This window comes from Acinetobacter sp. YH12156, assembly GCF_013418235.1.
Classification (GTDB): Bacteria; Pseudomonadota; Gammaproteobacteria; order Pseudomonadales; family Moraxellaceae; genus Acinetobacter; species Acinetobacter pseudolwoffii.
The window spans coordinates 115,344-162,721 of record NZ_VPCL01000013.1 but is presented as its reverse complement, the minus strand read 5'-3'; the positions used below and the strand labels follow the sequence as shown (position 1 = coordinate 162,721).

Sequence of the window (47,378 nt, the reverse complement as noted above, 5' to 3'; positions counted from 1 at the left end):
TTCAAACAAATTCAGGCTGGGTTTATACTGCATTTATTATTGATGTGTTCTCACGAGCAATTGTTGGATGGAAAGTATCGACACGGATGAATACAGATATGGTGCTCGATGCATTGGAGCAAGCATTGCATGATCGAGGCATGCCAAAGAATGTGATTCATCATTCCGACAGAGGTGTGCAATATCTTTCCATTCGCTATACCAATCGTTTAGAAGCAGCAAATTTACGAGCATCAGTCGGTACGACTGGTGATTCATACGATAATGCTTTGGCTGAAACGGTGAATGGCTTATACAAAACAGAGGTGATTGAATATCTAAAAGCAGATTGGCAAGGTTTAGCAGATGTACAACTTACGACACTAAATTGGGTAGATTGGTTCAATAAAGAGCGTGTACATAGTGCACTATGTGTTTAGTCCCAGATTTTAATGGTGCAATATTCTCAGATAAATGGAAGGAAGCACTATGGGACAAGTTCTACACAGCAGCGCCACAACGACACAGGCAGTGCGTCGAGCAATACAAAATAGTCAAGAGAGCTTAAGAACGCTAGCCAAGCGTTACGGCATCAATCAAAAGACCGTCGCAAAATGGAAGAAACGTACTTCAGTAGATGATCTTACAACCGGGCCAAAGAATCCTCGCTCAAGCGTGTTATCGCCTGAAGATGAGGCGGCAATTGTTGCTTTTCGAAAACGCACTTTGTTGCCGCTAGACGATTGCCTTTATGCATTGCAGCCGAGTATTCCTTATCTGACACGCTCGTCGTTACACCGCTGCTTGCAGCGGCATGGTATTTCACGACTGCCTGAGGTACAAGGTGATCGCCCTGTCAGGAAGCGCTTCAAGAGCTACCCCATTGGTTACTTTCATATCGACATCGCTGAGATGCGAACAGCACAGGGTAAGCTTTATCTCTTCGTTGCCATTGATCGCACTTCCAAGTTCGCGTTCACTGAATTGCATACTAAAGCCAGTAAGATGGCAGCCGCGGAGTTCCTGCGCAATCTGGTTAAGGCTGTGCCCTATAGAATCCATACGGTGCTAACAGATAACGGCATCCAGTTCACGAACCGCACCTGTGATCGCTACGCCTCTGAGCACATCTTTGATCGGATTTGTACTGAATGTGGCATTGAACATCGTCTTACCAAGGTCAAGCATCCATGGACCAATGGACAGGTCGAGCGGATGAACCGAACGATTAAAGAAGCTACTGTCAAACGGTTCCATTACGACGATCACACTCAGCTATGCATTCACCTTGCTGATTTTATTGCTGCATACAACTTCGGCCGCAGACTCAAAACACTCAGGGGCCTGACTCCCTACGAATTCATCTGCAAACAGTGGACAGATGAACCTGAACTTTTTAAGATTGATCCGATCCATCAAATGCCGGGACTAAACATGATAAGATTAACCCGTTAGGTCAGGTGGCCTAACTTAAATAAAAAACTCTCCGACAAACCCGGTACGGTTCAGTATTTAAAACACCGTGGCAAGGCGATCCTCGTATTAATCTTCAAGATGATAGCGGAAAGGCTAAACCTTATCAGGTTAGGCAAGTATTAGCTGCACTTGATAAACTTAAAACATTGTGAGGTGTCAAATGGATAGCAAACAATTTACTTATCGTGTTACATGGTCAGCAGAAGATAATGAGTATGTTGGTCTATGTGCCGAATTTCCGTCACTGTCTTGGCTCGATGCAGAACAATCTAAAGCATTTTCAGGGATTGTTGATCTTGTTGCTGAAGTTGTAGCAGATATGATCAGCAATAATGAGAAATTACCTGTACCGCTTTCAGAAAAAAAGTATAGCGGACGGTTTGCTGTTCGTGTTCCATCAATGGTTCATCAAAAACTAGCACTTGAAGCTGCGGAGCGTGGTGTGAGTATGAATCGTTTGGTATCGGCAAAATTGGCTATGTAGTTTTATATCTTGATGGTCTACTTGGAATGAGAATGACTGGTAGACCATAAACAAGAATAGCTGGTTGGTTTATCCAATAATTTGCAGAAAATGGAATAAAAATTTATCTAGACCTATCTACACATAATTTTCGTTAAAAATTAATATTCAATTTTTAGCAAGAATAGCGTTATATTTTGATCAAAAAAAATGCCCAGAGAAGGATCAATGGGCAAAACTAAGGACCTTGACGGTCATTCAGAAACTACAGCTAGCTTCTAGCTATGATTCTGCACTTAATTAAAAAAAGCTACACTGGCTGAATATATCAAAAGTTAAATCATGTGATTTATCATTAATTAACACACTTGAGAAAATGAGTTCATCACTCTGCTGATTAATACAGTAATTCACCAAACAAATCCGCTCTAATCTCTTCCAGGCTCAGATCTGATTTCATTCTATTACAGAGTGGATGAACCAGCAGACCATTCTCTAGCACCCCTTGGCCACCTGCGGCTTTGGCAATCCGATGATCCGATTCAGTAGAATTGAGATAGATTAATCCATCACAAATGGGGCAAAAGTTATGATTACCCACCAGAAAATTGTGCTTAAGCAAATTTTTGGTTAATGCTGAAAAGGCCTTGGGCTTTGATCGAGAGATCGGGCTAATCGATTCAACATATCCGACTACATGCTCTACAACCCCATCATCATAATTACCCAAAAATCTTTCAGAATAAAACTCATTAAAGTTGATGTACTTGAAAGCCTTTGACATCGACAAAATAAAGGTGTTCAGGCATTCTTCATCTTCAAAATCGACATCCATTTCCAGGCTTAAACAGATAAAGGCTTTATAAACGATTTGTAGCCGATCATAGCCTTTAATCCCACTGCCGAACTTACCGACCGTTTCAGTGGTCGCCACTGGAAAATTGGCAATCAAGAACTCAATACTACGGCGGACACGTGTAAACTCTTTAAAGCTAATGGTTCGATGGTGAATCTGCATCAGGCTTTCATGAATTTCAAACACAATAGCAAACCATGCCAGAAAGGAAGTAATCTGAAAACGCTGGTCCTTATAAAAATATAAGAACGGATGTAAGCCCAAACTCGGAACCCCAGTATTTTTTACAGGAGTGGCCATTCTGCAAAGGACCGTAAACAGATGTGACATGATCTTTTCAACGCGTTCACCCTGATTCAGGCTCATGATATTATGAATCTGATCACCCGCGATGATATTCATGAGCTCATTGACCAAGCCAATTTTTTTGCCATGACTCATTTCAGTATCTAATAATATGGTAGAGAAAAGCAGCTGATGGATCTTCTCCCCCAACTCGATCAGCGAATTTAAACGTGTATATTGAAGCTCTTCTAAATTGGATTTATTGTCATTGATATAACAACAGGCATAGATCGCATAATATGCATCACTTCCCCGACTTCTTAGATGATATTCCTCATATTTATCTAGGCGTTTAGTATCTGAATTAATCGATTGGAATACGCGTCTTGCGTCTTCTGGAGTACCAAGCACTTGCCGGAAACTGATTTTAATATCGTCTAATTTAGATTTTTGTTCTGCAAATTTAGGATCAATACAAATTTTTTGGAAGTCAGCTAGATCTCCTAAATGATTTCGCAGGTCACGAATATCTTCTTTTTGTTGATCGCTAAAATTAGGCGCTTGAGTGGCTTGTTCATCTGCAAAATATCTCTTGACCCAAGCATAAATACTCGAAAGACGATGCGCCCCATCGATAATATAGATGTTGCCGTGTATATCTTTCCAATACAAGATACACAAATTGATATTTTGATCTTCTGTACAATTCTCAATAAAGTTTGCAATTTCCTGCACACTCCAACATTCAGTAGAACGCTGGTTATCCGCTTTAAATAAACATTTGATGATGGCATGCTTTTCAAAATCAGTCAGTGCCACTTCAAAATTATCACGCTGCATTGAAGGCGACATTTCTTCTGGCAACATGACTTTACGCTGAATGATATTCGTCAGTAATCGAGTTTGGCCCATTTTTTGTTTTCTCCAGGCAGCACTTTCCTATATTCGCTAAAGCACGAAATTTGAAAGTGCATATAGTTCAATTTAGTTAAAGCGATGAATTAAATGACCGTCAATATCCGGTCAGCGCTAACAAAAGAAACCTAAGAGAAATGGGTACTTTTAAGATGATATTTTTCATATTGTAATCTCGTTGATCAATGTGAAATTTGCCAACATCTTTTCCACGAGATGGTGGCAAACCAAATAGGGGTGGAAATACCGCTCAACGAAACGGCCAGTCATAGACTGCCCTACTTGGCCTGCCATAAAGCATTGCCATGCAGACACAAAAGAGCCACTAAAAGTGACTCTTTAGTACGTTGAGATGCGGGTTTCCACGCCCGATTACAGATTTTGCTGTAATGTAATTATCATATGGGTATCTTTTTCTTTGGTCAAACCAAATTAGAATTTTTTTATTCATTTTTAAATAAAAAATATAAATCGATAACGTATGGATCAAATTGAAAGCAAAGAAAAAAATCAAATTCGCGGATTCCCAGGCCTTTGCTTTGTTAAAATCTGATTTGCCAAGCAAAGGCCTGGGCCCCTTAAATTGAACGATATCTGCTTAGGCTATTTCCATAAGGAAGTGTGTTGTACAGCTTCCAGTAGCAAATCAAATGCAAGGAATAATGTGATGTTTTTATTGCTTTGTTGATCCATAAAAAATACCTGAGTCTCTATTATTAAGTGATAAATGAGCAGCAAGAAGTTTTCCTAGTCAGGTAAATGATATTTATGCACACGTAGCTGTCTTGAACAAATTCACAGAATTATGATCTCTAATCACCAAATATCGTACACTCAACCACGCAAGTACCCATCGCACGGCACTTAATGACGCTTGTTTAGACATAATTCTAAAATAATCATATTTATTATGTTTCATCACTATCGGAAAAAACTGATGTTCTGTAAGGATTGAAAGCATAGGTTCATCCTCTGCCGTAAAATGTGAACCGTACCGGGTTTGTCGGAGACTTTTTATTTAAGTTAGGCCTTATAAATTACTGTGGTATATCTGTTTATCTTTACCACCCAACCAAACTAAGTATTCATTTTCGATCGCCTGCTTATATGCCCAGTCAGCAACGCGATGTGAACGCTGCAGATCTGTTAAGAAGCCAAGTTGAGAAATCTCGCGTGTAATAGATTGATCATGTAGATAGTTCCGCTCCTGCCATTCTTGCAGAAATAGTTCCGATGCCAAATAATTACTTTTCTGTGAGTTACATTTATCATCTGCCAGAACAAAATTATGTCCGGTATCGGCAGGATATAAAGACCATGGAATAAAATGATCCACAGCATATTTTGAATTTTTTAGGCTTTTTCCACAGTAAAAACACTGGCATTGCTGTAAGTCAATTAAGAAGTCCGCGACCTGCCCCAGTTGATTACGACTCGGGGCAAACATGAATTCATCCAGGTCAGGCAAGCCATCAAGTACAACCAAGTTCTGCTTGTTCAGCCGGACAAAATCAATCCAGCGCTTCTGGCACAACTCTTCAATAATTTCACTAAACTGTCTCAAGCAATACATCACTTTGGGTAAAAGCCTGAGGGACTGTTTGGAATCTTCAAGACAATAGAGAAACTCTACGGTTTGACCATTCAGATTCTGCAAATACACCACCGGCATGTGCTTTACCGTTGTTGCAACTGCTCTCTTAAGCCTGTTCCAGTAAAGCACATCCTTTCTCAACGCTGCCAAGGTCTTGAATTGTTGCTGTGCATTCTGAATTTCACTGATGATCTTTGCCTGCCTACCAGTGCTTTGATGAATAGTAAAAGGCTCATACTGGTTAAACTGAAACGGCAGTGACTGTTTCCAGTATAGGTCAATAAACTTTTCAGCGATATCCTGATATTCCAAATGCAAGGCAGCACCGGTATCTTGCCCCTGTTCAATCGCCAGACGCGTGAAACTGATCAGCAAAGCAAACTTATATGTCGAAGTAAAAGTCCCTGACTGCAATATCTGCTGAATATGCTTCAAGAATTTCAACTGCTCGTTGGGTGTAGGTTTATTATTTTCTATAAAGCGATCATCCTGCCACATGTTGAAGCTTTACCTGTCTTTGTAATCCTGCTTCCGTAGCGATTTCCATCATTTTCGCATTTTGAATGGCTTTTTTACGCATAGCTGAAAGGGTTTCTTTAAACTCGTGCTGATTACCTTTCAAATTGAGTGGCAGTATCGTTTGTTCAAAAACCTTTTCCTTAACATTCCAAGGTTCTTCACAAATTATCCAGGACACATACGCATTATCTTCAAGCCATGCATCCAGCCATTGTTCACCTAAATGCGTGAAATTCATGCGATTACCTGACCCTACTCTTCTAAGCGGATACCCACTCATCTCAGCTAGAAGTATGCCCAATGTTCGTCTTAGTGTTGAACCTTCTGCGTTACCTGAAAAGTGTGTTTTAAGCCGTATTCTCAAGTTTGATTTACTATTTGGTTTGGTCTTTTTGTCAGGAGATATGCCAACATACAACAAAGTATATTCTTGATACGTTATACAGTTTTTTGTTGGGATTCCCGGCGGATTTTTTTTGAACCACCAGAAATAAATCCCGTGTTCTGCAGGAATCAAAGAGGGCTCTTTCATTAACTCGGCACGATTGTATAAACGCTGCGGGTAATAATCAAAAGCATGTGATTGCTTTTCCCATATTACGTTGATCCACTCTTCTGTACGGTCTGGACGTTTATCTACAGTAAGCCATTGCTGTAACAGTAAAGCCTGATCTATTTGTTTGAGTAAGTCGTAAGCTTGCTGCTCATTCAAGTCAGTAAAGCTGCGCCCTTCTTTCTCACGGTCTGTATCGCCATATTTAAAAGACATGTAACACACCCCATTTGGCTTTAATGCTTTAAATATGCGCCCCAGCACTTCAGTCAGGCGATCTCTTTCACAGTGCAAAAGAGAAGCACAGGCCCAAATACCATCATACTTAGCTACTTCATTCAGCTCATAAAAACTTTGCTGACGTACCTCGATGCCTGTCAGCTCTCTCGCCTTTTCAACCAGCTCGGCAGAATAATCAATTGCCTCAACTTGATAGCCTTTTTTCTTAAATGCCAAAGTGTCCCGCCCCGAGCCACAGCCCAAATCCAAGATCAATGCCTGTTCGGGCAAATATCTTAGAAATGGTGCGTAAAGACTTTCCATCTCAACCTGATAGGTATTTTCAAAAAATGCTTGAGCATGTTGATTGTAATAATTTGATGTTTGATTCATTGTCTAAAAGCCAATATCTTATGTTAAAGAACATACTGATATTTCACTAGATAAGTCAAATGATCAGTCCTATGAATGAATCAAACTCTTATTTCACTGTATCCGGACAACTGAGATAGAAACCAAACTGGTTCTTGTAAATGGAAAAAATATGGGCTTCAGATTTCGCAAGAGTATTAAAATATTACCTGGATTAAAAATCAATCTGACGCATAAAGGCATTAGTAGCGCGAGCATTGGCAAACCTGGTGCTTCTTTAAATATTGGCAAAAAAGGCACCCGAACCAGCGTTGGTATTCTTGGCACAGGCCTATCCTATTCAAAACACCAGCCCTATAAGAACAGAGTTGGCAACCAAAAAAATCCTACTCAGGAACAACAATCGTTCTATACATCACATACTGAGCAACCCAAATCGAATGTCTGGATTTGGGTGATTTTTGGATTATTTTGTTTTATTGTCGGGGCAATTATTTTTTAAATTTAGCCATTCTTTGTACCCCATAATCTCCACTGCTAGGCAAAATTTAATTCATTCATTACTATGGAAGGATGTTAAATACAATAAAGGTTGCCGCTGATGTCTGATCATGACAGTACTCTGGATTATGATGAAAATGATTTAATCGACTCTCCCTTATCTCAAGTTTTACAAGAGGATAATGAGCAAATTGAAATTCTAATTTATCGATTACCTGATAGTGACTGGACACTGGAAGTGGTGAACCAAAGTGGTACTTCTACTGTATGGGATGAAACATTCCCGTCAGATCAGGAAGCTCTATCTGTCGCTTTAGATGGAATTAAAGCCGCAGGCGGTATTCAAGCATTTTCCGAACTCAGTGACCTCGAAGCAAAGAAAAATATTTTTCCTGAATCCCTTACTCGCCATTAAAAATGAAGTTGCTGGCTTGAATCTGAATCAGTATTTTCTGGATTCTTAGAACCTATCGCGATGATAGGTTCACTTCAACCCAAACCCATCCAGGGTTGAAGGGTCAAAATTTTCATCAAACATAAACTCATCTGCTCGCTCTTTTTTTAATGTCGCCAAGGCATAAAAGAAACATTTCTCACATAACTGTAACTCATATTTTTCACCATCATGCTTGGAGCCATAACCCCAATGTGCGGATAAATTTCCAAACTCCAGTTTCGTTGATTGGTTGCATACATCACATACAACATCTGTAACGACTTCTACCTGTTTCAGTTGTTTAATTTCCATATACGGCTCCCGATATCAATCAAGTTAAATTTATCTACATACTTATCAAAAATTGATTCCTGTTTGGTTTTAATTACCATTAAAAAAGATCAAATTTGAGCATTGTTATTGTAATAATCAACTGTACTCATCCCTACTGTATTCATTGTAATCTGCTATGTGAACATCATAATAGAAACATGATATTTTTTGCCAACTCACAAATCTAGCTAACTAATAGTGATTATCTAATCGAGGAGGAAAATTTGAAACTTTCAATAATAAAAAAACTTTAAAAACAAGAAAAAAATGATGCCTCCTGCCATATTCAAAGACTCCAAATATACGTGAATATTACTGTATTATTTTTATTCAATAGCACACATGGATTTGACATCTGAACTAATTTTAAAGTTTCCAGAAAAACAGACAAAAATTGTAAAAAATTTCAAAAAAAGCAGAATCATCATTCATCCACACGCGTATGGTTTCAACCTATGTTACTTAAATATGTTTAAAAATCTCGTTACCGATTTAGATATTTCTAATCGTATAAAAGAACTGCATGTGTGGAAAACCTCAGAATTTGATAGCTACACCATCTTCAATAATATTCACTTATATTTAAGCCATTTAAAACAAGATGTTAAAGAAGTGTCTTTAATTATTCATCAACAGCCATCTTTTTCAGATGACGAATTAGCATTTCTGAAAGAGTTATGCAGTCGTGAGTTTATTCAATTCATCAAATCCGCAAAATTTGACATTAAGTCTTTGAACCCACGAAAAACATTGCACTTGATTAATACACATCTTTCACGTCAAACACTATTAACCCTTAACAAAGAATCATCTTTGAAGCCACACCATCAAATGAGTCTAGAGTTACTTGCACACTTGCTTTCATGCTCTCGAAACCAACTCAATCAGCGGATGAAAAAGATCAAGCAAGAACGTACACAGATTTTTAATGAATTATCACTACACAGCAGATGTGTAAAAGATCTCTTAGATCACTCAAATAGCGATCTGAGTGCAGAAAAAATTTGGAGATCATAAATGTCTAATGATCTAAACGAACATTTTTGATTTACCAATCGTTTCAATTAAAAGAACAATTGAAAAATTGTTCGGTGATGAGCAATTTGAACGTGCACAACATATCAACTTTGTGATTGAACTATTGTCTTCTCAACAGACTGACAACTCTCTAGATGGTCTCAATCTCGATTGCTTTGACATCGATGTAGAATTTCAGTCAAATCTGCCCAAACCGTCAGTAATTTCTTTTAATAAAAAAGTTAAGATCAGCGATCTACCGATCACTTCATATATCAATTCAATTTCGCAATTATCTGAATCGCAGACGCATGCAAAAAATTGGAATATTCTAGTTTTAAAAGCGGCCATTTATTTAATTGCTCTTCCTGAGCTCAGGCCAGATCTTTTTAAACAAGCACACGCAGAACACGTCAATACCGTAAAGCGCTTATTCCAGCGCTTTAGGACTGCAAATAAAAACTTAGATACTGAAAAAAAATATCATAATACAGAAGAGTATAAACGCCTCTGGAATGTCTATCTTAAAGATCTAACGCTGAGCTTAGAGCAATTTATTCAACATCTAATCACATTAGATACGGATGAATTGCCTGAGTTTGATCGCAATCTACTCAATGATATTCGCATTACTTTTAACTACGTTTTAAAAAACAAAGCGAAGATTGCACGTGCCAGTACCGATACACAGCTTCAACATCAGTTTCTTGATGAAGAACAATTCATTGAAGAAAGTATCGAAATCAAAAAAGGTGCTACATCTAAAGCACTGAGTATAGAAACGTTAATTGATAAGCCGCTTCATCGGCAAATTGTTGTCAATCCAACTCACGTCACACCACTTGCAGCACATTCAGAAACGAGTCAAAACTATGTTCTACCGCTTGTTGCAAAACATATTCAACGCAAAGAACATTTACTTACGTCGAGTAGTTTTTTCCCGAATCCATCTAGCGTGAACCATCTACTGAAAAGACTTCATCTGGACTACTCTGAACATCAAAATAAAAGTGCTCTGATCTTGATGCTCGCATTTTTAACAGGCAACAGTGTGAATGAGTGGCTATATATACAAAGCAAGCGAGCTAAAAACTTAAATAACCGCCAAAAATTGATCTATAAAAATGATCAGTTCTTCTTAAACAGTAAATTTAATGTATTTGAGAACCGCAATTTTGAGTATTCAGACAACTTGCTCAATCAGACGATCTATTTAGATATTCCAATACCCAATCTATTCATTACGGATCTACGTGAGATGGATTCGGTTAGTTTCGATGAGATACAGCAATATTTACGCAGATTAAGACAAGAGTTATTCATTCCAAAATTGTCTGTCGTGAAAGTAAGCTCTCTTCTACATCATACTATTCTTGCAAAAACAGGGAATAAACAACTCGCAGATTTAATCACAGGGATTGATGCAAATCAGTCATCATCTGTTTCTTATTGTCATCAAAATATCCCACGATTACATGCACAATATATTGATATTCTTAAATCGCTTTGTGCAGATGTAGCGAGCACATATGAAAGTTATGCAACTATTTCACTACCTGATGCAAACCTTAATTTTGGCAGTCGTAAAGCGCCAAAATCACAGGTCGTTACAGAGATTTTTGCTGTATTAAAATACAATATTTTTTCACAAGCCGAAGATGATCTGATTGCTATATACAACCGCTACAACATATGGATGTGGCATCTCCTCCTGCTTTTTACAGCAGCACGCCCCGTTGCTGAATTCCCTGGATTTCTTAAAAACTTTAATTTAAAACGCCAAATTTTAATGGTTTCTGACAAAGAAGTAGGCGGCCGTAATGGATTTGGACGTCTAATCCCGCTTTGTTCATTTTTAGTTGAAGAGATAAAAAAATTCCTTAACTTTTTAGAATATTTTTCGATTCAAATCGCGATGAATTACCCACTTTTAAGTGATGTCATACAACAAATAGAAACAAGTAAGTTACCCTTGCTTGGAATCATTCAAAATAACAAGTGGACACCAATAAGACTTTCTACAGTCAAAGATTTCTATCCTGAATTAGGACTTGCTCATGAAAATTGGCATCGCCACACAGCTCGTGCATTTTTGACTCATAAATTTTCTGAACCTGAAATTTTAGCTCTATTTGGGCATGAACTCATGCAACAAGAAGCAGCACATCCATTTTCCAGTTTATCGCTCTCTCAATTTTCTAAAATTGCAGATATTTTAGAGCAAATGAAAACATATTTTAAAATTACAGGTGTTGAAGCTCATGTCATCACGCAATAAAAAAATCTCAGAAAAACGCTATGCTGAAGACAGACGTCAATTCAAACGAGATAAGTCAGAAAAGGACATACGAGCTGATGCAGAACAAAAGCTCCGACAATACTTTGATGAACAAAAATTCTCAACTGAAGACTTAATTCAAGCTTATCCTGCGATTTATGAGTTTATTAAACGTAAAGCACCAAATTTGGCTTGGAAAAAATATGCACATGAATTGTTCCGAACATATATTAAAGATCTCAATAAGAGCAATAACCTAGACTTCCCATTACCTTATCTCACCTTTGAGATGAAACGCGATGAACCAATTTTCACCCTAAATTGGATCCAGGCCAGTCATGAAATTGACATCATTCTCGAAAAACTGTGGGACTACTGGATTCTTGCTCAAGATAGCTCGACGTTTTCTGATGATGAAATTATTGCGAATATCTTGCTCTGCTCAATGCTATATGGTGGACTAAGTCAAACAGCAACATTAAATGCTTTGCTCGAACATTTAAAAAATCCGGCAAAAATCCAAAAAATTTGCGATTTTAATATCATCTTTTTAGAGCCACTTTCTCGAAGCTATGGCGATCTATTTGTTGATGAGAAAACAATTCGAAAATCACGTAATTTTGTTCCAGATCAACTAACACGCCTTTGGCTCATACATTTCAATACAAGACAAATACGTGTCATCAATCTAGACGTGGATGCATATCTTCGTCTCATCTTTCAAAAAATAAAACATCCATACAGCAACAAGACTTTTAAGTTTTTACGTGATTACTCCAATTTTAATTGGCTACAACTGCAGAATGCAGATGTTGATCCTGCCCTCTCACAATGTTTGTTAGAAACCACACTCACGTGTGGTTTATCAGAACATGAGTTTGAAAACTTTGCATTCCCAAAATTTAAAACTCAATTAATTGATGAAATCGAAAGAAATGTCTCTTCTACAGCCAAAGCCCTACCAGATCTCAATACGTCTGAAGCAGTAGAAAATGTCATATTTATTCATAAAAACTTGCTGAAAATTATTCGCACATCATCAACGGAACAACCCATTGCTGAACTTATTATTGATTTTTGCCTGCGTCACCAAGAACAGTTTAATGAGTTTTCTAAACGTATTATTTTATGGCTCATCAGTCTCTATCGACCAAGTTCCGAGCAAATCAAAGATCTAGTCATTCACTTTGATATTGATATAGATCAGTACATGAAATCATTTCAAGATAATCAAAAACTCGCAGATAGTTCAATCTATACATACTACACTCGGATCGCAGAACCTTTTTTAACTCATGCCTTACAATACTTCGATGTCGACGATGACATTAATGATCTACTGAACAAAATTTATCAACAAATCATCAGCAATACACGCCTTGCTGACGAAGCCAATCAACCCGAATTTAAGAAGTCTAAAGACCAAACGATCCGCATGTTGAAACGTTTTCATACCTTCCAACAAATTGTTTTTCAAGCAGAAGATTTCGAACTTGAATTTATCGCATCGCAAAGTCGACCTCGTGCACGCATCATTGGTCACACAGCCTTCCAAGTAATATTAAAGAAGTTAAATCAGCTCTTACATGACCAATCCATCTCAAACCATCACTATAAATTATTAAAAATCATTTATGTTTTGGCCTACCGTACTGGTATGCGTATTAACGAAATACTCGGGTTACGTGTAAAAGATATCGAGGGTTTAGATCAATTTTCTATCTGGGTTCAACCTTATGGTTCAAAAAAACAAGGGAATCAACATCTGCTCAAAACTGATAGTGCGGAACGGATTGTGCCTGCCTACACTTTGCTTAAAGATGATGAGTACCAATTCTTTAGCGATTTTATTGTTGAAAAACGTTTAGAGAATAAGAAAAGTTTATATTTATTCAGCAACTTGAATGAAAATAAAAAACTGAATAAACACACTGTCACTGTGCCCCTAAAACTGATATTGAATCAGGTCTTTAAAGAGCATCATTACTCCTTTCACTCTTTTCGTCACACGGCAGCGAATCATTTATCGCTTTTACTGAACTGTGAATATGCACCACTTGTGCAAGAGCTGACTGACTATAGTGAAAACGAATATGAAAAAATTCGAGCTGAACTTCTTCAAAATCAACATGGACAAAACCATTGGTTTGTTATTGCACATCTTTTAGGGCATATAGAACCCGTTGAAACTTTCAAAAGTTATATTCACTTTAGTTATCTCATTGCTGGTCAAAAACTACTGAAACATCATCCAGATATGCCAAATGAACTGGCTAAAAAAATCATGGGCTACAATGCAACGTTTAAAAATTTGAAAATAACAACGGATGAAAAAGACTTTAATTTTGAAAAAAATCAGGCAGTTCTAGCAACTATATTATTGAACGATCAAACAAACTGGCTCCAAAGTAATGCTACTGACATTCTTAACGAACTGTCAGTACAAACAAATCAACCCCATGACTTTTTTGCTTTTTTCGCCGGCACAGAGGATTCTAAAATTTCACTTCAACGCTTTTATGAAACACTCAACTTATTAGAGACTACTCACGATCCTAAAAGTGCAGCTCAACGTATATGCTTACCAGAAGAGCTCGTAAATTATTGGTATGAAAATGCCCTAAATTTAGCAGACATTAAATCAAAAAAAGGGAATCCTCGTTTATTTAGTATTGATAGCTCAACCCTTTTAAAGCCAGCGATGCTTGATACCGCTGAAGAGCTTCACGCTGTGACTTATTTTTTTGAACATCTACAGAAAATAACTCGCAAAAATCCAATACAAATTGAATTCATTTTGAATGTATTTTTGAGTCGAGTGACCGCATCACACACAGGTATCCATTATCGCTGGAAGGATATCAATCATCTCGAACATTTTTATTCCCAGGTTAAGGCTTTATTTCCTGCCAAATTTTGGCACTTATTTGGACAAGATTTGCAAACAAAGTTAGATGCTAAACAACAGCCTCAACTTTTCAAATTAGCAAAAGCATCAACAGATAAACATCCATCAACTCAAGAGGAATTTCCTCGTCTACAACTCTACTCAGTAAAAGATGGTCATGCTCTTGCTGCATTTAAATTTTGCTTACATCTAGCCTGTATCGGTAGACCACGATCTCTTGAACTTAAAGCTGAAGGTCTAAAAATAACTACATGCTGTTAAATAATTTAACCGTTGCTTCCTTATCTAAAGCCAAATTTAATATATCTTTAGTAAAAATTGGATGTCTGATCAACGATAATTAAATAGTATAAACTCTATGAATTAGCAGCGTCTGAAACAGGGATCGGTCATGCGTACAACATCAGAAAAAACTGCAAAACAGAAAATGATATTAGCTAAGGCAGTTTTAGCTGCTGCTGAACGACTTGGTCTTGCACACGATCAACTAGCCTTAATACTGAATATAGATTCAGTGAAAAATTTAACCTCTCTTGAATTAGATCCCACTTCAAAACAGGGAGAAATCGCCCTCACTTTAATCCGTATTACCACATCACTAGATGCTCTGACAGGTGGGGATACAGCCTGGATGCAGCATTTTATAAAATCACCCAATAAATTGTTGAGTGGTATTCCAATAGAACAGATTCAGAACCCTCAGGGATTGGCCTCTGTTTTACAATTGGTGGAAGGTCTTCGGGCTAAACTTTAAGATAAGCAAAGTATTACAGAAAAATTTGAAAGTGATAGTCCTCTCCAATAATTCAAATGCGAGGTATAAGAATCCCCTCTTCTTCTCAAGATGTATATGTCTGGCCTAATTCCGTCAATTAATTGCGAACTGCTGCTATATATTGGATTTTATTAACCTGATGCGAGGCAAATCCTCCTTATAAATTCAATAGCTATTCAAGAACCATTATAAAAAGTTTGCTATATAGCGAACATTCACCATAATTAGTTAAAAGTTTGCTATATGGCTAACAAAGTTTCGGGAGCAAAAATGGCTACAAGAGGTGAAATAGGTAAAAAAATACGTTTGGCAAGAAAAGGATTGGGCTATACACAGAAAAGTCTTGCAGAAAAAACTAAAGTCAATAAAACAACAATTTCAGAGATAGAGAATGGCCGTTTTACAGGTTCATTTGACATATTTGAACGTGTGCTTGATGGCGTGGGTTTACAATTCGAAGTGAATAAAAAAAAATTTAACTTGCCCCAATGGGATGAAATTGAAGCAATATTTTCGGAAGATGATGAATGAAATTATTTACAGGCTCTATCATTTGATATTTACGTCCAACAATGCAAAATCAACAACAACTTGAACACCCATTTCTCATACAAGTAGGGCTATTTTACAGATCGAAATGATAAATTCATAAATTGCTTTTCAAAAAAAAAGAAACTAATATGTTTCTTATATGACCTAAAAGCAATAAATGTATCTACAATGAATAAGTCTTTACTTCAGCAAATCAAAAAAAGACGAACCCAATTGGGCTTAAAGCAAGTTGATATGCAATCCCGTACAGGCATTTCAAGACAGCAATACCAAAAGCTGGAAAGTCAGGGTAACCCTCGATTAGAGACCTTAGAAATTATCGCGGCAGGATTAAATGCTCAACTGATGCTCATCCCTGATGATAAGGTTCATTTGATTAGACAATTATTGAATGATGAAATTAAAGTCACTATTGAAGATCAGGATGACTTAATGACTAACCCATGGAAGGGTCTTCTCGGAGGAGAGGAACCATGAATACTGTTGCCGTCCTGAAATTAACATTACATCACGCTGTCGTTGGATACTTGGCAGGATTTCAGAGCGGAAAAAATATTCTGGTTTTTACAGATTCTTTCCGCTTTGATCAGCAACGTCCGACCTTGAGCCTGCTGACTTCCCCCTTGTATCCTCAAGCAGATAAAATTTTAGAAAAGACCTATGTTACACATCAGCGCTTACACCCCTTGCTATCAAACTTGCTACCAGAAGGGGCATTACGTGAACTGATTGCACAAAGCCTCAAAGTACATATAGACAATGAATTTCAGTTATTGGCAGATTTAGGTCATGATTTACCTGGAGCACTCATTGCGACTCCATTAGATCCAGAAGAAATTCCAGATGAAATAAAATTCAAACTGCAGATCTCGAATCCAGATCAAATTTTAAAGCAAGAGATTCGAACAGATAATAAGTTTTCCTTGGCCGGCGTCCAAATGAAGTTTTCCATGAAAGCCAAAGATGGGCGTTTTACACTAGCACAGGCAACGGAAACGACTCTACTCGGGGACTGGATTATCAAAACTCCTTCTTCCAGACATGCTTTTGTTCCGCTAAATGAATATTCTATGATGACCCTTGCCAAAACGGTCGGAATAGATGTCCCTGAGATTCGCTTGGTGGATATGGCCCTTTTACAAGACCTTCCACCATTAAATTTACCCCAAGAGCAATATGCTTTCGCAATCAAAAGATTTGATAGACAGAGTACTGCTGATACTACAGAGCTTATTCACATCGAAGATTTTGCTCAGATCTTCGGCGCATATCCACATCAGAAATACAGCACCACAAATTATGAGCAGATAGGAAAGATCATTTATCAATTTTCAGATAACAAAATTATTGATATTCAGCAATTTGCCAGCCGTTTACTCGTCAATATTTTACTCGCCAATGGAGATGCGCACTTAAAAAACTGGAGTATGATTTATCATGATAAAAGTGCACCCAGATTATCTCCCGCATACGATATATTAATGACCAGTGTATATATTGAAAATGAGCGTCATTTCGCATTAAATCTTGCCAAAAATAAAGATTGGTATTTAGCTGAGATGAAACACTTTGAAGAATGGGCTGAAAAAGTCGGTGTTCCATGGCGTGTTATTGAAAAACAACTTCACGCGATCATGGACAAAGCACGGTCAGTATGGCCAGTGCTATTACTAGACTTACCTATGATTCCTGCTCATAAAGAAAAATTAAGACAACATTGGAAAAAATTGCATCCGCACTTTCAGATACTTACAAATGATTAGGGTAATCTGAAACCAAACTAAAATTTCTCAAACAAGTTCATCACGTCATTTTCCGTCAGTTTCGCTTCGCCCTCATGATCTGTACTTAGAATAGAGTGTGCCAGTTCTGCTTTATTTTGCTGTAAGGCAAGAATTTTTTCTTCTATGCTTTTATTGGTAATCAGCTTATACACAAATACCGGCTTGTCCTGTCCAATCCGCCATGCACGATCTGAAGCTTGATCTTCAGCAGCAGGGTTCCACCATGGATCATAGTGAATGACTGTATCTGCGGCGGTTAAATTCAGACCGACCCCTCCTGCTTTCAGACTGATTAAAAATACCGGCACTTGTCCAGACTGGAATGTAGTAATAGCTTCATCCCGTTTCTTGGTCTTTCCAGTCAGTTTCACATAGCCAATTTCTGCGTGATGGAGCTGCTGCTCAATCAGTTCCAACATTGAGGTAAACTGAGAGAAGATCAGAATTTTTCGCCCCTCTTCCACCATTGGAACGACCATATCCATCAACTGTTCAAGTTTGGCAGAGTGTGCCTGCCCGGTTTTCACTGAATCCAGCTTTAGTAAGCTAGGATGGCAGCACACCTGACGTAGCTTCAGTAAGGCATCTAAAATTTGAATTTGACTACGTTTAAAGCCTTTTTCTGCCACAATTTTCTGAATGCTGGCTTGCATCGTGGCACGAACAGCCTCGTATAGCTTGGATTGCTGTTCATTCATATCAATATTGACTTCAATCGTGGTTTTTTCTGGCAATTCTTTGGCAACGTCAGTTTTCAAGCGACGTAAAATAAAGGGTTTAATGCGGTTTACCAACTTTTGCCTTAACTGCTGATCACCGCGTTTTTCAATCGGATAGCGGTATTTTTTATTAAAGATTTCTTGTGAATATAAAAATCCTGGCATCAGAAAATAAAATAGTGCCCACAGCTCACCCAAATGATTTTCCATAGGTGTACCGGTTAGACATAGGCGATGTCGTGCTTTTAATTGCCGTACCACCTGTGCAGCTTTGGCACGCGGATTTTTGATATTCTGCGCTTCATCCAAAATGAGTTGATGATATTCATATTGCTTCAGTTGCTCTTCATCTCTCGCCAAGAGCGGATAGGTGGTTAACACAATGTCATATTGTGAAATCTGCTCAAAATACTGATGGCGGTCGGGGCCCTGTAGCAGCAGTACCTTGAGCTCAGGTGTAAATTTTTCCGCTTCTTTGAACCAGTTATGCATCAGCGATGTGGGTGCAACAATTAAGGCGGGGCTGTCCTGCAAATGACCAGCCTGCTTTTCCATGAGTAAATGCGCTAAAGTTTGTGCTGTTTTGCCCAAGCCCATATCATCTGCCAGAACCCCGCCATGCTGGGTTTCCCTTAAAAACTGTAACCAGCCTAAGCCCTGCTGCTGATATGGGCGCAATTCCCCCTGAAAACCTTGTGGTGTCGGCAGTTGTTGCTGATAGCCTTGTTTGAATTTCTGTACAAATTGCTGCAGCTGGTCACTGACCTGCCATGTCATCCCAAGATTATGCTGTAATTCTAATAGTTGACTCGCATCATAGCGATCGATACTGCGCTCTTCTTGCTGTAAAATGCTCTGCAGATGCAACAATACCGGCTTAATGTCCCTGGCGGATAGAGCCAAATCAGGTTGATCCACTGCAGTTTTCAGGGTGAAAATTTGGCTGTCATTCAGATAACTAAAAGTCCGTGGATCAAGTAAATCAGGATTTTTTTGCACCAAAGCTACGATTGCATCGAGCAAATCATAACAATTGCCTGCACTGTCCTGAACCGTCGCCCCGATATCGAACCAGTCCTGCTGGCTTTCAGATTCAGTGATGGAAATATTTAAATTTTCAACATATTGCAGCTTAAATGGGCTGTGTTCCAGATGCTCTATCTGCCATCCCATCAATTCAATTTGATTGATGGGCATCAGCTGCTTGATCCAGTCTCCATAGAAAGCAAAAACCATAGAATCGAGACGTTGTTTATCCAGTTTTAATTGCTGGTAATAGCTAAGATCTTTCACCCACTCCAGTGATTCGACCAACAATTGTAAACGCTGGATTGCCTGTTGTTCCTGAACAAAATCCCGAAGCTGTCGCACCATTTTGCCATGCTGCTCACCAATAAAACTGTCACCTGATGTACCTGCTTTTATTCGCCCACCTGCATAGGAGAATTCAATTTCAGCACAAACAGACTCCTCTAATTTCCAATCAAATTTATCTAAAACACCAAAGCGTAAAATTGGCTGGGGGCTACCCTCAAGGACCTCAACATGCTGAATAGACTCGGGCTGAGGCAGATTTTTCACGTCTGAATATTGATGAGTCAGTTGCTCAAACTCTGGCAAGAGCGTAGCTGGAAGATCAGGCATCTGTAAAAAATGGTAGAGCAGATTTGCCGTATATTCACCATATAACTGGCCCACCGTGTTCTGTTGAATATCCACATAACATGGTGGCTGGCTCGCGAGAATCTGGATATGTGGATTTGATTTTAAATCGAGTCGAATATCGCCATTGACCAATTCAATGTTTAAATGCTCCGTCTGTTTGTTGACACCTTGTTCCCAGATCAATTCGATGTGATAGCCTTGTTCTGACCATTGAAGTGCAGCATAGCTCTTTTTTTGCCAGTACACATCGCCACTTTGAATAAAAGATTTAAAGTGCTCCAATGAAATTCCGGAGATATCAAGATTGCTTTGATAAAAACGCTCGTCGCTGTTTATTTTGGCGTAATAATAAATCTGGTTAAATAATTGTCGTTTTTGTTCCGGTAAAGTCAGATGCTTTCTGGTGATATTTTCATAGTGCGTATAATCACTTTCACCGGCAATCGAGCCATTTTTATTGCGTCTGGCCTTCTGCACCACAAGGGTCAATTTCTTTGAGCTGACAGACTGATTTAACAGGTAAATTAAACATGTGTTTGTTTTGGCAGGCTGCTCAGGTTCAGTCTGTTGTAAATACCGTTTAAAATCATTCAACCAGCGTTGCGCCTGATCATACCCCTGTTTGCGTTTTGCGATTCCCTGTGGGGATTGAGAGTCAGCATAACGCTGCTGAAATTCCTGGCGATATTCCTGAAAGAATAACCGCGCTAAAGCCGCAGCATGTTTACAGTTATATCCAACCGGACAAGTGCAGTCGTCATCAATTAAACGGTCTTTTTGGGGATTATAGGTAATCGCAGTATCATAATAATCTGTCCCTTCAATTTGGGCATACATCGTGACACCGTCTTTTTCCTCAAAGAACTCAATCGTTTCCCTATCAATGTGTTTAGCATAGCTAAGGCTGCGCTGAATAGTTGCAGTACTAAAGCGAGATAGAAAATTGATCAATGAGGACATAATTACCAGACACTAAAAATGTTTATACAATTATAACGGACAAAGCTGTCATTTCAGAACAGTAGCCGAACTGCTCAACCTGAGCACAGATTCGACTCACTCAATAGGAATATTGTGAATAAAGACAATCAAATTCGAGAAGTTAAACAGTTCATTGAGATCGAAAATATCCTGATAGAAAGTGATCATTTCTTCACAACAGTTAATTTTAAACCAAATGGGGTCAAAAGTTTTAGCATTGTTTCTATGTGTGATTCATAGAGATCATTTCAATTTAGCGATCTCTAGATCCGTCTTGTAATTGGCATGTTGAATCCGTTCATTTGAGGGGTTGTATTGCTTCTGGACTTCATCTGAGAAAGGAGTTTCTTCACATAATTCAAAGTACCTCTCCATCGGTGTTTTACCTTTCAACGCTGAATGTGGTCTCATCCAGTTATAGTAATGCTGCCATTCGGCTAGCTTGTCTTGGATATCCTCAGAATCGATATCTACAGTAGCGTAGAACTCAGATTTATCAGTTTTTTGCGAATGCTCTACCTTGCCATTCAGATGAGGTGAACCTGGTTTATTTGGCCTAAATTTGATTCCATGCTGCATCATTTTTTTCTGTACTTTTTCAGCAAAGAATTCCCGCCCACGATCGGTCTGTATTCGCTGTATGGGAAAAGGCATTTCTTCAATTACGCAGTCTAAAAAGTCGAGAGTATTCGCTGCTGTTCGGCGTTTATATATCCTTAAAACGCGATATCGTGTGCAGTCATCGATAGATGTGTACTGATATAGTCCTGGACCCAGTTTACAGGTATCCATTTGAATTCTATCGCCTGATAATGGGCGTTCATAACGAATGAAATCTGCTTTACGACGGAATTTTTTAATCGGTTTGACTTGATGGGTGGATAGTACTTTATGGATAGTCGCTAAGGACAACGAGACTCCGTGCAGCCTCATCAATTCTGTTTGCAAACGTCGAGCACCAAAATTTCTAGCTGAGCGCATTTCTAATATTAAGGCTTCTAGCTCAGCATTGATTTTAGTATTTGGCGATTTTAAGGGACGTCTACTCTGGCTACTTAATCCATCAATACCTTGCTCAGAATATCGTTTCCACCACTTGCGTAACGTTGGTCTAGAAATGCCACATCTCCGACAAACCCGGTACGGTTCACTCGGCAATGATTTATTTATTACCATAGATTGTATTAGATTCCATTAGATTGTAAATGTCTAATTAGATTTCTTTAATCTACTAATAGGATCTAATCAGGCCAATAAAGCACCTTCTTACCGATCAACTGGTTTATTTTATAACTCCATTATTTTGTGGTTTAATAGACATATATGGACATAAGACCCAATATTATGGATTTAAAATTCAGAAAACCTGAAGAAGTTGTTGGATTATTATGTGAGAGGCTTCGTAAAGAACGACTTTATCTGGAAATGACTCAGGCAGATGTTGCTGCACGTGCTGGTATTGGTGTGAATACAGTATCCAATCTGGAAGCAGGTCGAAATGTTTCATTTGAAAATTTAGTACACGTTGCCATGGTCCTAGGCCGATTACAAGAATTAGAGGAACTCTTCAAACCTCATTTAAACAGTGTAGATGATATTCTTCGCTATGAGAGCAATACGGCTCGCCAACGTATCAAAAGGAAATAAATCCATGCTCAAAAAACTTAATGTTTACTACAATGAATGGGGTGAATATTGGCTTTAGGGTACACTGGTCTCCTCAACAGCAATCACAGGTCGACCATTAATTGCCTTTGAATACAGTGCTGAAGCGATCCGTAAAGGTTTAGAGCTTTCCTCTTACCTACTTCCATTAAAAGGTGACCCATTAAGAAAAAACTTTCCTACACAGCACATGGGATTACCAAGTCATATATATGATGCATCACCCGATGGCTGGGTGTGCTCCAGAATTTTGGTGGCTATTCAGTCCATCATTACTTACATTCCAACTCTCTAGTTTTCCAACTAGCCCAGGTTATAATAATGGCCACCCAAAATACGATTGATCTATTATGAACACCTCCAATGACCCTTTACACGGCAAAAAACTTGCTGACATTTTGGATGAATTATTGGATTACTACGGTGGCTTTGAAGGTTTAAGTCGTAAAATTGAAATTAGATGTTTTTGCATAGACCCAAGTGTTAAATCATCATTGCGATTCTTGCGTACCACACCATGGGCACGTGAAAAAGTAGAAAGCTTATATTTGTACGTCTTACGCCAAAAGGCAAAACAGAAACCGTAGCCCCAGGCAACACCCCTCTCATTATAAAATTATACCAGTCAGTAAAACACCTTTAGATTAAGCATGTGTATGTTGGTTATTATTGTTGATTATCACAATAAATTAGTGACCAAAAATCAAAGTACCCCACCCTACCTTAAATTACACCACACAAAATAAAAACTCTATACAACTGTTATATATAGAGTTTATTAAAATACCAATTATGTTATTTAGTGTATTTTATGTCGGTGACTCTTGCCAAGGTTGGGGTCATTACCATTTTAGGGGTAGGTCTGGCAGCACTTCCTGCGGGTATTCTGGCCAATGGCCTGGCCAATGAGCTGAGACAACGCAAACACAAGCTGGAATTAAGATTTCGTGAACTGCTTGATGACGCAGAAATTGACTTGATTGAAGATCAAGAAAAAATTGAAACTTTACGTAAAGAAGTCGGGCTGAGCACAGAGCAAATGCAGGATATCCTGTTAGAGCTTATTCATGAGCGCAAGAAAGAACAACTCGAGCAGGAAAAAAACAAGTATTTCTTCTGCCCGCATTGTGGGCATAAGTTACCTGATTAAAAGGTAGCCAGATCATCGCGAGCATCAGACCATAGGATATGATACTTGTTGCAGGCAGATGCTATTCACTCAATTTTTTCGTTTGAAGCAGGATCAAGTCATTTCAATCTAAAAACGCAGCGATTTCATCGGCCACTGCCCTGGATGTCCGGGAAACTCCGACCAGCGTCGCCGAAGCAGCACCGGTCCATTCCCCATAACCGACCAGCCATAAATTCGGCAGCTGAACCGAGCGGCCATCCTTCACTGCGATGGTCTGGTCCTGCTGGATAATCCCGAGGCTGCTAAGATGATTCAGCGCCGCCTTAAATCCGGTACACCAGATCACTGCATCCACTTGCGCGGTGCTGCCATCTTCCCACATCACGCCATGTTCGGTAAAAGCCGAAAATGGACGCTTGCTCTGTAAAACGCCTCGCTCACGTGCCTCTTTGACTGAATCAATCATGACAATATCGCCCAGACCACCAATGGGCTGCTCGATCTTTCTACCTTGCTGCTGGGCTTTCAAACGCTCGGTCGCCCTTAAGAACAGGACACGGCCATCGACATCATCTGCCAGAAATTGCGGCGGTGTCTGGGTGATCCAAAGCGTTTCAGCTACCTGGGAAACCTCGGCCAGGATTTGCGCACCGGAGTTGCCACTACCCACGATCATGACTTTCTTGTTTTTAAATAACTCAGCATTTTTATAATCTGCTGAATGAAGTTGTATACCCTGAAAATGCTCACGACCTGCATACTCGGGAATAAATGGTTGGCTCCATGTCCCTGTAGCGCTTACCACCGCTTTGGCTTTCCAGGATTGTTCCCCGGCATAGACCTCTAAATATGTCCCTTTGTTTTCCACGCGCTCCACATGCACCGGACGAACTACAGGAAAGTGATAGCGCTGCTCATAGGCGGTCAAATAATCGATCACCTCATTGCGGGTCGGATAGGTCTGTTCGGTCGCCGGCATCATCCAGCCCGACAGCGAACTCCAGCTATTGGGGGAGAAAAGACGCAAGGACTCCCAGGCATGCTGCCAGGCACCTCCAGGCTGAGGCTGATCATCCAGGATGATAAACGGAATATTCTTGCGCTTTAAGAAATAAGCCGTGGACAAACCGGCCTGTCCAGCACCGATGATGATCACATCTGTTTCGATCTGTTTTATGTCCAAAGCCTTTTCCCCTTGCATTTTTCTGTCGTTCTTGATGCAGCATCCCGCTTTTTCAGCGGGTTTCTGCTGATTTCTCTGATTGACCGGACAGCCTGATCAAGCAAATTCAGTCTTACAAACTGCGCTGATTTACCCGTTTGGAAAGCTCTTCAGCCGATTCCTTGCGTTCTGAATAACGATCTGTCAGGTATTTGCTTTGACCACGAGTCAGCAAGGTAAATTTATACAGTTCTTCCATCACATCCACAATCCGGTCATAGAATGCTGATGGCTTCATTCGTCCATCTTCTTCAAATTCCAGGAATGCTTTTGGAATTGAAGACTGATTTGGAATCGTGATCATCCGCATCCAACGCCCCAAAACACGCATCTGGTTCAGACTGTTAAAGGACTGTGATCCCCCACTGACTTGCATCAAGGCAAGGGTTTTTCCTTGAGTGGCACGAATTGCGCCCCCTGCCAGTGGAATCCAGTCAATCTGGGATTTAAAGATGGAACTCATAGAACCATGTCGTTCCGGTGAACACCACACCATGCCTTCTGACCATGCTAAAAGTTCATGCAACTCTTTTACTTTTGGATGCTCAGTATCCGCATCTTCAGGTAAAGGAAGCCCTTTAGGATGAAAGATTTTTACTTCTGCCCCAAAATATTCAAGGATTCGACCAGCTTCAAGAACTGCAAGGCGACTGTAAGAACGTTCCCGATTAGACCCATAGAGCAGTAAAATCCGAGGAGGATGAGCTAGTTCTTTGGCTTGGACTTTTTCAAAGGTGGGTTGTTCAATAAGATTTGGATCTACGTTAGGCAGGTTCATCATATCAAGCCTCTTTAAAATATTTCTTTCTTAGCCACAGTGAAACACTCACTAAAGCAATTAACACAGGTACTTCAACCAATGGCCCAATAATCGTGGTAAAAGCAACCGGCGAAGCAATACCAAAAGTTGCAATGGCGACTGCAAGTGATAATTCAAAATTATTTCCAGCCGCAGTAAATGAGATTGCAGCAGTTTTTGGATAATCATTGCCCATCCATTTACTCATAAAGAAGCTAATAAAGAACATGGCCACAAAGTAAATGATTAAAGGAATCGCGATGCGTAAAACTTCCAGTGGAAGACTCACAACATCACCCCCTTTTAAGCTAAACATGGCCAAAATCGTAAACAGCAAAGCCATTAAACTCAGCGGGCTGATTTTTGGAATGAACCTGGTTTGATACCATTCCACGCCTTTTTGTTTCACCAAAATTAAGCGCGTTAAGAAACCCAATAAGAACGGAATTCCAAGATAAATCAGAACAGCATGGGTAATGGTCCAGAAGCTAACATTGATCACTTGAGCTTCAATACCAAAATATGGCGGAAGGAAGGTCAGGAATAACCAGGCGTAGGTACTGAAGAATAAAATCTGGAAAATACTGTTAAACGCCACCAATGCTGCAACATATTGGTTATCACCACAGGCCAGACCATTCCACACCAGTACCATGGCGATACATCGAGCTAAACCAATCAGGATCACGCCTGTCATATACTCTGGATAGCTATGCAAAAAAATCACAGCCAACGCAAACATCAGTACCGGAGCAATCAACCAGTTTTGAATTAAAGATAGCGTCAGGGTTTTTTTATCCTTAAACACTTGTGGCAAGGTCGCATAATCCACTTTTGCCAGGGGTGGATACATCATCAGAATCAGACCAATCGCGATTGGAATATTGACTGAATTAATACTGAATTGATCCAGAGCAACCGATGCTTGAGGAAAAAAGTTTCCTATTGCGATGCCTAACGCCATGGCAATAAAAATCCACAGCGTCAGGTTGCGATCTAAAAAGGACATGCGTTTTTCAGACATGTGACTTACTCAACATTCGAAATTTGATTAATCGCTGCAATCAATTGTGAGCGAGAAAGTTCATCTACGTTAAGTTTAAACAAAGTATCCAGGCGACGATTGATATGTTCAACAGTGTTCATAAAGGCTTGCATTTTTTCTTCTTTATCCACCTCTAAATGTGACGGATCAGACAGGCCCCAGTGCGCCTTGATCGCTCCGCCAAGATAAAGAGGACACGCTTCCTGTGCAGCCGCATCACAGACGGTAATCACCACGTCTGGCTGATACTGTTCACAGGCATCAATCGTCTTGCTGGATAAGCCTTTAGTCGACAAGCCCAGATTGTGCAGGGTTTCAAGCGTCAAGGGATGCACCTGACCGGAAGGTTTGCTGCCAGCACTGTAAGCGACCCAGCCTTCTGGCGCACGGCTATTGAACAACACTTCAGATAGAATGCTGCGGCAACTGTTCCCCGTGCATAAAAACAAAAATTTCATGAAAACTTACTCGCAATGGCTCTGAATCGATAGAGCGGAAGAATCAAATAAAACCGGAACGTCACTACGTTTCAGTACGTCCAGAATTTCAAAGCACCAGGCCGGTAATTGCGGATTGAGGCTGTAGTACACCCACTGGCTTTGCCGACGATCGTTGAGCAGACCGCAAGACCGCAACAAGGCCAAATGCCGTGAAATTTTTGGTTGGCTTAACTGCAGTTTATCGGTCAGATCACAGACGCATTGCTCTTTATTTTCCGCAATCAGCAGGACAATACTGAGACGTGTTTCATCAGATAAACATTTAAAAAACTGAACGTGGTCCATAGCTGCTCCCCTTCTATTATGCAAATATATACATATCCATATATATAGTAAATAGTACAAGTGAAAAATTATATCTGGATCAGGATATCACAGCCAGAAAGCGCTGGATTTAACAGTTTCCCTCTTCTTCCAATATAGAAAAACCAGCGACTTGAACCACTGGTTTTCTTCGCTACAACTTTAATTTTGAAGTTATTTATTTTTCTCGATCAGTTCCGCGATAGCCTGAGCTTCCAGAATTTTACCACTCGATACGATTTTACTGTCAATCATCAGACCCGGTGTGCTTAACAGTCCGGTTTCGGCAATCTGCATCATATCCGTGACATACTCAATGTCCGCTTTGACACCGGTGCTTTTCACTGCTTCTTCAGTTGCAGCCAACAGGGCCTTACATTTACGGCAGCCTGTACCCAAAACTTTAATTTTCATCTTTTATTCTCCATACATTTTATAAAAACCAGTCACCCAAAGTATTCAGGCTATAGCCAATAATCAAGATTCCCACAAAAACGATCCCTATAAACAGGCTCAATAAGCGGGTTTTCACCACCTGTTTTAACAGGATCAGGGATGGCAGGGAAAGTGCTGTTACCGCCATCATAAAGGCCAATACCGTCCCCAACCCCACACCTTTCACCACCAAAGCTTCTGCAATCGGCAAAGTGCCAAAAATATCTGCATACATCGGTATGCCTATGATTGTAGCAATCAGTACGGAATACCAGTGATCCTGACCAAGCAAGGCGGTAATCCACTGTTCAGGAATCCAGTTATGAATTGCCGCGCCAATCCCTACGCCAATCAACACATACATCCAGACCTTGCTAAAGATTTCCACCACCTGTTCCCAGGCAAATTCCCGGCACTCTTTCGCAGACATTTTAAAATCTTCATCACCCTGAGCTGTACTATTTTGCGTAACAAATTTAGCGACATACTTTTCCATTTTGAAAAAGCTGATGAGTGATCCACCAATAACTGCCAAAATCAGACCAAGAACCACATAGATCATGGCAATTTTCCAGTTAAAAATACTGGCCAATAAAATAATCGAAGCCAGATCGACTAAGGGAGATGAAATCAGAAAGGAAAAGGTCACCCCCACAGGCAGTCCGGCACGGGTAAAACCGATAAACAGCGGAATGGAAGAACAGGAACAAAATGGGGTAATGGTGCCGAGCAAGGCCCCCATGATATTGGCTTTGATCCCGGTCATGCGTCCCAGAATCTGCCGGGTGCGTTCAGGCGGAAAATAACTCTGGATATACGACAGGCTATAGATCAGGACTGAGAGCAGAATAAAGATCTTAAAAACATCATAAATAAAGAAGTGAATACTGCCACCGAGCCGGGTCACCACCGATAAACCGAAGACATTTTCGACCAGCCAGCGCACGCCTTCCGAGAGCCAGGTCATTTTAAGCAGCACATCATTCAGCCAGGCAAAAATCGCGATTATGCTTTCCATTTAAAGCTCCTGGTTTTAGGGGGATGAGATCAGGTCGATGCACTCATCGGCAGATTTTTGAACCATTGACCTGCGCAACAGTTTCCAGTCGGTAGCCTGTGTAAGATTTGAAAAATGGTACTCTCTGTCAAAACCTGATACGGGGAAACTGCCTGCTGATGATCCAATTCCTTTATCCTTCAAGAACCTATTTCATTCAGTATGTAAATGATATGGATCATCGTCCATGTGTTTTTCAGATAAAAAAGCTCCAATCAAGTTGAAGCTTTTTCGTAGGGGGGACACTTTATTTTACCCGATTGCCCTGTTGATCCACGATGATTTCACCGTCTTCTTTGGCAAAGGCTTTTAATTGTGGCGAAGGCAGAATATCCAGTACCACTTCCGATGGGCGGCATAATCGGGTTCCAAGCTCGGTAACCACCAACGGGCGGTTGATCAGGATCGGATGTTGCAGCATGGCATCAAGCAGTTTCTCATCGCTCCAGCCGGCATCATCTAGATTCAGCTCGGTATAGGGATCGACATTTTTACGGAGCGCATCTCTTACCGATAAACCTGCATCAGAAATCAGTTGAATCAGCTCATCACGAGAAGGAGGCGTAACTAGATATTCGATCACTTCAGGCTCAATTCCCGCATTGCGAATTAAAGCCAGCGTATTGCGTGAGGTACCACAGGCTGGATTATGATAAATTTGGACTTTTGGCATTTGATCCATGAGCTTTACTCTTATCAATGAATCATAGCTTTATATATGAATATACGCATATTCGCAATATAAAATATATGTGTTTTTCAGATGTAACCTGATATGAGAAGTCCAAAATCATTTGAAGCAGTTTCAAAATGAATAGTCTCTTCTAGCTCTAGATTATTGGATCACTTCACAGGCTGCTGTTAAAACCCCACATAAAACTTTTCAATCAGCTTTCGGGTCTTGACCAGCAGATTACTCAACACATTTTCCCGTTCAAACAGCTTCACTTTAAAGTTCAGCAAGTCTTTCAATTCTTCCTTACGTGGTAAACGTTTGGTGAACTCGTAATGTTCCAGAACTTGCTTCATTGCTTCTGGTTTCAGGTTTTCTTCTGTACAGAGGTACTGATAGGCCTGTTCTTTTTCAGCATCCCAGAACTGAGCAAAGGCCGTTTGTACGCTCTGGCCATTGATCATCTTGGGCAGGTTTTCTTCAATAAACTTCTGGATCAGCGCCTGCTTGTCATACAGGGTGATTTCATTGCCAATCAGGTCATAGACCTGAGCTTCATACTTCTTACGTTTGTCTTCATCATCACTATTCACAGCCAGTTGTAGCAGGTTGATGATATAACCAACATTGATCCGGTCACTGTGCAGTAAGTCCAGCTGAAAATCGACATCGTCCAGTACCGATACTTTTTCTTTTTTAGTGGTCTTGCGTACATCACGACATAGATCGGCATACTTGGACGCAAAGTTGGCAAAATGCTGTTTATCCAGTGCAGTCTGGTCCTGATCATATTCAATAAAGGTTTGCAGCTGGGCGTTGTAACGCATCACTTCTCGAAAGGCTTTAATGAACGCCAGCTGCTGATCTTCAGTGATGAGTTCGTCGACACTTTGATAATCAGGGGTAATATTTAGTAGCTTCTGTACTGCCACTTCATAGTCCTGCTGAATTTCTTCATAACTTGGCACCAGTACCACTTTTTGCGCTTCTTTATTGGAAAATAATGCCAGTGCTTCATCAGTAGCGCGTTTCAGGTTACGGAAACAGATGATGTTGCCGAAAGGTTTTTTGTCGTTAAAGACGCGGTTGGTTCGCGAGAAGGCCTGAATCAGGCCATGGTATTTCAGGTTCTTGTCGACATACAGGGTATTTAAGGGCTTGGAATCAAAACCGGTCAGAAACATATTCACCACAAGCAGGATATCAATCTGTTTCTTTTTGACCCGATCGGCAATGTCGCGGTAATAGGCATAGAACTGGTCGCCAGAATTGTAGTTGGTCTTAAACTGCTGGTTGTACTTGGCGATATAACGGTCCAGCTTGTCGCGACTGGACGGATTGATCTGGCTGGGAATATCGGCTGCTTCTTCATGGATCAGCCCGTTTTGCTCATCTACTGGGACTGCTTCATTGGCGGCATAGGAGAAAATCGTCGCAATCGTCAGCGGTTTGAACAGTCGGCCCTGCTCTTCATCCTGTTGCTGTTTCTCGGCCTGAACCTTTTCAAACACTTCATAGTACTGGGTCAGGGTATCGACCGAACTGACACAGAACATCGCGGTAAATTCACCATTGCGAGTTTTGGTCGGATGCGTATCGACAATATAGCGCGCAATCATTTCCAGGCGCTGTGGATTGTCGTAGAGCTCCCGGGTATCAATGCCTTCGACATCATCGTCATAGTCGAGGTTGTGCTGCATGCCCTTGGCCGTGTATTTACCCCGGTAATCAATCTGGAACTGCAACACGTTACGATCCCGGATCGCATCGACAATCACATACTGGTGCAGACACTGATTAAACAGATAATCCGTGGTGAGTTTGAGGCCGGCTTTAGACTGACTGTTTTCCTCAAAAATCGGCGTTCCGGTAAAACCAAACATCTGCGCATTGCTGAAGAACTTCTTGATATTCTGATGGGTCTCACCAAACTGGCTGCGGTGACATTCATCAAAGATAAACACCACTTTCTGGTCTTTGAGATAATCAATGTATTCCAGATAGCGATCCGTGCTGATGGCCCGGTTTAGCTTCTGGATGGTGGTGACAATCAGTTTGTCATGGCGTTGATCCAGCTGCTTGACCAAAGTATGCGTGCTATCGGTGCTGTCGACACTTTCGGCTTTAAAGGCATTAAATTCGCGTGAGGTTTGCGTGTCCAGGTCGTTCCTGTCCACCACAAACAGGACTTTTTCCACGTCCGGCATTTGCATGATGATCTGGCTGGCTTTAAACGAGGTCAGGGTTTTGCCTGAACCGGTGGTATGCCAGATATAGCCGTTCTGATCGGAGTTTTGCACATGCTGCACGATTTTCTGCACTGCATAAATCTGATAGGGACGTAGCACCATCAGGCTTTTCGTGGTTTCTAGCAGCACCATGTATTGGGTCAGCATTTGGGTCAGATGCTGCTGATTGAGAAAAGCTTCGGCAAAGTCGACAATTTCATTGATGTGTTTGTTATTGACATCCGCCCATGGAAAGGCAAACTCGATGCCTGTGGTGCCGTTAGAATAATAACGGGTATTGGCACCATTACTGATCACAAACAGCTGGATAAAGCCAAATAGCCCTTGCCCAGCCCAATACGCTTCACGAATATAGCGTTGCGTTTGGTTAAAGGCTTCGGCAATTTCCATGCCACGCTTTTTCAGCTCGATCTGAACCAGTGGCAGACCATTGACCAACAGAGTCACATCAAAACGGCTGGTTCTGCCATTATAGTCGCGGTGATCAATGGTGATTTGATTGGTCACCTGATAGATGTTTTTGCTGGGGTCATCTGACAGGAAAAAGATGTGCTTACTTGAACCGTCATCAAATTTGACCGGGAACAGATCACGCAAATTCTTGGCCCGTTCAAATACCGTTCCGGTATTCAAAAAGCTGATGACCTGTTTCCATTCAGTTTCAGACAGTGGTGCAAGTCCATTAGCGCGTTCAATTTGAGTTTTCAGGTTAGACAGTAGCTGGCGTTCGTCCTTGAGCGTGACTGAGGCATAACTTAATTGCTGCAGCTGGCCAATCAGTTCGTTTTCAAGTTGGTATTCGCTTTGTACTGTCATTTCCTTCCCCTCTAAAATCTTAAATTATTCACTTCAATGTCTGTTTAATTAAACTCAAGATATATTCTAAATTTTCTGTATCTGACACGATCACCTCACAATCGCCATTGCCCCAATGTCCAATATTGGTCACATCTTTCGCGAGCTGTTTCGGGTCATCCAGTTGATTAAAAGGCATATTCAACCATATACGAATTTGCTTTGTCCCAATACTCATATAGACATAGTTGCGCTTACCCTTACGGAAGGCGATATACATTTTCTTAGGATGGATATCTAAATCGGTAGTTAAGCCCAGAATTGAGTCCCTGAATTGCTCATATAGCTCTTTGATGTCATCGGACTTATCCGCCAAGTGATAGGCTTCATCATATTGCTGAATTTCTTTGGCAATCTTTTGAATGTCTTCAGACTCAACCTTTTGCACTTGCTTTATTGAAGGCGCTGATTTGGCTTTCTGCAATGGATTGACAGAAACAATTCCACCCTGATAACGTTTGATTTCCCACAGCTCAATACCTAAATCTTTAAAGTTGGTGGACTGCTTTTGATAGTCGGTAAAGCTCGGTGAAACAAAGATGATTCGGCTTTGTGACCAGTCGACATCGTGACGTTTAAGCTGTTTGCTCTGGCTCTCGTTGTACTCCACGATAAAATCTGCCTTATAGTCGAGCATCAGATTCAGATAAGAAACGCCTTGATCAATCACGCTATAATTGCGTTCACGCTTGTATTCGATAATTACGAAGGCCTGACTTTCGGGATCGAAAGCCAGTGTATCAATACGGTTATTTTTAATGGTGAATTCAGACTTGATGAATTCCAGACCTGTAAAACTGTAAAGATTGTTTTCAAACAGGGTTTGAATTTCTCTTTCCAAACGAAAAGGATCTTCTGTAAGTTCTACTAATGACTGTGCTTGGGTTTGATAAAGCTGCATTAAAAATCTCGAATTATTTATTCTGCAAATGTTTGTCTAAGTGGATTACTCAAAGAAACGCTATATAAGAGTTTTAATCTCTTAATTGTCATTGGAATACCATTTTCGGTTTTATGGAGCATGGCATGACAGTTCGGGCATACAGGTCGAAGATCCTCTTTAGGATCTACTTCATACTCTTCGCCAATCGTGTGCAAAGGCTTAAGATGATGTATGTGGATGAAATCTTTAGCAAATGAGCCATACATATGTTCAAAGCTTAAGCCACAGACATAACAGCGTGTTCCATGAATTTCTATACATTTAGCCCTTGCTTCAGGATTACGCTCATATTTATTCACTAAAACCGTTTGCTTAGCTCCTTCAGGAAAGGTTTCATTTTCTAAACCTGCTTCATCGGGATAGTCGGTATTCACACTATCAGTTTTAAACTCATTAAAAATGTGAGTTAAAAAAATGCGGATTGGATCATTTGAAGCTTTATCTCGATCTGTGCGACGGCCTTGAATAGGAGCATCAGGAATTAAGTTTTCCTGTCTGAAATATTCAAAAGACAAAGTGGATTTATCCACTTTGTTTAACTTTTCAAAAATAGAGTATCCACCTAGATAACTTTCAATTTTCTTTTTATCCGACCAAAATACTTTCTGCGCTACTGGGTATTCTGAGTTTTCCGCATGCCCCAGAACTTTGAATTGATACATCACCTTTGAGATGGGTTGGGTCACATATACATGAACAATATCATTGATTTGTAACCCTTTACCTTCACTAGTGGCTGAATTCTTCCAATAAATCTGCGGCAAAGCATCATAAGCTGCTTCTAAATCAAACTCAGCATAATTCACGGTTACTAGCCAATTTGCCATAACTTTCCCCCTAGACAAACATCTGCTGCAACAAGCCTTTTTTCCACTGTTTAACTTGTTCAATTTGCTGTACCACTACGTCAATTTTTTGGTCGATAGTAGATAGAAATTTGGCGATTTTGGTTTGTTCTGCCAAGCAAGGAAAACTAAAACTAAAATCATTTATTTTTGTTAAGGTAATCCGCTTCAATGCTTGACCAGCTATAGCTCCATTAATTTCTTTTTGTCCAAAATCAGATACAAACAAATGATATAAGAAATAATTATAGTACTCAGGTTGTAGCCTTAAGAATGCTACGCTTGAAAGTAGACTGAATTCTTCTCTCAAAGTATTTACACAACACTGACCAATAGTGCCATCTTTCGTTAAAAGCACATCACCAAACTGCACATCACAAGAAGAATAAATTTTTAAATGTTCTTCTTTATTTACATATTCTAGCTTTGAGAAATCTAAATAGCCATTTTTAACATTCTTTGAGGTCAAATACTTGTAGTCACCAACTTCAAAAGTTTTAGGTGAAAAATGTGTGCCATCTTTAATTTTTATACAAATTTCAGAAAGTTTCTTTTCTTCCCACTCCCCGAACTCACTACCATCATCCGCTTTAAAACGAATCTGCTGACTAAACAGCTTTTGCATCATGCCTTGTTTATATTGGCTCAGTAGCACATGTTTTTGGCTGAGTTGGCTAATCTTTTCATCCACGGCAGAAAGAAAAGCAGCGATTTTGGTTTGTTCTTCTTTTGATGGAACAATTAGTGGAATTTGATGTAAAACACTACCTTTAATTCCTTGAACAGTTCCACCTGTAGCTTTTGACTTTAAAATTTCCTGAAAGCTTTCAGATAAAAACTTTTGTTTCAAAAACAGATTATCTAATAAACCAATTTTTCCTCGATATTTGATAACTCGTTGTGCTAATGCTATGTCTGTTCTATCAACACTTGCAACATTACCCAACGGTGCTTCAGTAGTAATTAAAACATCATTTAACTCTACTTTTCCTCTACGCATGACATCATCAAAAGCTGACTCTTCAATGAACTCCTGCGAAGCAGAGTAATCTAAATATCCTTGTTTAATATTTTTTGCAGTTACTAATAAAACACCTGATTCAACTTTTTTTGGAGTTTTCCCTCTATAGTCTACATAATCTGCCAATTCAATAATTTTTTTGCTACCCCAATCTTCGGAGAACTCTTTAAATCTTAACTTCGGTGTAGTCATTACTTCACCTCCGAAAAAGGCGAAGCAATGCCTAGCTCTTTGCAAAACTCTGCAATTACCGCATCGGTTTTTTGACTGTCTTTTTCCAGCTGTTGCAGCTGTTGGGCAATCACATCCAGATCAATCTCAGCTTCCGCTTCAAAAGTATCGACATAACGCGGAATATTCAGATTGTAATCGTTGTCTTTCACTTCCTGTAAAGTTGCTACATGCGCGTATTTTTCGATGTCCTGACGCTTTTCAAATGCCGAAATAATATTGTCTAAATGCTCAGGCAAAAGCTTGTTTTGGTTCTTCTGCTTTTCAAACTCGTTACTGGCATCAATAAACAGAATATTGCCGCTCTGCTCACGGTTTTTCTTCAATACCAAAATACAGGTCGGAATCGAGGTGCCATAGAAAATATTGGCCGGTAGACCAATAATGGTATCCACCACATTCAACTGTTCAATCAGGTACTGACGAATCACGCCCTCACTGGAACCCCGGAACAACACGCCATGCGGTAACACCACCGCCATAGTGCCGTTGTCATCCAGTTGATACAGCATGTGCTGCACAAAAGCCATATCGGCTTTGGAACTTGGCGCCAGTTTGCCATACGCAGCAAAGCGTTCATCCTGTAAAAATAATGGATCGGCTGACCAGTTGGCTGAAAATGGCGGATTGGCCACCACCGCATCAAACTTTTTATCCAGATGCTGCGGACGGGTTAAAGTGTTTTCCTGTTTGATGTCGAACTTGGCAAAATGCACATCATGCAGAATCATGTTCATGCGCGCCAAGTTGTAAGTGGTACGGTTCATCTCCTGACCGTAAATCATATCCACATCTTTGACTTCACGTTTTACCCGCAGCAACAAAGAACCTGAACCGCAAGTCGGATCATAGACTGAACGTAAACGCTCCTTGCCTTGGGTGACAATCTTGGCCAGTAAAGTCGATACGGTTTGCGGGGTATAGAACTCACCAGCTTTCTTGCCCGCACCTGAGGCAAACTCACCAATCAGGTATTCGTAGGCATCCCCCAGTACATCGGCTTCGGTATTGGAAATATCAAAATCAATATCATCCAGATGACTGAGGACTTTCGCCACCAGTGCATTACGGTCGCTGGCATTGTTGCCGAGCTTGGTCGAATTCAGATCCATATCTTCAAACAGATTGGCAAAGTCATCGGCAGAATCGGTACCTAAGGTACTTTGCTCAATCGATTTTAAGGTTGCAGTTAAATCATCCAGAATGAATTCGCCCTGACGGCCACGCTCAGCTAAGGTATGGAATAGTTGTTTTGGCGTGAGTGCATAACCGACTTCTGCAATGGCATTCTTTTTGATTTCTTCGATATAAGGCACATGCTCAGGATTGTTTTCATCCAGCTCTAAAAAGCTGATGTCTTCGCCATCCAGCAATTCATTAGCAAAATTAACCGACTTTTCCGACAAATACTTAAAGAAAATAAAACCCAGAATGTAATCACGGAATTCATCGGCGCCCATGGTGCCACGCAAAGTATTGGCAATATTCCAAAGTTGTTTTTGTAATTGTTGCAGTTGTACGTGGGTCATTGTTATAGAATTCCAAATAAGTAAATCATTAATCAAGTGATTTTACCTAAAATTCTAAATCATGCAGCAGTAAAAAGCTGCAAAAGGACATGAATTGTCGTGCTTAATTCACTTTATTTATCCATTAAAGCTCCCCGGACAGACCCATATACCAAATTTTACCAGTGCATGCTCGGGCACAGACTGAAGCTGATCTCGATTAAAGCTCATGTAACTCCGCAAGGTCCCTGTGCTGAATATGCTTGAGCAGAAAAAGATTTAAAAAAATCAGCCTGTTTGTGCCGACATTTTACTTGGCTAATTTTTGCGTCATACGAACACAGTTCCGCCCATTATTTTTCGCTTCATACAGCTTATTGTCTGCCATTTTAAAAACCTGTTTGACGCTTACTGAATCACTCGGACAGAATGCGATACCCACGGAAATGGTGATTTCTTCAACTCCTTCAATTTGACTTGCTTGCATACTCGTTCTGAGACGTTCGGCAGCATTGAAAGCAACCCGAATATCGGAGGTCATCATCAGTACGATAAACTCTTCCCCACCAGTGCGACAGCAGAGATCATGGCTTCTGAAATTTTTCTGCATTAAAAAAGCCAATCGCTTTAAAACCTCATCTCCGCGGTCATGTCCATAGCTATCGTTGATCTTTTTAAAGAAATCAATATCGATAGCGAGTACCGCAAAATGAGTACCCGTACTGATTAATTCATCCAGAAGATATTGCATGCCACGACGGTTATAAAGGCCGGTCAAGGGGTCAATATTGATATGTTGGCGTAATTCTGAGATCTTGTTATTAAATGTTTTCGAGCTCAAAAGTAGCGAGGCCCTAAACTTAAATACCTCGAAATACCAAGGATCAACCTGGCTGATTTTATCCTGAATATCATTTTTACTTAGCATACTGGCCATTTTCGCCAAACGAGTCAACGGCGAAGAAATAAACAGCGACATCCGCCAGACGATAAAGAAAATAAACAGATAAAAGATAAATATGCCGATAGAAACTTTTAAAATTAATTCATTGGCCTGTTCAAGAAGTTCATCCGTAGGTTGCTGCGAAACCACAATCCAGTTCACACTCGGAACATAGGCAAAACCGGCCAGGTTATCAATCCCCAAGCTATTCGTCAGACGGACGGATCCTTTCTTGTTTTTATTGATATAGTCCAGACCACTATTATTTACAATTTTTTCGCCAATCCGACTCGAATCTGGATGGAAGATAATACGGTTCTGCTGATCAATCACATACATATAACTTTTTTTGAAATCAAATTGATTGAACAGCATTTCACTGATTATATTATTCTTCTGCAGATAAATCGTACCGCTGATAAAGCCCTTATAATTTTGATTCACGTCGTAAATAGGCTGTGATATCAATACAACCAGATTTTTTTTGCTTGACCAATAGGGTGCCGAAATATACGTCTTTTTGCTTTTAAGTGATCCAACAATACCCGCTGTATTATAGGGTGTGTGGAATTTTAGGTCTAATGATACTGGTGCATAAGCAAGTATCTGATTTCGCTGGCCTACCATAAAAATACTGTTAAAGTTATTCGACTGGTTTTTTAGCCGTTTGACTTCAGCCTGTCGCAGTGGCGTATTGTAAAAGTTTTGCCCTAATTGCTGAGCACTATACTGCAACTCCTGCAACATATTGCTGACATCACGATTCACACCCATCGCAATCTTGGCTGCGTATTTTTCATTTATAGAGAGTGAATTCTGAATCAGTTGCTGTTTAACCACATAATTCAGAATAAACAGGCTAATCACAAATAAACAGGAAACGCTGAGGATCGTTGAAATCAGAATCAGCTTGCGTAAATTCAGATTCAAAGATAGAAGTATTTTATATAACAACTGAGACCCCAGGTACCTTGGATTGTATTACTCTGTTTAATTTAACATAAATACGCAAACCCAATGCTACAAAATCACTTTCTAAAACTTAGAAAAACATTCTAAATTTACTGCCTAAACCCTCTCCAAAATGTTGAGCTGAATAGGGCAATAAAGCTAAATCCAAATCGGACATCAGTCATAATGACAGGGCTTTGCATCTTTCTAAATACCCTACTGTGACTTTCAGTATATTCGGTTGATGAATAGAACAAATGATTGGGCAGAATAGGCATCGAGTATTTAGAATAAATGAAACCAGCCCTATCAGCTAAGCTGTATGCTGTTATGCTCCAACTAATCAAAGTTATGATTCAGTGCTCGATCCAGCAATCATACAAATACGGTCAGAAATTTATTTAAGTGCTTTTTTGATTTTATTGATCAATGTACGGGCTGCATCATAATCCTCAAAATCAATATTGATCGTCCCTTTATTTCCCTGATTTGTCGAGGAGCTTTTAATCACGACTGAAAAAGCATTCGATTCAAGTGGGATAATTTCTGCCGAAACAATATGATCAGCGTTAAGGAAAAAATCTTTTTTTAATTGAATTAACATTTTTTATTCTCGAGTAAAAAACAAGCAATATTTATAGCATATAAATTCAAAAAGTATAAAAATCGGCGAAATTCAATTGAACAAAGTACTGTAGCAAGTTGCTACAGTGCCTTCATTTTATTTTTTCAGCATTTTTTTCAGCAAATTTTCCAGCTCTTGTAAATTTTGTTCATCAAATTCACTCATTTTTAATGACACTTTTAAAATGTTGTGATCAAACTTAATATTCCCTGCGACTTTTCCATCATATTCAATTTTATGCACGATTGACGTTTTAATTGGCTCTTTGTTTTCTTTCGACTTTAAAATTTTTTCTGCCAATAAGGCCAGTTTTGTTTGCTCAACTTCTTTTTTCAGTAATTTCGCCCAAGCTTCTAGCAGTGCTTTTTTAGCATTACTGTAATTCTCTTCATAATCTGAAAGAAACTTTTTCACAGCTGTGGCGGCAGTGCGTGCCAACAATGTCGGTTGTTGTTCTAAATCGGCAATCAGTTCTTTCGGTAATTTTTCGAAAGATAGATATTTATACATATCCTCTCGATTCATGCCTAATGATTTTGCCAGCTTTTGCTTGTTCTTTTTTAATTTCTCATCCAGAGAACTCAGACCGACATAAATTTCATAATCTGTTAAGTCTTCCCGTTTTAAATTCTCAGCCAAGGTTAACAGTGCAACTTCTTCATCTGATGCATCGATGACAATCACTTCAATGGTGTTTTTATTGAGAATTTGATGCGCTTTCAAGCGTCGTTCACCTGCAATTAACTCATATTTGTCCTGTACTCGCCGAACTGCAATCGGCTGCAATAATCCAATCTCCTCAATCGAGGCTGCTAAATCTTCAATATCTTGCTGATTGAATATTTTTCGTGGCTGATTGGGACTAGGTTGAATGTCTGTAATTTGGACATTACGACGTAATTCTTTCACATCGTTGACATGCTCTTGCTGAGCTTGTTGATGCTTTTGAGTATTTTGCTGAAGACGTTGTGCCAACAATTCTTTTGTACTTACCATAGGATTCTCAGAGTGCCTTTATTCAACACGATTGATGATTTCTTTCGCTAAATCTTGGAACGCTTTACGAACTTTAGAATTTTTATCTACGCGCAACAATGGCTGTTGTAAAATTGCTGCTTGATTGACTTTCGTACTCATTGGAATGGTCGTTTTTAACAATTCGCCGACCTGGCTTAAAGCTTCATCTCGTATCAGTTTACAGACGTTTTGACGTTCATCATGTTTAATCAGCAAAGCACCTAACAGTTTCAATTCGGGATTGACCCGTCTTATTTTACTTAAATGGTTAATTAAGTCAGTGACACCATATAGGCCATATTGTGAACCGGATTCAATCGGCACCATAACATGGGTAGATGCAGCCAAGGCATTACTGGTCAGAAGTTTTAGGCTTGGAGGACAGTCAATCAGGATGAAATCATATAATCCGTTTAATAATTCCAACTTGTTAGAGAGCTCTTCAGAGGGTCTTGGGGCATCATCTTTAAGTTGGTCTTCTGTTTTACCTAAAGTAAGTGAACCATAAATTAAAGAAACATTTTTAAAATTGGTTTCTTCTTGTAAGGCATCAGACAATAGGTTCAAATCACCTACCAGTAATTCAGCAGAAGTGGTTTCAACCTCACTCGGATGTCTTAATCCGATATGTAAACTTGCATTGGCTTGTGGATCTAAATCAATCACCAATACTTTATGCCCCAAGTCTGCTAGCTCTGCAGCCAGATGAACAACCGTGGTGGTCTTCCCGCAACCACCTTTATGGTTTGCTACAGCAATAATTTTAGTCGATTTATTTGTCATATCAGACCCCATTCGAATGATCCTAATATAGTGGAACTTGTAGCAACTTGCTACACTTTATTTGAATGATATTAAAGTACGAATCAATATCGGCTAACAAAGAAAACAAATTAAAGTTTTATATAAAATATAGCTAGCTAATTATAATTAGTATTAATTAATATAATTAAGTAATTATAATTAGGACAATTTTTCCCTTTTTAAAACAATACCTTACGTCTTTAAAGGTGGAGGGTTTGTCACCGAAAAGTGGAAGGTTTGTCACTGAAAGGTGGAAGACTTGTCACTGAAAGGTGGAAGACTTGTCACTGAAAGGTGGAAGAGCTGTCACTGAAAGGTGGAAGACTTGTCACTATGGTGGAAGACTTGTCACTGGTTTAAAAAAAAACATGAAATTAAGTTATAAAAATATTTAAATTCAAAACTTTAATCTGTTGATAAGTATCATGATCTGACTTTAAAGGTGGAAGACTTGTCACGCTTATTTTTATACTTGTGGATAAGTTATGTTTTCCCTTTAAAAATTGCAAAAAAAAGTCCGATTTAGTACTTGATTCTCTCTAAAGGTGGAAGCTTTGTCACTGAAAAGTGCTAAACCAAATGATTTTTTCACTTATAACGGTATTTTTGGCCACAAAAAAATGCAAAGAAAACGATTTAAGCTCTTCTCAGTTGATAAAAGTGGAAAGCTTGTCACTAATAAGTGGAAATTTTTTCAAAGTTTCCACCTTTGGGTTAAGGATTAGGCTAAATCTAAAAAAATGATGACATGCTTTCCACTCTTGATCTTTAGCACATCCTTTTAAAGGGATAAGCACTTAAAGTGAATCTGTAAGGTGAAGATGTTGAATGTTATTCCACTTTTATGTATAAATAGGGGGAATAACTTTTAATTTTTCACTTATGAGCGATTTTAACGAAAAACAAGAAATAGAATATTTACCTTATTGTATCGGCAATATTCGACAGAATGGAGTGGTGAGTACCAGTAACCGCTTAATTCGCCCTATTGAATTGTCTTCTAATGAATATAAGGCACTGCTTTATGCAATGGCGGTTGCAAACTATGGTGAAAAAAATAACCAAGATCGTGAAATTACCGAGAAAACCTATATCTATCTGCATAAAGAAGATTTGGGGGAATTGTTAGGACTCAATAAGAAGAATTCCATTAATGTGGCTATTGACCGGATTTATAGGGAACTTTCATCTCGGGTTGCTCATTTTGTAATTGAAGAGCCTGTAGATGACGTCAAGCGTAAAGTAAAAAAAGTCCATTCTGTGGTACCGATTATCCGGGAACTGCGCTGGGAAGATGATGCCAAAAATGCCTTGCAGATTCGCTTTACCAGTGAAGTGCTGCCTTACTTCACCCGTCTGGCCAGTGGGAATTTTACCACTTACCAGTTGAAAGATTTATTTGCTTTAGACTCTGTCACAAGTATGAGTCTATATTCTTATATTGTTAAAAATGAATTTAAGTATGCGAATCTCGACACCTATGAAGTTGAGCTCACCTTAGAGAATTTAAAAGCGTTGATTGACATCGGTGAAAAAAAATATGACCGCTGGGTAGATTTTAGGCGTTATATTCTGGATAAAATTGTTGAAGAAATTAATACTAAAACCAGTCTGCAACTAGAATATGACACCATTAAGAAAGGCCGTCCTATTGTGGGTGTGCGGTTTAAAATTATGAGTGGAGATACTGAAGCGGCTCTCCCGCAATTTAACGAAAAGACTCAAATCTATTTGGATGTAGATTTTGATGATAATGCCATCGTGAAAGAGTTGGGGGCAAAGTTTGATATGACCGTACGTTCCTGGTATATCTATGCCAATGATCCGAATTATACGCAGTTCAGCAAGTGGTTTAAGATCGAAGGCTGTTTAACCGATTCTCAGGCGAATGTTATTGTGAACGATATTATGTTTCAAATGGATTTTGCTGTGGCCGGTGCATCCATGAATGATTTCAAGAAAGAGATGAAATATAAGCTCAAAAATGATCCGACTTTTGTTCAGGAAAATCGCGAGCGTTTGAATGAGATTTTTGGTAAAGAAATTATTTAAAAAGTGTAGCAAATTGCTACAGCGCATTGAAAAACATTCCGAGTGAATGATTTTTTTTGCATGTCTGACATTTTTCGCAAATAACTAGAATATTTCTGGTACATCTTTTTAGTGAGATTAGCGGGCGCTCATTGGGAAAATGTCGCAGTTCGGACTTGCTACATCTTGTCTAAAATACAAGTGAAAATACCTAAATTCTGAATATCTAAAAAGTGTAGTAAGTTGCTACACTTTTTTCTTGGGGTCAAAAACTTACTATTATTCACGCCATAATCCCACGAAAAACTATGTCTTTTGCCACCTTCTTACGATGGCATGATTGAAAATTTTAGGCGAAATCACTGGATTAATGAGTTCGTGATTTGGACTGTCATAATCATGCCCAGGTGCAACAGCTACAAAAAATCTGGAATATTGCCAATACCTTGACTGGCATCATAGAGGGAGAATTTGAAGCCAGAGACGATAAAAAATGTACTGGAATATTACGAGTTCTCCAAGCATTTGTTGCGCAAGGAAGAACTTAAAGACTCGCCAAATTATAAGGTGAAGCTATTTGAACGGGATAATGTGTTTAAACATCTGCTGATTAGAACACAGCAGTTGATTGAAAAGTTTTATGTGGAGTTTTAAAAACAGCCCGTGATGTGATCCGGGACAGGATGGGATCATGTTACAGCAGTGAATGATTATCTGGAGGCATCTCAGTTCATGGATTTAACTGAAGGTATCAGCGCTTATGTCAGTTGAAAGACTCCTTCGATTTACAGGAATTTTGCCAGCCATATAGTGTCTAAAAGCAATCGATTGACTTATGCCAACGGAAAAAGAAAGTAAATAGTAACAGCTCAAAGAGGCATGATGCCTCCTTATTTATTTTGTATGCTAAATAGCCTAAGTATGGCAGGCCATTACTCAAATAGAAGAAAAGATTTTAGCAGTGATTCAGTGCAATGACCGGGATTTATCATATAGAACGGAGCAAAAAGGGACTTGTGAAAGCGTACCAGTAATCACTTCTATTTTTTTGAGCTTATTTAACAACATCCTCAATTATTTTTTAAATTAAGTTGCACTCAGGTGGCAAGCTGACCATGCCAGAAATCTTTAGCTATCCGGCCTCACCGCATCTGGCATCTGAACTGGATCGGCGTTCAATCGATTTCGAAAAAATTCAGCAGGCAGCCACTATACTGGCCGAGCGTTATGACCGGGTTCTGCTTGAAGGAGCGGGTGGATTAATGGTGCCGCTGACCCGGGACATGCTGACGATCAATTATATTGCAGCGCATCACTACCCTGTCATTCTGGTGACTTCAGGCCGTCTGGGCAGTATTAATCATACTCTACTGAGTCTGGAGCTACTCAAACAACGTGAAGTCACGCTTTATGCTGTGGCATTTAACCATGCTGATGACCACCAGGATCAAACGATTGCGATGGATACCATTCAATATTTAAAGGAGTATCTGACCCGGTATTTTCCAACAGCCGTATGGCTGGATATCCCTAAGCTTGCATGTCACGCTTAGACACGCCGTACTTTATTTCAATGCTGAGCCCACCATAGGGTCGACGGGCATTGAAAGAGAGCTGATAGCCATATTGTTTTAACAGGTTAGCAGTTAATGCCAGTCCTAAACCATGGCCATGCTGCTGAGCAGATTTGCGCCAGAAGCGTTGTCCTAAATGTTGAATATCTTCTGCTGTAAGTTGCTGGCCATTATCTTCAATCACCAGGCAACCAGACTGCATGGAAATCCAAATCTGTTCAGCCTGTGCATGCAGCAGTGCATTCTCAAGCAGATTTTTCAGTACGGTATACAGCACAAATTCAGGTAGCTGAATTTCGCCTAGACTTTCCCAGTTCACCTGTATTTTTTTGTTCATTTCTGGATAGCGTGTACCTAAGTCTGCAAGAACTTTCTCAAGTGTGGGGCGAAGCCAGATGGCCTCAGTCATTTCCTGGAGACTGTTTTCTGATTGGGTCAGCAATAAAAGCTGCTCGAGTAATAGTGTATAACGCCGGATACTCTCATTGGCCTGCTGCAAATTGTGCTGAATGGATTCAGGCAGGTTCTGCTGCTGACCGATCAGCTGTGCCAGTTGTACATGGGTTTTAATTGCGGTCAGGGGACTGCGTAATTCATGTGCAGCATAGGCACTAAAGGCTTTCTCCTGTTGCAGACTGTCATTGAGTTTCTGAATCAACTGCGTGGAATTGTTGACAAAAGGCTGTACTTCTTGGGGAATGCTTGCAGGCTTGAGCTGCATTAAAAAATCTGCCGCCTCTGAATAGCTAAGGTTTTTCTGGTTCAGGTATTGACTGAGCTGATCCAAAGACCGGAACTGTCTGCGGATAATAAAGATGATCAGGGCAATACAGATTAGCAGTGAGAAGACCAAGGGAACCAGTACGGACTGTAGAATCTGCTGTAGTAAGGTATCCCTCAAGAACATACGTTCTGCCGCCACCACCTGAATATCACCACGACGCAGGACATAACTGCGCCATTCCGTATCACCCTGCTGCCAGGTGCTGAATCCTTCTGGTCGCTGGCTTAAATTTTGGGGGGCACCGCGTGTTTTGGCAATGACCTGATTATCTAACGAGATGTCAGAGCTAAAAAGAGAGACTTCACAGGCAATTAACTGGTTTGCATCATCATTCTTGGCTAATTTGGATAAGGTTGCATCCCCCAGACTATCCAGCGGTAGCTGCTGAATCAGCCGGGCAACCATTTGCGCAGATGCCGATAGGCGTTGATCCAGCGTGTCTTGTAAACGTTGTTTCAGGTCAATATACAGCCATGAAAATACCGCACTCCACAGCACAATAAACACGGCCAAAAGACTCATGGCCAAACGCCATTTCAAGCTGTGCTTAAACATGACGATGCTCAAACGGTTTGAAAATATAGCCCACACCACGAACGGTCTGAATCAAGTCTGGATGTAGTTTTTGTCTCAGGTGATAAATGTGTACATTCAGGGCATTGCTCTCGATAGCGTCCTGAAAACCATAGAGCTTGTCAATAAGCTGTTCATTTTTCAGGATCTGGTTGGGGTGGCTCATCAGGGTTTCCAGCAGGCTGAATTCACGGCGAGATAAACTCACGGCCTGGTCTTGGTAGGTCACAGTCTGGGTATCCCGATTCAGAACCAGGTCATCAAATTGCAGTGTATTCGAGGCAAAGCCGCGGTGGCGACGGGTGAGGGCATGAATCCGGGCAATCAGTTCCTCCAGCTCAAAGGGTTTGGTCAGGTAGTCATCGGCACCGGCATTCAGGGCCTGAACACACTGATCGGTCCGCAGCCGTGCC

36 protein-coding genes and 10 pseudogenes (1 of these 46 only partly in view) are annotated in these 47,378 nt (G+C 39.9%); 19 read left to right on the top strand and 27 right to left on the bottom strand.

Going from position 1 to position 47,378, the window contains the following annotated elements; translation table 11 throughout:
• The 3 genes and pseudogenes from FTU87_RS12340 to FTU87_RS12330 all read left to right on the top strand — a co-directional run.
• A pseudogene (locus tag FTU87_RS12340) lies at positions 1-410 on the top strand (IS3 family transposase); the annotation flags it as partial.
• A gap of 58 nt (positions 411-468) precedes the next feature.
• On the top strand, positions 469-1,434 hold the full coding sequence (locus FTU87_RS12335) for an IS481 family transposase (RefSeq protein ID WP_180097516.1): 966 nt from the start codon (positions 469-471) through the stop codon (positions 1,432-1,434).
• A gap of 181 nt (positions 1,435-1,615) precedes the next feature.
• Positions 1,616-1,939, top strand: a complete 324-nt coding sequence (locus tag FTU87_RS12330) for a type II toxin-antitoxin system HicB family antitoxin (RefSeq protein ID WP_063454488.1) — start codon at positions 1,616-1,618, stop codon at positions 1,937-1,939.
• A 376-nt stretch (positions 1,940-2,315) separates the two neighbouring features.
• Here the strand turns inward: FTU87_RS12330 and FTU87_RS12325 are convergent, their stop codons facing one another.
• From FTU87_RS12325 to FTU87_RS15250, 5 genes and pseudogenes are all read right to left on the bottom strand, one after another.
• Complete coding sequence (locus tag FTU87_RS12325; RefSeq protein WP_180097514.1) at positions 2,316-3,971, bottom strand: HNH endonuclease signature motif containing protein; 1,656 nt, start codon at positions 3,969-3,971, stop codon at positions 2,316-2,318.
• A gap of 808 nt (positions 3,972-4,779) precedes the next feature.
• Positions 4,780-4,974: pseudogene (locus FTU87_RS15310) on the bottom strand (hypothetical protein); the annotation flags it as partial.
• Positions 4,975-5,004: 30 nt separating this feature from the next.
• A complete protein-coding gene (locus FTU87_RS12315) occupies positions 5,005-6,066 on the bottom strand; it encodes an HNH endonuclease (RefSeq protein ID WP_180097512.1) in 1,062 nt (353 codons plus the stop codon).
• A pseudogene (locus FTU87_RS15305) lies at positions 6,053-6,574 on the bottom strand (GIY-YIG nuclease family protein); the annotation flags it as partial. The gene FTU87_RS12315 and the pseudogene FTU87_RS15305, both read right to left, overlap by 14 nt.
• Positions 6,575-6,673: 99 nt before the next feature.
• Positions 6,674-7,252 (bottom strand): annotated as a pseudogene (locus FTU87_RS15250) (class I SAM-dependent methyltransferase); the annotation flags it as partial.
• A 151-nt stretch (positions 7,253-7,403) separates the two neighbouring features.
• Between FTU87_RS15250 and FTU87_RS12305 the strand changes: the two are divergent.
• Entirely contained in the window at positions 7,404-7,733 is a 330-nt protein-coding gene (locus FTU87_RS12305) for a DUF4236 domain-containing protein (protein ID WP_180086283.1), read from the top strand.
• A gap of 99 nt (positions 7,734-7,832) precedes the next feature.
• Entirely contained in the window at positions 7,833-8,147 is a 315-nt protein-coding gene (locus tag FTU87_RS12300; RefSeq protein ID WP_096911306.1) for a hypothetical protein, read from the top strand.
• 69 nt (positions 8,148-8,216) lie between these two features.
• On the opposite strand, the gene FTU87_RS12295 is transcribed toward FTU87_RS12300, so the two are convergent.
• A complete protein-coding gene (locus tag FTU87_RS12295; RefSeq protein WP_148334865.1) occupies positions 8,217-8,480 on the bottom strand; it encodes a hypothetical protein in 264 nt (87 codons plus the stop codon).
• A gap of 363 nt (positions 8,481-8,843) precedes the next feature.
• On the opposite strand from FTU87_RS12295, the gene FTU87_RS12290 reads away from it, so the two are divergent.
• From FTU87_RS12290 to FTU87_RS12260, 7 genes and pseudogenes are all read left to right on the top strand, one after another.
• The gene (locus FTU87_RS12290) at positions 8,844-9,518 is read left to right on the top strand and encodes a hypothetical protein (protein WP_180097509.1); all 675 of its coding nucleotides are present in this window, start codon (positions 8,844-8,846) and stop codon (positions 9,516-9,518) included.
• Positions 9,519-11,796 (top strand): annotated as a pseudogene (locus FTU87_RS12285) (hypothetical protein). It begins immediately after the preceding gene.
• Positions 11,780-14,965: a tyrosine-type recombinase/integrase gene (locus tag FTU87_RS12280; protein ID WP_180097507.1), complete on the top strand. Its 3,186-nt coding sequence runs from the start codon at positions 11,780-11,782 to the stop codon at positions 14,963-14,965. The pseudogene FTU87_RS12285 and the gene FTU87_RS12280 overlap by 17 nt, the downstream one beginning before the upstream one ends.
• Positions 14,966-15,095: 130 nt before the next feature.
• A complete protein-coding gene (locus FTU87_RS12275) occupies positions 15,096-15,458 on the top strand; it encodes an MbcA/ParS/Xre antitoxin family protein (protein ID WP_159138971.1) in 363 nt (120 codons plus the stop codon).
• Positions 15,459-15,749: 291 nt separating this feature from the next.
• Entirely contained in the window at positions 15,750-16,010 is a 261-nt protein-coding gene (locus FTU87_RS12270) for a helix-turn-helix domain-containing protein (protein ID WP_180097521.1), read from the top strand.
• 189 nt (positions 16,011-16,199) lie between these two features.
• Positions 16,200-16,508 carry a helix-turn-helix transcriptional regulator gene (locus FTU87_RS12265; protein ID WP_004282130.1) on the top strand — a complete coding sequence of 103 codons (309 nt, stop codon included), beginning with the start codon at positions 16,200-16,202 and terminating at the stop codon, positions 16,506-16,508.
• On the top strand, positions 16,505-17,794 hold the full coding sequence (locus tag FTU87_RS12260; RefSeq protein WP_180075631.1) for a type II toxin-antitoxin system HipA family toxin: 1,290 nt from the start codon (positions 16,505-16,507) through the stop codon (positions 17,792-17,794). The genes FTU87_RS12265 and FTU87_RS12260 overlap by 4 nt, the downstream gene beginning before the upstream one ends.
• A gap of 17 nt (positions 17,795-17,811) precedes the next feature.
• Here the strand turns inward: FTU87_RS12260 and FTU87_RS12255 are convergent, their stop codons facing one another.
• Together FTU87_RS12255 and FTU87_RS12250 are read right to left on the bottom strand one after the other, a co-directional pair.
• The gene (locus tag FTU87_RS12255; RefSeq protein WP_180072816.1) at positions 17,812-21,159 is read right to left on the bottom strand and encodes a DEAD/DEAH box helicase; all 3,348 of its coding nucleotides are present in this window, start codon (positions 21,157-21,159) and stop codon (positions 17,812-17,814) included.
• A gap of 264 nt (positions 21,160-21,423) precedes the next feature.
• A pseudogene (locus FTU87_RS12250) lies at positions 21,424-22,317 on the bottom strand (IS481 family transposase); the annotation flags it as partial.
• 207 nt (positions 22,318-22,524) lie between these two features.
• Between FTU87_RS12250 and FTU87_RS12245 the strand changes: the two are divergent.
• The 4 genes and pseudogenes from FTU87_RS12245 to FTU87_RS12230 all read left to right on the top strand — a co-directional run.
• Positions 22,525-22,827 (top strand): helix-turn-helix domain-containing protein, encoded by a 303-nt coding sequence (locus tag FTU87_RS12245; RefSeq protein ID WP_159138966.1) that lies wholly within the window; start codon positions 22,525-22,527, stop codon positions 22,825-22,827.
• Between the two features lie 64 nt (positions 22,828-22,891).
• Positions 22,892-23,080, top strand: a pseudogene (locus FTU87_RS12240) (type II toxin-antitoxin system HipA family toxin); the annotation flags it as partial.
• A gap of 115 nt (positions 23,081-23,195) precedes the next feature.
• A complete protein-coding gene (locus FTU87_RS12235) occupies positions 23,196-23,432 on the top strand; it encodes a VF530 family DNA-binding protein (protein WP_002058193.1) in 237 nt (78 codons plus the stop codon).
• 251 nt (positions 23,433-23,683) lie between these two features.
• Positions 23,684-23,995, top strand: a pseudogene (locus FTU87_RS12230) (ion transporter); the annotation flags it as partial.
• Positions 23,996-24,098: 103 nt separating this feature from the next.
• Here the strand turns inward: FTU87_RS12230 and FTU87_RS12225 are convergent.
• From FTU87_RS12225 to FTU87_RS12145, 17 genes are all read right to left on the bottom strand, one after another.
• Entirely contained in the window at positions 24,099-25,178 is a 1,080-nt protein-coding gene (locus FTU87_RS12225) for an ArsO family NAD(P)H-dependent flavin-containing monooxygenase (protein ID WP_005093691.1), read from the bottom strand.
• A gap of 94 nt (positions 25,179-25,272) precedes the next feature.
• Complete coding sequence (gene arsH / locus FTU87_RS12220) at positions 25,273-25,977, bottom strand: arsenical resistance protein ArsH (protein ID WP_035337425.1); 705 nt, start codon at positions 25,975-25,977, stop codon at positions 25,273-25,275.
• Between the two features lie 4 nt (positions 25,978-25,981).
• Positions 25,982-27,022 (bottom strand): ACR3 family arsenite efflux transporter, encoded by a 1,041-nt coding sequence (gene arsB / locus FTU87_RS12215; protein WP_005093695.1) that lies wholly within the window; start codon positions 27,020-27,022, stop codon positions 25,982-25,984.
• Positions 27,023-27,027: 5 nt separating this feature from the next.
• Positions 27,028-27,501 carry an arsenate reductase ArsC gene (locus FTU87_RS12210; protein WP_074382687.1) on the bottom strand — a complete coding sequence of 158 codons (474 nt, stop codon included), beginning with the start codon at positions 27,499-27,501 and terminating at the stop codon, positions 27,028-27,030.
• Positions 27,502-27,507: 6 nt separating this feature from the next.
• Positions 27,508-27,828, bottom strand: coding sequence for a metalloregulator ArsR/SmtB family transcription factor (locus tag FTU87_RS12205; RefSeq protein WP_005093699.1), 321 nt, complete (start codon positions 27,826-27,828; stop codon positions 27,508-27,510).
• A 192-nt stretch (positions 27,829-28,020) separates the two neighbouring features.
• Positions 28,021-28,260, bottom strand: coding sequence for a thioredoxin family protein (locus FTU87_RS12200; protein WP_005093701.1), 240 nt, complete (start codon positions 28,258-28,260; stop codon positions 28,021-28,023).
• A 19-nt stretch (positions 28,261-28,279) separates the two neighbouring features.
• Positions 28,280-29,299, bottom strand: a complete 1,020-nt coding sequence (locus tag FTU87_RS12195; protein ID WP_180072818.1) for a permease — start codon at positions 29,297-29,299, stop codon at positions 28,280-28,282.
• 286 nt (positions 29,300-29,585) lie between these two features.
• On the bottom strand, positions 29,586-30,020 hold the full coding sequence (arsC, locus tag FTU87_RS12190; RefSeq protein ID WP_005093706.1) for an arsenate reductase (glutaredoxin): 435 nt from the start codon (positions 30,018-30,020) through the stop codon (positions 29,586-29,588).
• A 179-nt stretch (positions 30,021-30,199) separates the two neighbouring features.
• Positions 30,200-33,076: a type I restriction endonuclease subunit R gene (locus tag FTU87_RS12185; RefSeq protein WP_159516668.1), complete on the bottom strand. Its 2,877-nt coding sequence runs from the start codon at positions 33,074-33,076 to the stop codon at positions 30,200-30,202.
• 28 nt (positions 33,077-33,104) lie between these two features.
• A complete protein-coding gene (locus FTU87_RS12180; protein WP_159516669.1) occupies positions 33,105-34,016 on the bottom strand; it encodes a DUF5655 domain-containing protein in 912 nt (303 codons plus the stop codon).
• Positions 34,017-34,033: 17 nt separating this feature from the next.
• On the bottom strand, positions 34,034-34,885 hold the full coding sequence (locus FTU87_RS12175; protein ID WP_159516670.1) for an HNH endonuclease: 852 nt from the start codon (positions 34,883-34,885) through the stop codon (positions 34,034-34,036).
• A 10-nt stretch (positions 34,886-34,895) separates the two neighbouring features.
• Positions 34,896-36,116: a restriction endonuclease subunit S gene (locus tag FTU87_RS12170; RefSeq protein ID WP_180097505.1), complete on the bottom strand. Its 1,221-nt coding sequence runs from the start codon at positions 36,114-36,116 to the stop codon at positions 34,896-34,898.
• Positions 36,116-37,684 (bottom strand): type I restriction-modification system subunit M, encoded by a 1,569-nt coding sequence (locus FTU87_RS12165; RefSeq protein WP_180097503.1) that lies wholly within the window; start codon positions 37,682-37,684, stop codon positions 36,116-36,118. The genes FTU87_RS12170 and FTU87_RS12165 overlap by 1 nt, the downstream gene beginning before the upstream one ends.
• Before the next feature lie 289 nt (positions 37,685-37,973).
• Positions 37,974-39,560 (bottom strand): sensor domain-containing diguanylate cyclase, encoded by a 1,587-nt coding sequence (locus tag FTU87_RS12160; protein WP_180097501.1) that lies wholly within the window; start codon positions 39,558-39,560, stop codon positions 37,974-37,976.
• A 394-nt stretch (positions 39,561-39,954) separates the two neighbouring features.
• Entirely contained in the window at positions 39,955-40,161 is a 207-nt protein-coding gene (locus FTU87_RS12155; RefSeq protein WP_074382693.1) for a hypothetical protein, read from the bottom strand.
• Between the two features lie 117 nt (positions 40,162-40,278).
• A complete protein-coding gene (locus FTU87_RS12150) occupies positions 40,279-41,178 on the bottom strand; it encodes a ParB/RepB/Spo0J family partition protein (protein WP_005093722.1) in 900 nt (299 codons plus the stop codon).
• A gap of 18 nt (positions 41,179-41,196) precedes the next feature.
• Positions 41,197-41,982, bottom strand: coding sequence for a ParA family protein (locus FTU87_RS12145; protein WP_035337428.1), 786 nt, complete (start codon positions 41,980-41,982; stop codon positions 41,197-41,199).
• Between the two features lie 903 nt (positions 41,983-42,885).
• Here FTU87_RS12145 and FTU87_RS12140 point away from each other — a divergent pair.
• The 3 genes and pseudogenes from FTU87_RS12140 to bioD form a co-directional block, all read left to right on the top strand.
• Positions 42,886-44,055 (top strand): replication initiation protein, encoded by a 1,170-nt coding sequence (locus FTU87_RS12140; protein WP_005093725.1) that lies wholly within the window; start codon positions 42,886-42,888, stop codon positions 44,053-44,055.
• Positions 44,056-44,499: 444 nt separating this feature from the next.
• Positions 44,500-44,688, top strand: a pseudogene (locus FTU87_RS15195) (hypothetical protein); the annotation flags it as partial.
• Between the two features lie 452 nt (positions 44,689-45,140).
• Positions 45,141-45,587, top strand: a pseudogene (gene bioD, locus FTU87_RS12135) (dethiobiotin synthase); the annotation flags it as partial.
• Here bioD and FTU87_RS12130 read toward each other — a convergent pair.
• Together FTU87_RS12130 and FTU87_RS12125 are read right to left on the bottom strand one after the other, a co-directional pair.
• Entirely contained in the window at positions 45,565-46,947 is a 1,383-nt protein-coding gene (locus FTU87_RS12130; protein WP_005093731.1) for an ATP-binding protein, read from the bottom strand. The pseudogene bioD and the gene FTU87_RS12130 overlap by 23 nt on opposite strands.
• Positions 46,940-47,378, bottom strand: partial view of a response regulator transcription factor gene (locus FTU87_RS12125; RefSeq protein ID WP_005093734.1) — the 3' portion only. Its footprint extends 236 nt past the window's final position; 439 of the gene's 675 nt are visible here — the last part of the coding sequence; its start codon lies beyond the right edge, outside the window; it ends in the stop codon at positions 46,940-46,942. The genes FTU87_RS12130 and FTU87_RS12125 overlap by 8 nt, the downstream gene beginning before the upstream one ends.

What these genes read in the sequence shown, in the direction of transcription:
- FTU87_RS12300 (WP_096911306.1), top strand. Translation starts at nt 7,833, where the DNA reads ATGTCTGATCATGACAGTACTCTGGATTATGATGAAAATGATTTAATC.
- FTU87_RS12140 (WP_005093725.1), top strand. Translation starts at nt 42,886, where the DNA reads ATGAGCGATTTTAACGAAAAACAAGAAATAGAATATTTACCTTATTGT.
- FTU87_RS12280 (WP_180097507.1), top strand. Translation starts at nt 11,780, where the DNA reads ATGTCATCACGCAATAAAAAAATCTCAGAAAAACGCTATGCTGAAGAC.
- FTU87_RS12330 (WP_063454488.1), top strand. Translation starts at nt 1,616, where the DNA reads ATGGATAGCAAACAATTTACTTATCGTGTTACATGGTCAGCAGAAGAT.
- arsB (WP_005093695.1), bottom strand. Translation starts at nt 27,022, where the DNA reads ATGTCTGAAAAACGCATGTCCTTTTTAGATCGCAACCTGACGCTGTGG.
- FTU87_RS12185 (WP_159516668.1), bottom strand. Translation starts at nt 33,076, where the DNA reads ATGACAGTACAAAGCGAATACCAACTTGAAAACGAACTGATTGGCCAG.
- FTU87_RS12235 (WP_002058193.1), top strand. Translation starts at nt 23,196, where the DNA reads ATGAACACCTCCAATGACCCTTTACACGGCAAAAAACTTGCTGACATT.
- FTU87_RS12255 (WP_180072816.1), bottom strand. Translation starts at nt 21,159, where the DNA reads ATGTCCTCATTGATCAATTTTCTATCTCGCTTTAGTACTGCAACTATT.
- FTU87_RS12315 (WP_180097512.1), bottom strand. Translation starts at nt 6,066, where the DNA reads ATGTGGCAGGATGATCGCTTTATAGAAAATAATAAACCTACACCCAAC.
- FTU87_RS12260 (WP_180075631.1), top strand. Translation starts at nt 16,505, where the DNA reads ATGAATACTGTTGCCGTCCTGAAATTAACATTACATCACGCTGTCGTT.
- FTU87_RS12225 (WP_005093691.1), bottom strand. Translation starts at nt 25,178, where the DNA reads ATGCAAGGGGAAAAGGCTTTGGACATAAAACAGATCGAAACAGATGTG.
- FTU87_RS12145 (WP_035337428.1), bottom strand. Translation starts at nt 41,982, where the DNA reads ATGACAAATAAATCGACTAAAATTATTGCTGTAGCAAACCATAAAGGT.
- FTU87_RS12265 (WP_004282130.1), top strand. Translation starts at nt 16,200, where the DNA reads ATGAATAAGTCTTTACTTCAGCAAATCAAAAAAAGACGAACCCAATTG.
- FTU87_RS12165 (WP_180097503.1), bottom strand. Translation starts at nt 37,684, where the DNA reads ATGACCCACGTACAACTGCAACAATTACAAAAACAACTTTGGAATATT.
- FTU87_RS12200 (WP_005093701.1), bottom strand. Translation starts at nt 28,260, where the DNA reads ATGAAAATTAAAGTTTTGGGTACAGGCTGCCGTAAATGTAAGGCCCTG.
- FTU87_RS12205 (WP_005093699.1), bottom strand. Translation starts at nt 27,828, where the DNA reads ATGGACCACGTTCAGTTTTTTAAATGTTTATCTGATGAAACACGTCTC.
- FTU87_RS12275 (WP_159138971.1), top strand. Translation starts at nt 15,096, where the DNA reads ATGCGTACAACATCAGAAAAAACTGCAAAACAGAAAATGATATTAGCT.
- FTU87_RS12270 (WP_180097521.1), top strand. Translation starts at nt 15,750, where the DNA reads ATGGCTACAAGAGGTGAAATAGGTAAAAAAATACGTTTGGCAAGAAAA.
- FTU87_RS12170 (WP_180097505.1), bottom strand. Translation starts at nt 36,116, where the DNA reads ATGACTACACCGAAGTTAAGATTTAAAGAGTTCTCCGAAGATTGGGGT.
- FTU87_RS12175 (WP_159516670.1), bottom strand. Translation starts at nt 34,885, where the DNA reads ATGGCAAATTGGCTAGTAACCGTGAATTATGCTGAGTTTGATTTAGAA.
- FTU87_RS12180 (WP_159516669.1), bottom strand. Translation starts at nt 34,016, where the DNA reads ATGCAGCTTTATCAAACCCAAGCACAGTCATTAGTAGAACTTACAGAA.
- FTU87_RS12195 (WP_180072818.1), bottom strand. Translation starts at nt 29,299, where the DNA reads ATGGAAAGCATAATCGCGATTTTTGCCTGGCTGAATGATGTGCTGCTT.
- FTU87_RS12150 (WP_005093722.1), bottom strand. Translation starts at nt 41,178, where the DNA reads ATGGTAAGTACAAAAGAATTGTTGGCACAACGTCTTCAGCAAAATACT.
- FTU87_RS12305 (WP_180086283.1), top strand. Translation starts at nt 7,404, where the DNA reads ATGGGCTTCAGATTTCGCAAGAGTATTAAAATATTACCTGGATTAAAA.
- arsC (WP_005093706.1), bottom strand. Translation starts at nt 30,020, where the DNA reads ATGGATCAAATGCCAAAAGTCCAAATTTATCATAATCCAGCCTGTGGT.
- FTU87_RS12210 (WP_074382687.1), bottom strand. Translation starts at nt 27,501, where the DNA reads ATGAAATTTTTGTTTTTATGCACGGGGAACAGTTGCCGCAGCATTCTA.
- FTU87_RS12155 (WP_074382693.1), bottom strand. Translation starts at nt 40,161, where the DNA reads ATGTTAATTCAATTAAAAAAAGATTTTTTCCTTAACGCTGATCATATT.
- FTU87_RS12335 (WP_180097516.1), top strand. Translation starts at nt 469, where the DNA reads ATGGGACAAGTTCTACACAGCAGCGCCACAACGACACAGGCAGTGCGT.
- FTU87_RS12295 (WP_148334865.1), bottom strand. Translation starts at nt 8,480, where the DNA reads ATGGAAATTAAACAACTGAAACAGGTAGAAGTCGTTACAGATGTTGTA.
- FTU87_RS12245 (WP_159138966.1), top strand. Translation starts at nt 22,525, where the DNA reads ATGGATTTAAAATTCAGAAAACCTGAAGAAGTTGTTGGATTATTATGT.
- FTU87_RS12290 (WP_180097509.1), top strand. Translation starts at nt 8,844, where the DNA reads ATGGATTTGACATCTGAACTAATTTTAAAGTTTCCAGAAAAACAGACA.
- FTU87_RS12130 (WP_005093731.1), bottom strand. Translation starts at nt 46,947, where the DNA reads ATGTTTAAGCACAGCTTGAAATGGCGTTTGGCCATGAGTCTTTTGGCC.
- FTU87_RS12325 (WP_180097514.1), bottom strand. Translation starts at nt 3,971, where the DNA reads ATGGGCCAAACTCGATTACTGACGAATATCATTCAGCGTAAAGTCATG.
- arsH (WP_035337425.1), bottom strand. Translation starts at nt 25,977, where the DNA reads ATGAACCTGCCTAACGTAGATCCAAATCTTATTGAACAACCCACCTTT.